This window comes from Corynebacterium marambiense (assembly GCF_016342275.1).
Classification (GTDB): Bacteria; Actinomycetota; Actinomycetes; order Mycobacteriales; family Mycobacteriaceae; genus Corynebacterium; species Corynebacterium marambiense.
Genome location: NZ_JAEIOT010000011.1, coordinates 1 through 57,671 on the forward strand (window position 1 = coordinate 1; position 57,671 = coordinate 57,671).

At 58.5% G+C, this 57,671-nt stretch carries 51 protein-coding genes (1 of these 51 running past the window's edge); 29 read left to right on the top strand and 22 right to left on the bottom strand.

The annotated features are described in order from the left end of the window. Nucleotides 1-488: 488 nt before the first annotated feature. The 5 genes from JDV76_RS09270 to JDV76_RS09290 form a co-directional block, all read right to left on the bottom strand. Nucleotides 489-1,322, bottom strand: coding sequence for a nucleotidyl transferase AbiEii/AbiGii toxin family protein (locus tag JDV76_RS09270; protein ID WP_198736620.1), 834 nt, complete (start codon nucleotides 1,320-1,322; stop codon nucleotides 489-491). Nucleotides 1,323-1,457: 135 nt separating this feature from the next. Next, nucleotides 1,458-2,477: a type IV toxin-antitoxin system AbiEi family antitoxin domain-containing protein gene (locus JDV76_RS09275; protein WP_198736621.1), complete on the bottom strand. Its 1,020-nt coding sequence runs from the start codon at nucleotides 2,475-2,477 to the stop codon at nucleotides 1,458-1,460. Between the two features lie 673 nt (nucleotides 2,478-3,150). Next, on the bottom strand, nucleotides 3,151-5,748 hold the full coding sequence (locus JDV76_RS09280) for an ABC transporter permease (RefSeq protein ID WP_198736622.1): 2,598 nt from the start codon (nucleotides 5,746-5,748) through the stop codon (nucleotides 3,151-3,153). A gap of 8 nt (nucleotides 5,749-5,756) precedes the next feature. After that, complete coding sequence (locus JDV76_RS09285; protein ID WP_376993039.1) at nucleotides 5,757-6,551, bottom strand: ABC transporter ATP-binding protein; 795 nt, start codon at nucleotides 6,549-6,551, stop codon at nucleotides 5,757-5,759. Between the two features lie 136 nt (nucleotides 6,552-6,687). Beyond that, nucleotides 6,688-7,689 carry a pseudouridine synthase gene (locus JDV76_RS09290; RefSeq protein WP_232959227.1) on the bottom strand — a complete coding sequence of 334 codons (1,002 nt, stop codon included), beginning with the start codon at nucleotides 7,687-7,689 and terminating at the stop codon, nucleotides 6,688-6,690. Here JDV76_RS09290 and JDV76_RS09295 point away from each other — a divergent pair. From JDV76_RS09295 to JDV76_RS09315, 5 genes are all read left to right on the top strand, one after another. Then, a complete protein-coding gene (locus tag JDV76_RS09295) occupies nucleotides 7,682-7,834 on the top strand; it encodes a hypothetical protein (RefSeq protein WP_198736625.1) in 153 nt (50 codons plus the stop codon). The two genes, JDV76_RS09290 and JDV76_RS09295, sit on opposite strands and share 8 nt — an antisense overlap. Further along, nucleotides 7,835-8,851 (top strand): LLM class flavin-dependent oxidoreductase, encoded by a 1,017-nt coding sequence (locus tag JDV76_RS09300; RefSeq protein WP_198736626.1) that lies wholly within the window; start codon nucleotides 7,835-7,837, stop codon nucleotides 8,849-8,851. Between the two features lie 120 nt (nucleotides 8,852-8,971). Next, a complete protein-coding gene (locus JDV76_RS09305; protein WP_198736627.1) occupies nucleotides 8,972-9,898 on the top strand; it encodes a universal stress protein in 927 nt (308 codons plus the stop codon). Nucleotides 9,899-10,169: 271 nt separating this feature from the next. Continuing rightward, nucleotides 10,170-10,421, top strand: coding sequence for a GlsB/YeaQ/YmgE family stress response membrane protein (locus JDV76_RS09310; RefSeq protein WP_198736628.1), 252 nt, complete (start codon nucleotides 10,170-10,172; stop codon nucleotides 10,419-10,421). A 320-nt stretch (nucleotides 10,422-10,741) separates the two neighbouring features. Beyond that, nucleotides 10,742-11,302, top strand: a complete 561-nt coding sequence (locus tag JDV76_RS09315; protein WP_232959239.1) for a TetR/AcrR family transcriptional regulator — start codon at nucleotides 10,742-10,744, stop codon at nucleotides 11,300-11,302. Here JDV76_RS09315 and yidC read toward each other — a convergent pair. Then, on the bottom strand, nucleotides 11,290-12,567 hold the full coding sequence (yidC, locus tag JDV76_RS09320) for a membrane protein insertase YidC (RefSeq protein ID WP_198736629.1): 1,278 nt from the start codon (nucleotides 12,565-12,567) through the stop codon (nucleotides 11,290-11,292). The genes JDV76_RS09315 and yidC overlap by 13 nt on opposite strands. 132 nt (nucleotides 12,568-12,699) lie before the next feature. Between yidC and JDV76_RS09325 the strand changes: the two genes are divergently transcribed. Further along, nucleotides 12,700-13,548 (top strand): class E sortase, encoded by an 849-nt coding sequence (locus tag JDV76_RS09325; protein ID WP_198736806.1) that lies wholly within the window; start codon nucleotides 12,700-12,702, stop codon nucleotides 13,546-13,548. A gap of 1 nt (nucleotide 13,549) precedes the next feature. Further along, nucleotides 13,550-13,702 (top strand): hypothetical protein, encoded by a 153-nt coding sequence (locus tag JDV76_RS09330; RefSeq protein ID WP_198736630.1) that lies wholly within the window; start codon nucleotides 13,550-13,552, stop codon nucleotides 13,700-13,702. Here JDV76_RS09330 and JDV76_RS09335 read toward each other — a convergent pair. Beyond that, complete coding sequence (locus JDV76_RS09335; RefSeq protein WP_272487628.1) at nucleotides 13,699-14,301, bottom strand: DUF2020 domain-containing protein; 603 nt, start codon at nucleotides 14,299-14,301, stop codon at nucleotides 13,699-13,701. The two genes, JDV76_RS09330 and JDV76_RS09335, sit on opposite strands and share 4 nt — an antisense overlap. On the opposite strand from JDV76_RS09335, the gene JDV76_RS09340 reads away from it, so the two are divergent. Beyond that, nucleotides 14,300-15,589, top strand: a complete 1,290-nt coding sequence (locus JDV76_RS09340; protein WP_272487629.1) for a sensor histidine kinase — start codon at nucleotides 14,300-14,302, stop codon at nucleotides 15,587-15,589. The genes JDV76_RS09335 and JDV76_RS09340 overlap by 2 nt on opposite strands. A 92-nt stretch (nucleotides 15,590-15,681) precedes the next feature. Then, entirely contained in the window at nucleotides 15,682-16,320 is a 639-nt protein-coding gene (locus tag JDV76_RS09345; protein ID WP_198736633.1) for a LuxR C-terminal-related transcriptional regulator, read from the top strand. 242 nt (nucleotides 16,321-16,562) lie between these two features. Here JDV76_RS09345 and JDV76_RS09350 read toward each other — a convergent pair whose 3' ends face one another. Both JDV76_RS09350 and JDV76_RS09355 read right to left on the bottom strand, forming a co-directional pair. Further along, a complete protein-coding gene (locus JDV76_RS09350; protein WP_198736634.1) occupies nucleotides 16,563-16,904 on the bottom strand; it encodes a histone-like nucleoid-structuring protein Lsr2 in 342 nt (113 codons plus the stop codon). A 551-nt stretch (nucleotides 16,905-17,455) separates the two neighbouring features. Beyond that, nucleotides 17,456-18,094, bottom strand: a complete 639-nt coding sequence (locus JDV76_RS09355; RefSeq protein WP_198736635.1) for a DUF6474 family protein — start codon at nucleotides 18,092-18,094, stop codon at nucleotides 17,456-17,458. 84 nt (nucleotides 18,095-18,178) lie between these two features. Between JDV76_RS09355 and JDV76_RS09360 the strand changes: the two genes are divergently transcribed. Next, the gene (locus tag JDV76_RS09360; protein ID WP_198736636.1) at nucleotides 18,179-19,735 is read left to right on the top strand and encodes a ribonuclease H-like domain-containing protein; all 1,557 of its coding nucleotides are present in this window, start codon (nucleotides 18,179-18,181) and stop codon (nucleotides 19,733-19,735) included. Here the strand turns inward: JDV76_RS09360 and JDV76_RS09365 are convergent. Together JDV76_RS09365 and JDV76_RS09370 are read right to left on the bottom strand one after the other, a co-directional pair. Further along, nucleotides 19,698-21,068 (bottom strand): hypothetical protein, encoded by a 1,371-nt coding sequence (locus JDV76_RS09365; protein ID WP_198736637.1) that lies wholly within the window; start codon nucleotides 21,066-21,068, stop codon nucleotides 19,698-19,700. The genes JDV76_RS09360 and JDV76_RS09365 overlap by 38 nt on opposite strands. A gap of 9 nt (nucleotides 21,069-21,077) precedes the next feature. Next, on the bottom strand, nucleotides 21,078-22,328 hold the full coding sequence (locus JDV76_RS09370; protein ID WP_198736638.1) for an MFS transporter: 1,251 nt from the start codon (nucleotides 22,326-22,328) through the stop codon (nucleotides 21,078-21,080). A gap of 87 nt (nucleotides 22,329-22,415) precedes the next feature. Here JDV76_RS09370 and JDV76_RS09375 point away from each other — a divergent pair, with 87 nt between their 5' ends. Next, nucleotides 22,416-23,324 carry a LysR family transcriptional regulator gene (locus JDV76_RS09375; RefSeq protein ID WP_248140924.1) on the top strand — a complete coding sequence of 303 codons (909 nt, stop codon included), beginning with the start codon at nucleotides 22,416-22,418 and terminating at the stop codon, nucleotides 23,322-23,324. Between the two features lie 86 nt (nucleotides 23,325-23,410). Here JDV76_RS09375 and JDV76_RS09380 read toward each other — a convergent pair whose 3' ends face one another. Beyond that, nucleotides 23,411-24,019, bottom strand: a complete 609-nt coding sequence (locus JDV76_RS09380; protein ID WP_198736640.1) for a superoxide dismutase — start codon at nucleotides 24,017-24,019, stop codon at nucleotides 23,411-23,413. 256 nt (nucleotides 24,020-24,275) lie between these two features. Here JDV76_RS09380 and msrA point away from each other — a divergent pair, with 256 nt between their 5' ends. Next, the gene (msrA, locus tag JDV76_RS09385; protein WP_198736641.1) at nucleotides 24,276-24,956 is read left to right on the top strand and encodes a peptide-methionine (S)-S-oxide reductase MsrA; all 681 of its coding nucleotides are present in this window, start codon (nucleotides 24,276-24,278) and stop codon (nucleotides 24,954-24,956) included. An 11-nt stretch (nucleotides 24,957-24,967) separates the two neighbouring features. Here the strand turns inward: msrA and JDV76_RS09390 are convergent, their stop codons facing one another. Next, nucleotides 24,968-25,633: an HAD family hydrolase gene (locus JDV76_RS09390; protein WP_198736642.1), complete on the bottom strand. Its 666-nt coding sequence runs from the start codon at nucleotides 25,631-25,633 to the stop codon at nucleotides 24,968-24,970. A 127-nt stretch (nucleotides 25,634-25,760) separates the two neighbouring features. Between JDV76_RS09390 and JDV76_RS09395 the strand changes: the two genes are divergently transcribed. From JDV76_RS09395 to JDV76_RS09415, 5 genes are all read left to right on the top strand, one after another. Continuing rightward, on the top strand, nucleotides 25,761-26,171 hold the full coding sequence (locus tag JDV76_RS09395; protein WP_198736643.1) for a hypothetical protein: 411 nt from the start codon (nucleotides 25,761-25,763) through the stop codon (nucleotides 26,169-26,171). A 383-nt stretch (nucleotides 26,172-26,554) separates the two neighbouring features. Further along, a complete protein-coding gene (locus tag JDV76_RS09400) occupies nucleotides 26,555-27,514 on the top strand; it encodes an L-lactate dehydrogenase (RefSeq protein ID WP_198736807.1) in 960 nt (319 codons plus the stop codon). Nucleotides 27,515-27,806: 292 nt separating this feature from the next. Further along, nucleotides 27,807-28,766, top strand: coding sequence for a CHAP domain-containing protein (locus tag JDV76_RS12840; RefSeq protein WP_198736644.1), 960 nt, complete (start codon nucleotides 27,807-27,809; stop codon nucleotides 28,764-28,766). Between the two features lie 101 nt (nucleotides 28,767-28,867). Beyond that, a complete protein-coding gene (locus JDV76_RS09410) occupies nucleotides 28,868-29,611 on the top strand; it encodes a glycerophosphodiester phosphodiesterase family protein (protein WP_248140926.1) in 744 nt (247 codons plus the stop codon). A gap of 35 nt (nucleotides 29,612-29,646) precedes the next feature. Further along, on the top strand, nucleotides 29,647-30,561 hold the full coding sequence (locus tag JDV76_RS09415) for a DUF5926 family protein (RefSeq protein ID WP_198736645.1): 915 nt from the start codon (nucleotides 29,647-29,649) through the stop codon (nucleotides 30,559-30,561). 82 nt (nucleotides 30,562-30,643) lie between these two features. Here JDV76_RS09415 and JDV76_RS09420 read toward each other — a convergent pair whose 3' ends face one another. The 3 genes from JDV76_RS09420 to JDV76_RS09430 are packed head-to-tail and all read right to left on the bottom strand — an operon-like array spanning nucleotide 30,644 to nucleotide 34,022. Further along, complete coding sequence (locus JDV76_RS09420; protein ID WP_198736646.1) at nucleotides 30,644-32,002, bottom strand: LCP family protein; 1,359 nt, start codon at nucleotides 32,000-32,002, stop codon at nucleotides 30,644-30,646. Between the two features lie 20 nt (nucleotides 32,003-32,022). Next, nucleotides 32,023-32,784, bottom strand: a complete 762-nt coding sequence (locus tag JDV76_RS09425) for a CPBP family intramembrane glutamic endopeptidase (protein WP_376993036.1) — start codon at nucleotides 32,782-32,784, stop codon at nucleotides 32,023-32,025. After that, complete coding sequence (locus tag JDV76_RS09430) at nucleotides 32,784-34,022, bottom strand: amidase family protein (protein ID WP_198736647.1); 1,239 nt, start codon at nucleotides 34,020-34,022, stop codon at nucleotides 32,784-32,786. The genes JDV76_RS09425 and JDV76_RS09430 overlap by 1 nt, the downstream gene beginning before the upstream one ends. A gap of 58 nt (nucleotides 34,023-34,080) precedes the next feature. On the opposite strand from JDV76_RS09430, the gene pheA reads away from it, so the two are divergent. The 6 genes from pheA (at nucleotide 34,081) to JDV76_RS09460 (ending at nucleotide 42,757) form a co-directional block, all read left to right on the top strand. After that, entirely contained in the window at nucleotides 34,081-34,929 is an 849-nt protein-coding gene (gene pheA, locus JDV76_RS09435) for a prephenate dehydratase (protein WP_198736648.1), read from the top strand. Between the two features lie 314 nt (nucleotides 34,930-35,243). Further along, a complete protein-coding gene (locus JDV76_RS09440) occupies nucleotides 35,244-36,503 on the top strand; it encodes a nucleotide sugar dehydrogenase (protein ID WP_198736649.1) in 1,260 nt (419 codons plus the stop codon). Between the two features lie 21 nt (nucleotides 36,504-36,524). Then, entirely contained in the window at nucleotides 36,525-39,470 is a 2,946-nt protein-coding gene (locus tag JDV76_RS09445; protein WP_198736650.1) for a glycosyltransferase, read from the top strand. Nucleotides 39,471-39,537: 67 nt separating this feature from the next. Next, on the top strand, nucleotides 39,538-40,902 hold the full coding sequence (locus JDV76_RS09450) for a glycosyltransferase (protein WP_198736651.1): 1,365 nt from the start codon (nucleotides 39,538-39,540) through the stop codon (nucleotides 40,900-40,902). Between the two features lie 103 nt (nucleotides 40,903-41,005). Continuing rightward, nucleotides 41,006-41,872, top strand: coding sequence for a hypothetical protein (locus JDV76_RS09455; RefSeq protein WP_198736652.1), 867 nt, complete (start codon nucleotides 41,006-41,008; stop codon nucleotides 41,870-41,872). A gap of 33 nt (nucleotides 41,873-41,905) precedes the next feature. Next, nucleotides 41,906-42,757, top strand: a complete 852-nt coding sequence (locus tag JDV76_RS09460; protein ID WP_198736653.1) for a hypothetical protein — start codon at nucleotides 41,906-41,908, stop codon at nucleotides 42,755-42,757. Nucleotides 42,758-42,809: 52 nt separating this feature from the next. Here JDV76_RS09460 and JDV76_RS09465 read toward each other — a convergent pair whose 3' ends face one another. Further along, complete coding sequence (locus tag JDV76_RS09465) at nucleotides 42,810-43,007, bottom strand: hypothetical protein (RefSeq protein ID WP_198736654.1); 198 nt, start codon at nucleotides 43,005-43,007, stop codon at nucleotides 42,810-42,812. A gap of 858 nt (nucleotides 43,008-43,865) precedes the next feature. Here JDV76_RS09465 and wecB point away from each other — a divergent pair. The 5 genes from wecB (at nucleotide 43,866) to JDV76_RS09490 (ending at nucleotide 49,834) form a co-directional block, all read left to right on the top strand. Next, entirely contained in the window at nucleotides 43,866-45,038 is a 1,173-nt protein-coding gene (wecB, locus tag JDV76_RS09470; RefSeq protein WP_198736655.1) for a non-hydrolyzing UDP-N-acetylglucosamine 2-epimerase, read from the top strand. Next, the gene (locus tag JDV76_RS09475) at nucleotides 45,022-46,305 is read left to right on the top strand and encodes a nucleotide sugar dehydrogenase (RefSeq protein ID WP_198736656.1); all 1,284 of its coding nucleotides are present in this window, start codon (nucleotides 45,022-45,024) and stop codon (nucleotides 46,303-46,305) included. Before wecB ends, JDV76_RS09475 begins: the two co-directional genes overlap by 17 nt. Nucleotides 46,306-46,517: 212 nt before the next feature. Beyond that, complete coding sequence (locus JDV76_RS13055) at nucleotides 46,518-48,095, top strand: glycosyltransferase family 4 protein (protein WP_418884423.1); 1,578 nt, start codon at nucleotides 46,518-46,520, stop codon at nucleotides 48,093-48,095. A gap of 188 nt (nucleotides 48,096-48,283) precedes the next feature. Continuing rightward, nucleotides 48,284-49,000, top strand: a complete 717-nt coding sequence (locus tag JDV76_RS09485) for an ABC transporter permease (protein WP_198736658.1) — start codon at nucleotides 48,284-48,286, stop codon at nucleotides 48,998-49,000. 33 nt (nucleotides 49,001-49,033) lie between these two features. Then, the gene (locus JDV76_RS09490; protein WP_198736659.1) at nucleotides 49,034-49,834 is read left to right on the top strand and encodes an ABC transporter ATP-binding protein; all 801 of its coding nucleotides are present in this window, start codon (nucleotides 49,034-49,036) and stop codon (nucleotides 49,832-49,834) included. A 46-nt stretch (nucleotides 49,835-49,880) separates the two neighbouring features. On the opposite strand, the gene JDV76_RS09495 is transcribed toward JDV76_RS09490, so the two are convergent. From JDV76_RS09495 to JDV76_RS09505, 3 genes are all read right to left on the bottom strand, one after another. Continuing rightward, complete coding sequence (locus tag JDV76_RS09495) at nucleotides 49,881-51,161, bottom strand: glycosyltransferase family 4 protein (RefSeq protein ID WP_198736660.1); 1,281 nt, start codon at nucleotides 51,159-51,161, stop codon at nucleotides 49,881-49,883. Between the two features lie 373 nt (nucleotides 51,162-51,534). Beyond that, nucleotides 51,535-54,024, bottom strand: a complete 2,490-nt coding sequence (locus JDV76_RS09500; protein ID WP_198736661.1) for an FtsX-like permease family protein — start codon at nucleotides 54,022-54,024, stop codon at nucleotides 51,535-51,537. After that, nucleotides 54,021-54,827, bottom strand: a complete 807-nt coding sequence (locus tag JDV76_RS09505) for an ABC transporter ATP-binding protein (RefSeq protein WP_198736662.1) — start codon at nucleotides 54,825-54,827, stop codon at nucleotides 54,021-54,023. Before JDV76_RS09505 ends, JDV76_RS09500 begins: the two co-directional genes overlap by 4 nt. A gap of 453 nt (nucleotides 54,828-55,280) precedes the next feature. Between JDV76_RS09505 and JDV76_RS09510 the strand changes: the two genes are divergently transcribed. Then, nucleotides 55,281-57,065 (top strand): SIR2 family protein, encoded by a 1,785-nt coding sequence (locus JDV76_RS09510; protein WP_198736663.1) that lies wholly within the window; start codon nucleotides 55,281-55,283, stop codon nucleotides 57,063-57,065. Nucleotides 57,066-57,092: 27 nt separating this feature from the next. Here JDV76_RS09510 and JDV76_RS09515 read toward each other — a convergent pair whose 3' ends face one another. Continuing rightward, the gene (locus tag JDV76_RS09515) at nucleotides 57,093-57,437 is read right to left on the bottom strand and encodes a metallopeptidase family protein (protein ID WP_198736664.1); all 345 of its coding nucleotides are present in this window, start codon (nucleotides 57,435-57,437) and stop codon (nucleotides 57,093-57,095) included. 29 nt (nucleotides 57,438-57,466) lie between these two features. After that, nucleotides 57,467-57,671, bottom strand: partial view of a septum formation family protein gene (locus tag JDV76_RS09520; RefSeq protein ID WP_198736665.1) — the final stretch only. The gene runs 821 nt beyond the window's last position; only the last 205 of its 1,026 coding nucleotides appear in the window; the start codon falls outside the window, past its right edge; its stop codon occupies nucleotides 57,467-57,469.

A 57,671-nucleotide genomic window follows, 5' to 3' on the forward strand; every position in this document is an offset into this window, starting at 1 on the left:
CACCGGCCTTTGGGTGGTTGACAGGAATGTCGACCACCCGGGGGCCGGTGTTTTGTCATATTCACCACCAAAAGGCGGGGTGGTTGTTTATTGCCGCTCTAGGGGCGGCGTTCCCACATACGGAGTTTTCGCCTGAAGCGCCGATTTCACTGATCTCCCGCGGGCGTATCTGCTGCATGTGTCAAGATCGTGCATGTGTTTCTCCGGAGGTCGGTATCGGTACAAGCCGATTCGAACCGCTTTCTCTCCGGGATGGTCGGGGTTACGGATCTTCAATATTGTTGCCAGTCGATGGACAATCCAGTGGGGTGGCCCTTCGGAGACAAAGATGCTTGCCTACCCTGGAGATCAGAAGCTACGAAAATGATTGACCTGGCTTAGTATGTGTTTTTCTTGGGGCCCGATGATGCTCAGTATCCGTCTCCACAGTTGTGGGGGACCCGGAAGTTAGAGGCCGACGGTTGGGCGGTGAGGAAACGGAAGGCGTCCTAGGCTAGCCACGACTGCTTCTCTGGGTCCCATATTCCTGTAACCGGCTCCCGACTCAGGATGGGATTGAGACAGGTTCCGACAACCTCGAGTGCTGCTTCAAGTTCGTGATACTCTGCGGGAAACTCAGCTGCTTTGCTGGCTTGTCTCGGATACGCTTGCTGCCACCTATTACCAGGACTGTTCATCTTGTTGGGTAGGTTGAGGCCCCGAGCACCGGCTTCGCTAGCGATGAGTTCCTGCAGGAGTGACGCACTCATTCGTTGACTTGTCACTATACGAACGAGATCAATCAGGTCGTGATATCGGGTCGACGGTTCATTCCGGTGAATTTCGTAGCAGGCGCACAGTTTGTCGGCGGCGACGTTTTCCACCGGGACCATCTGAATGATCGTGCCCGCGGGAAGGCCCTTGTACTCGATCACCGGGTTTAACTCGACTTTCTCTATGGGGGCATCGGTGTACTGCTGTATCGATATATCCACGCTGAATGGCACGATCGGCAGAGCCCCGAGCTTGAGCAAAACCTTGAACGATCCCCGGGTGAGGTCCCCCGGATCCCGGTTATCCCTGACCGGTTCCTTCAACTCGAAGTCGAAGTCGGGATCCGTCGGGCCGGGATCATTGACTAATACCTGCAGTTCTCTCAATGCTCTCCCAGGATCAGTCTGCTCCCGTCGAGCGAGATCGATGTCACGGCTGCGACGGCCCGAACCTATGCGCAGCAGGAGGCTCGTTCCTCCCTTGAGAACCCAAGCACAGTCGCCATGGGAGAACAGCCTGGACAAAAACATGTCGAAGGCGAACTGGTGCTGGACATTCTCGGGGGTCACTGATTGCCGCCGTGCTTCATTGCGTAGTTTGTCTAGAAGCTGGGTACGCTTGCGGGCGAGCTCGATAGGGCGCGAGGAAGTCATTTTCTGTCTTTCTCCCGGGCACAATGCGGATCGTTGTCGCTGTCTGCTGCGTCACGTTTGGGTCCTCCCTCGACTCAGACCGGAGGTCCTTATCGCAGGGGAGTCTCCGGTGACCTGCATCCTCTCCAGCCCGCCTATCGCCGGTTTTCCGTACTTCACTGTGGAGGCGCGCCGCCACTCTCCATCGGGATCAATGATGGTGGCCAACTGTCGTGTGAATCTAGGGCTACTAAGAATGCTCTCCCATTCTCCTGTTGCCGCCAGAACATCTCGGAGCTGGGGCAGAACTGGTACCAGTGTCTTTTCCGCCTGTAGCCGGATCCCACCAGCCTGTTGCGCGAGTGAAGCCAGCAGCGCGGCGATTCCTGGGTTATCTCTCCATTGAGTACTTACTGATTTCAGGGTGTATTCCATCGACTCTGTCACGCTGTCATGTTCAGGGAAACGACGCAACGACTCCGCAACCAGGTCATTTCCCGAATCACAGCCATAGCGAGGGGCATACGGTTCCAGTATCTGGGCCAGCGTCGACGGTCTGATCCGATGGTCGTGGATCCCGTCAGCGATGATGTGATGTAGCTGGTCCCCGTCAAGATGATCCTTGGCCATGTCGCGGATCGTTCGGGACACAGTCGTCACAGGGATTCCTGCAACAACGATCCAGTCCGTATCGGTCAGGTCGGCGGTGCGGTGGGTGATGTCTGCGGCCGAGGATTGCTTGCGTTTCGACGAGGTAAACGTATGCGACGCAGGGATGATATCCCCCAATTCCAGCATGCTCACCGCAGAGGCGTGAGAAACAACGATCGGGTTGCTCTCCCGCACGCGTTCATCGGCCAGAACAGCCGGACGGGTGGACAACCACGCGGCCCGTATTTCTGTCAGCGGGTCCTCCGCCACACTGGATAGGATATAGACCCCCCGGCGGATGCGGCGGAGGAAGTTCTTCTGTGCCAGACGGGTCAGCGTTGTGGTGTCGATCCCTTCCTGCGCAGCCTGCGCAGACGTCACCAAACCATGCTGTAGGTAGGAATACGCAGCAAGTATGGGTTGAACCTCGGAAAAACGCATGCAATAAACATAACAGGAAAGCGGCTGCCAAGATACGTTTACTGCATTCTGGTTGTAGTAAACGTACCTTGATGATACTTCTGTGAGCTACAAAAGCTACACAGAGCGGCCATTTTCAAGTCCCGAATCCGACCAACCGCCATCCGACGCGGAGCCACTGCGCTAGGAGAAGCAGGAACCTTCGAAAACCGCATCGTCCATCCCGGTGCCACCGAGAAACCCGGAGGTCACCCCATCATTTTGAGGAGTGAGGGCGGGAATAACCAGCTCCCACCCGAAAGCACTTACAGCAGCCTTTGATACCGGATGCGCGGCGTCAACACCGTGCCCGACACTCTGTCCCAATTCCCGGGTGACTGGCCCCGAGCCTCCTGAAGGCTCGCCCGGCGACAATCCCCTCTGGTCGACACGAGGTGGACGGCTCCGCTAGTCGGGGGGCAGGCTACCTCCGTCGTTCGTTCGACCAACGGAGGGCACGAGTGGACCGGCGGGTCCCCGGAAACCGGTGACTCTTCTCCCCGGAGTGTCTCCTGTACGGGCACGGCCGGATCCATCCCGGGGGTGTCACCGTCCCGGAGGATCAGACGTGCCGGGGCTGCCATAAGTACGAAAAGAGGGAACGGACCGCCGGGTTCTATCTCCGGTGATCCGTTCCCATCGTAGATGTGGACGGTCAGCGTTCTGCGATCGCGTCCAGTGGTTTCGTCTTCGCCGCGCGGTGTCCCGGCCACACAGCTGCGATCACACCGACGATAGCGGAACCCACCAGCATGATTCCCAGCTGGCTCCACGGAATGATGATGGTCTCGAGGGCGTCCTCACCGATGGTGCGGGTGAAGCACCACCCGAGGCCGAGTCCGACCGCGGCACCGAGAATCGCACCGAACAGCGCGATTACCACCGATTCCAGGTAGATCATCGTGCGGATCTGGCTCCGTTGGGTGCCGAGGGCCCGGAGCATACCGATCTCACGCCGACGCTCGGTGACCGACAGCGCGAGGGTGTTGATGATACCGAGGACCGCGATGATCACGGCGAGACCGAGGAGACCGTAGAGGATACCCAGCAGTTGGTCGACCTGGTTCGCCTGGGAGCTGGCGTAGTCCTCCTTCGACATGACCTGGACCACGAGATAGTCCGCCATCGCGTCCGTCAGTGCCCGCCCCAGATCAGCTGGCTCCACGCCGTCGGCCCCGTCGACGAGAATCATCTCGACGCTCATCTGGTCGATCGGGAGGAGTTCCCTGGCTGCTGCGGTACTGACGATGCCCGGGCCACCGGCCTGGATCTCCGCATAGGTGCCGAGGATCGGAACGTCGAGAGTGTTGGAGCCGTCGAGCGTCGACAGGGTGACGCTGTCGCCGACGCTGAGTTTGAAATTCTTCGCGATCTCGTCGTAGAGGACCACGCCCTTCTCGTCGCTGAGGTTGCCGGATCCTGAGTTGATGGTCACCTTCATACCCTCGCCGGAATCGAGGTTGAGGTCAGCCACTGAGGTCTGGGGCGGGCCGCCGAAGGACTTGGACAGCGGTACACCATTGACTAGGAGTGGTGCGAGGTACACGCTGTGCGCGGCACCGACCTCATCGAGTTCCGTGATCTTCCCCTCGACCGAGGAGGGGATCTTGAAACCGGAGGAATTCTGTCCCGTGACAAGGTAATCAGAAGTGACGACGTCATCGACGATGGATTCGATACTGTTGCGCATCGTCGCGCCCAGCATGCCGATGGAGCTCACCATCATCAGGCCCAGGGTGAGGGCGAACGCGGTCGCGGCGGTCCGTCGGGGACTGCGGCGGGAATTTGTTGAGGCGAGTTTTCCGACGGCACCGAAGGGTGCGCCGATCGCGCGGCCGAGCCCGCCCACCACGGGGATAGACAGTGCGGGGCCGATGAGCCATACGCCGATGACGACGGCCAGTGCACCTACACCGACGAAGATCAGCCGGTGTTTGACCTCATCGACACTGGTGGTGAATGCGCCGAAGAGACAGAGACCGGCGCCGATGGCGGTGATCAGCCCCCCGATGATGGTGCGGACCCGTAGGGAGTTCTGGGAGGAGCTGTCCCCGCTGCGCATCGCCTCGACGGGGTGGATGGATCCGGCTCGGCGGGCCGGTGCCCAGGCGCTGAGAACGGTGACGATGGCACCCACGACCAGCGGCACGATGAGGGTTGTCGGGGTGAGGGATAGTCCGCTGTCGGGCATGCCGATGCCGTTCTTGTCGAGTGCGAAGAACAGCCCCTTGGCTAGCCCGATCCCGAGGAGGATGCCGAGTGCGGAGCCGATGAGTCCGACGATCACGGACTCGCCGATGACCGACCGGGTGATCTGGGATCGGGAGGCGCCGATGCTGCGGAGCAGCGCGAACTCGCGGGTTCGCTCGGCGACGATCATCGCGAAGGTGTTCGAGATGATGAACGTGCCGACGAGGAGTGCGATCGCGGCGAAGGCCCAGAGGAAGTAGTTGATGAAGCTGAGTGCCTTCTTCAATTCCTCGGTCTGCCGTTCGACGAGGACCTGGGCGTCATCGATGATGTAGTCCGGATACTGGGCACGGAGTTGCTCCACCACGGTGTTCGTGTCGGCACCGTCGGCGATGACCACGGAGGCCGAGTTCACCCGGCCGTCCGGGGCGTAGATCGGGAGGAACTGATCCTCCGGGAGAAGGACGCCGATCCAGCCGCCGGTGGCTGCCGGGAAATCGAAGGTACCGACGACGGTGACCTCGAGCTGGTCGGTGGGGGTCACCACCGTGACGCTGTCTCCGATACCGATGTGGCCGCGTTCCGCGGCGCTGGCGTTGACGGCGACCGTGTTGCTCTTCGTGGGCCAGTCACCGTCGAGGAGCGTCACCGTGTCCGATGCGTCATCATCGGGGTTGTAGGACAGTGCGGTCGAGGGTGCGCCACCGGTCTGGATGGCCTTACCGTCCGTGCCCGCGAGGATGATCGGTGCGGGCTCAACCATGAGCTCGATGCTGTCGAGGTCGTCGCGCTCACGGAGTTTCCTGACGTCATCGACACTGACCTGGCGGCCGACGTTCCGGTCGCTGGAGATCACGATGTCGACGTCGTCGTACTGGGTGGAGATGATCTTGGCGAAGCTGTTGGACAGTGACGTCGTGAACATCGACGATCCGGCGATGAACGCTGTACCGAGGACGACGGCGAGGATCGTCAGTGCGAGCCGGAGTTTGTGGGCGGCGATCGTCCGGAGAGAGATCGTCCGCATGGGTTTACGCAGGCCTGTGTATGTGGATGTGCTCATGGGGCGGTTCACAGCTTCTCGATGTCGGCCATCACGGTGAGGATGCTCTCCGCGGTGGGATTCTCGAGTTCATTGACGATCTTTCCGTCGGCGAGGAAGATCACCCGGTCGGCGTAACTCGCGGCTTTGGCATCGTGGGTGACGATGACGACGGTCTGGTCGAGATCGTCGACGGCGGCCCGGAGAATGTCCATGACCTCGGACGAGGAGTTCGAGTCGAGGTTGCCGGTGGGCTCGTCACCGAAGACGATCTCGGGGCGGCTGATCAGGGCACGTGCCACGGCGACGCGCTGCTGTTGGCCGCCGGATAGCTCGGTGGGGCGGTGATCGAGGCGTTTCGTCAGGCCGAGCCGGGTGGTCACCTCGTTGAACCATGCACTGTCGACGGTGCCGCCTGCGATGTCAACGGGGAGGGTGATGTTCTCGGCGGCTGTGAGTGTGGGCACGAGGTTGAAGGACTGGAAGACGAAGCCGAGGCGGTCACGTCGGAGCGCGGTGATCTGCCGGTCGGGCAGGTTCGCGAGATTCGTGTCGCCGATGAATGTGGCCCCCTCTGTGACGCCGTCGAGTCCCGCCATACAGTGCATGAGGGTTGATTTTCCGGAGCCGGAGGGGCCCATGATCGCGGTGAACTGTCCCCGTTCCAAGGTGACGGAGACGCCGTCGAGGGCACTGACGACGGTTTCCCCGGAGCCGTACCGTTTGACCAGGTTCTCGGCCCGTGCGGCGGGTGTCTCGGTCGATATCGGATCGGTGGGGGTCGTGGAAACGGTGTGGGGCACGTTCTCTCCTCGGAAATTCATGTTCATACAGCGGTTTTTGAGTTCTGCCGGAATGAGTCCCCCCAAGACTAAACCCTGCCGTTGCGGAAAGGGACAGGGCAATCCCCTAAGGGAAACCCTGATCCTGGGGCTCTTGAGGGCTATCCCGGCAGGGTACTCAGTCGCGGATGGCCGTGAATGCGCGGGGTTGTCCGCTGATGGGATCGGTGAACTCGAGGGCGGTCGCCGTGAGATGCATCGGGACCCGGAAGTCCTCGGCATCCTCGGGGAGGACGTCCGGATAGAGCGGATCCCCCAGGATAGGAACGCCTGCGGTGAGCATGTGCAGCCGGAGCTGGTGGGTCCGTCCGGTCGCCGGGTGGAGTGTGTAGTGCGCCTGGCGGGGAAGTGGGCCATGAAGGGACTCGAGAGTGGCCTGTTCCTCGTCGTTGACCGGGGTCACGGCGCTGACGGTGGTTCGGGCATTCGGTTCGCCGTGCTCGAGGTATGCCTGCAGTCGGCCCCGAGCTTTCTGCATCCGGTGCTCCCAGGTCACCGGCCGGCGTGTCACGGCATCCGCCAGATCGGGGAGCAGGGTTGCTGTCGCCCGGTAGGTCTTGTGGACGCCACGGGAGGAAAACAGTTGCTGGTAGGCGCCGCGGACGGCGGGATCACAGGTGAGGACGAGAATCCCTGAGGTGAGGCGATCGAGGCGGTGGGCGGGCGTGAGGTCCTGGTTCCCGGTTGCCCGGCGGAGCCTGACCACGGCGGTCTCGGTGATGTGCCGGCCGCGCGGCATCGTTGCGAGGAAGTGGGGCTTGTGGACGACGAGAAGATGCTCGTCGTGGTGGATGATCCGGCACTTCCCGGGTACTGGTGTCTCGGGTGCGGGGGTGCGGTAGAACCAGACGTCCTGTCCGGGGGCGAGAACCCTGTCCGGGGGGAGCGGCCTGCCCTGTGGATCAACGACCTCGCCGGCGGCGAAACGCGCATGGATGGCGGCGGCATCATCGCCGGTGGCGCGGTGTGTCTGCGTCGTGACGAGTCCCGTGACGAATGCGAGAGCCGTCATGGGCGCAGCATCGTCGGGCAGCCGGGCCCGGGACGGATTCAGGCCGTCGCGGATCGGTAGAGGTGCCTGACGGCGGCGGCGCTGTACTATCCTTTTGCCCATGGACATTAATACTCTCATGGCCCAACTGATTGAGTTCTTCAGCCACGGAATCGGCAGAATCATCGGCGATGTTCTGCGGGTTCTCTATCACTTCCTCTACCCGGCCAACGCCGACGCTGCCCGGATCCCCGAGGCCGTCAACAACGCCTAGATGCGATCTCGACCGCCCGCACTCTCTGTCCTGGACCTCGTCCCCGTCTCCGCGGGGTCCGGTCCGGGGGAGGCGATCCGGGCCGCGTGCTCCGCTGCCCGCACAGCCGAGCGGTACGGTTACCGGCGTTACTGGCTGGCGGAGCACCACAACTCCCCGGCACTTGCCTGTTCCGCGACGACCATTCTCATGGGAGCTGTCGCCGCGGCCACGGACACGATCCGGGTGGGATCCGGCGGGATCATGCTCCCCAATCACGCACCCCTCAGGGTTGCGGAGGATCTCGGCACCCTGGCGGTCATGTTCCCAGGCCGGATCGACTGCGGCCTGGGTCGTGCGCCGGGCACCGATCCCCGCACGGCCGCTCGGCTACGCCGGGGGTCCGCGGATCTTGCGGATTTCACCCGAGACGTGACCGAACTGCACGACTATCTCGGTCCAGCTAGCGGTGCGCCGGGAGAGACCGCCGTCATTGGACGTGGTGCCGGCGTGGAACTGTTCGTTCTCGGATCGTCGACGGGTGGTGCCCGGACGGCTGCGGAACTGGGACTCCCCTTCTCTTTCGCCAGCCACTTCGCGCCCGACCACCTGCACGAGGCGCTCGCCGTCTACCGGGAGAACTTCAATCCCGAGGCGCCCACCGCCCAGGTGGATGAGCCGTGGGTTAGTGCCGCGGTGAATGTCATGGCGGCGGAGACAACGGCGGACGCCCGCTGTCAGCTGCTCACCCTGCGACAGTCGTTCGCCGGTGTGCTCACTGGGAAGAGGGGGCCGCTCGTGGCGCCTGGGGATGTCGCGGAGTTGCATCCGATCCTGCAGTCCCGAGTCAACCACTCGCTCCGGGTGACCGCGTGCGGTACCGCTGCCGAGGTCGCGGATCAGCTCATCGACTGGGCCGGTCCCCTGGGGCTTGATGAGATCATCACCGTTACTTACGCCCATGATCCGGTGGTTCGCCGGATCTCCCTCGCCCTTGTTGGCGAAGAATGGGGCCGGAGGGTTGATCGGGGCCTGTGACGGGCGCATCACCCCATCCCCAGATGGTGTCACGCGGGTAGTATGGGGGGTGGAAATGGTGCTCAATACGGGCACTGGAAAGAAGCCGGATGTGGTCCGGCGGGAAAGGTCGTGATCGGGATGACCCAGTACACGAATGGAAAGAACACGCACCGCGAGGATATCGTCGTCGTGGCGGTGGACGGTTCCGAGGCGTCGAAGGTCGCGGTCCGGTGGGCCGCGAACACCGCGGACAAGCGGGGTGTCTCGTTGCGTCTCGCGGCGAGCTACACCATGCCCCAGTTCCTCTACGCCGAGGGCATGGTCCCGCCGCAGTCAATCTTCGATGAGCTCCAGGCGGAGACGATGGAGAAGGTTGACGAGGCGCGGGCCATCGCCCACGACCTGGCGCCCTCCTTGAAGATCGGCCACGTGGTGGCGGAGGGCAGCCCGATCGACATGCTGTTGGAGATGTCGTCCTCGGTGATGATGATCGTGATGGGGTCCCGTGGTCTCGGGGGCTTGAGCGGCATGGTCATGGGCTCGGTGTCGGCAGCTGTGGTGAGCCACGCGAGCTGCCCCGTTGTCGTCGTTCGCGAGGACTCCGGGGTGCGGGATGAGACCCGTTACGGCCCGGTGGTCGTCGGTGTTGACGGGTCCGGTACGTCCCAGAAGGCCGTTGAGTATGCGTTCGCCGAGGCCTCGGCGCGAGGCACGGAACTCATCGCGGTGCACACCTGGATGGACATGCAGGTGCAGGCCTCCCTCGCTGGACTGTCCGCGACGCAGGAGCAGTGGGCGACGATCGCGGAGGAACAGGAAGTTCTTCTCGCGGAGCGGCTCGCAGGCTTCGCGTCGGAGTATCCCGACGTGACGGTCAAGAAAGTGGTCACTCGGGACCGCCCGGTCCGTGCGCTGTCGGATGCGGCGCAGGGGGCACAGCTGCTGGTCGTGGGTTCCCACGGGCGGGGTGGTTTCAAGGGAATGCTGCTTGGGTCGACGTCCCGGGCACTCCTCCAGTCTGCTCCGTGTCCGATGATGGTCGTTCGGGGACAGATCGAGGAGTAGCCGTTCCGTCGCGGCGTCGGTGGGCTACCCCCGTCGACGCCGTAGGGCTTCACTTCTCCTCATGTCCCCCCCGGGGCAGATAACGCTGGGGTTGCAGTAGAGGCACACTTTGGTGCCAACGTGTGTGCCAGGTTTACCCGGAGGGACGGGGGCACCTATATTAATGGTGTTCACCATTGCGGTTTTCCACCGGTGCCGCGCCTGATGCGGTGTCCGCATCGTCGGTGCCGGACGGGTCCCGCAGACTACAGAAATTACTAAGGAGATTACAATGCCCGGTCTTTCTTTCCTCGGCTGGATCATCATCGGCGGACTCGCCGGTTGGATCGCTTCCAAGATTAAGGGAACCGATGCCCAGCAGGGTCTGTTCCTCAACATTGTCGTCGGTGTCGTCGGCGGTCTTATCGGTGGCTGGCTGCTCACCTTGGCCGGCGTGAGCGGGGGCGGCTGGATCTTCAGCTTCTTTACCTGCCTCATCGGCGCCGTGATTCTGCTGTCGATCGTTCAGGCGATCCGGAAGTAGCTCTCCGTCCCGCTGAAGCCTGAAAAGTGGCCGATACCCGTGAATCCGGGTGTCGGCCACTTTTGTGTGGGCTCGTATCCCGGCTGATTGTCGCCGGGGTATTGTTGAGATAACAGGTCTGACCCGGTGGTGCCCCACATTCGCCGGGTCCCGCCGCCTGCGTCTGTGCAGCCGGGCGGAGGGAAGACACCGCTGACGAGCGCAGGAAGGATGTGGGCGTCATCGCCGCCGCGACAACTAAGCCCGACAAACCAACCGGTCGGTCTACCTCGAAAGGGCGGACCAGCCGCCGCCGCAACCGGCCGAGCCCCCGTGAGCGACTGCTGGCGAGCGCGACCAACCTGTTCACCACGGAGGGGATCCGGGTAATCGGCATTGATCGCATCCTGCGAGAGGCTGATGTGGCGAAGGCCTCGCTGTATTCGCTGTTCGGTTCCAAGGACGCCCTCGTCATCGCGTATCTGCAGGACCTGGACGAGAAGTCCCGGGCGGACTGGGCGCGACGGACGGCTGACATGACCGACCCGCTGGAGAAGATTCTCGCGTTCTTCGATCAGGCGATCGATGACGAACCGGGCCAGGATTTCCGTGGCTCGCACTTTCAGAATGCCGCGAACGAGTATCCCCGCCCTGAAACCGAGAGCGAGCGCGGGATCGTGTCTGCTGTGCAAGAGCACCGCCGGTGGACACTGCAGACGATGGTGGCCCTGTTGACGGAGCTCAACGGCTATCCCGGAACGGCCCAGGCCAACCAACTCCTGATTTTCCTCGACGGTGGGCTCGCCGGAGCACGGTTGAATCGCAGCGTCGAACCGCTACAGACCGCCCGGGAACTGGCGAAACAACTCCTCATGGTCCCCCCGGCGGATTACTCCATCTGATCTCCGTCGCGGTGGTCCGTGTCAGTGGGGCCACCGTTTCCGGCCCCGTTATCGTGCTGTTCCGGTTTTCCGGGGGCAGTGGTCGGATCTGCGGCGTCGGTCGGAACCGAGGGCTGTTCGCCGGCGCGGCGCTGCTTCTTCCGGATTTTCTCCTCCCGTTTGCGGCGCATCTTCTCCCGGGTGCGCTCCTGGCTTGCCTCGCGCCGCTTCTTCTTCGCTTCCCGTTTCTCCGCGGTAAGAGCGTCGACCTCGGCTTTCCGCGCCGTACGCGCGTCGACGTTCATCCGGTGCAGTTGGCCGATCCGGTGGGGGGTGAGCAGCATCAAGGCCCGACGGCGGCGGATCCCGCGGCGGACCGCACGGTCCTCGTGGAGCTGATCCCGCACTCGCCGTTTCGTCTCGTCTCGGAACGCGGTGAACTCATCGGTGAGCGGGTGTTTCCGATCGAGGACGAGGTTGAGGATGATGGTCTGGCACATGGTCCAGAGATTGCCGGCGAACCAGTACAAGGCGATAGCGGCGGGCGCCGGGCCGGCGAGTCCGAAACCGAGCGGAAAGACGGGGATGACCACCGCGAGCATCACCATGAACTTCTGGATCCGGCGAGCTGCCGCACTCTCGTGGTCGAGGGTGATCTGCGAGCGGTAGATGGACACCAACATGTTGATGGTCGTGAACACGGCGGCGGCGATGAGGAACGGGAGCACGAAGTGGAACACGGTGTCCCGGGTGGTGTCGAGACCGGCGAGTTGTTCGGTGGACATCGCCGGGTAGGCGGGCATCGGGACGCCGTTGATTCGGCCGTGGAGAAACGCTTCGACATCGGTTGACGTGAGGAAGCCGATGGGCTGGTGCTGGGTCGAATCAAGTCCGTCCGTGGGGCGCGCCATCTTGATCAGCACCTGGTAGAGACCGATGAACACCGGCAGCTGGATCAGGGCGGGGACGCACCCGCCGGCGGGTGAGTAGTGGTGCTCCTTGTAGAGCTCCTTGCGTTTGGCGGAGAGCTCATCCTCTGCCTCGGCATCAGTCCGCAGTTCGTATTTCTCGGTGAGTAAGCGCAGTTTTGGCCGGAGGTTGATGAAGATCCGGTTGGATCGGTACTGCGCCCAGGCGAACGGCAGGATGATGAGGCGGACGGTGACGATCAGACCGAACAGAGAAAGCAACCAGGCGAGGGAGTCATCAAGCCCGATCCAGGAATGGAGCGCGATGTGCCAGAGCTTCATCACGCCGGAAACCGGGTAGATTAGGAAATCGAGCATGGCGCGTGATCTTTTCCTCGTACTGTCGGGGATCTGCCTCGGCAGGCAGGAGGGCCGTTCATGATCGTAGTCCAGCGTCGGGCCGGAGCACCCAGCCGGATCGGGGGAGTACTGGCGCTAGGATGGTTGGTCATGAGCCACCGTCTGTCCACCCCGTTGCTGGAGCAGCAGTCGACGTCGTCACGTGGATTCAGCATCGTCGAGTTCCTCGGTGAACTGTTGCTGACGGCCGGTGCGCTGCTTCTCCTGTTCGCCTTCTACGAGTCCTATTGGACGAACATCGAGGCCAGTCGCGAGCAGGACCGAGTGGCGTCGAATCTCGAACAACAGTGGGCTCGGGCACAGGACGACGCAGAGACCCCGCGGGAGAACCCCCGGGTCCGCCGGGAGCTGCCTCTGGGCGAGGCGTTCGCCCGGATGTACGTCCCATCCTTCGGGCCGGATTTTCACTTCGCGATCGTTGAGGGCACGGAGGACGCTGATCTCCTGGCAGGGCCGGGGCGGTACACCGACACCCAGATGCCGGGTCAGCCCGGTAACTTCGCCGTCGCCGGGCACCGCGTCGGTAAGGGTGCCCCATTCAATGACCTCGGGAACCTTCGTACCTGTGACTCGGTCGTCGTCGAGACCCGCGACTCGTGGGACATCTACCGTGTCCTTCCCGTCGACGCCGCGACAGGTCAGCAGCGGCGTGCGGAAGCTGCGGAGTGCCTGACTCCTGAGCAGGTCGAGCGCGTTGCGGTGGGAGACTACGCCGGCGTCGAGGGCCGACTGATCACGGTCCCCGGCGACGTCTCGGTGATCGATCCGATCCCGGGCTACCCGGATCTTGTGCCGGATCCGCACATGGAGGGGCTGATGACGATGACGACGTGTCATCCGAGGTTCTCCAACGCGCAACGGATGATCGTGCACGCGATGCTCGTGCGTACTGACCCCAAGCAGGACGACTACCGCCCGGCAGAGCTGGAGGAGAACTGACATGTACGGATTCATCTGGCGCCATCTTCCCGGCCCCCGACCGGTGAAGATCCTGCTGGCGCTGCTTCTCCTCGCGGCGGTGTTCCTCCTGCTGATGGAGATCGTCTACCCGTGGGTGTCCACCTTGATGCCCTACAACGACGTGTCGGTCTAGCCCAGCCCGAGGCGATCGATGACCCGCTCGGCGACGAGCTGCGGTTTGATGGACTGCTCCTGGTTGGAGAACACCACCACCGCGGTCGTCCCTTTCTGTACCGCGTACAGGGCATGTCCGTTGCCGCCGAACCGCCCGCCGGACCAGCCCTCGGGTTCCTCCGCCGGGTCGGTGGAGGCGACCGGCGCCGCCCAGTCGACGACGGCGGTGGCAGCATCGACGGAGTCCATGTGCCGGACGATGACGGTCAGCTGCGGCTCTTCGGGGTAGGACCAGTAGACGCAGGCCGGGGTGTCGAAGCGTTCATCCACGCCGACGCCCGTCACCCGCTGGCCGTTCGTATCCGCGACCCACTGCGTGTCGAGGTAGGGGCAGTCCGTCTGGGATTCGCGGCCACCGGGGACGACCGGCATCTCGTCGAATGTGAGCCCTGAGTCGCTGACCGGCATGTCCGGGGATTTCGGTGGCGGCACAGCCACCGCGTCCGGCCCGGTCGTCGGTGCCGCGCCCGCCGGTGCCGGTTCTTCGGGTCCGGTACCGCAGCCGGTGAGGATGATGAGCGGCAGCAGACTGGACAGGGCAAGTAAGGTACGGCGCATGGGACTTAGCGTAGGGACCGAAGCCGCCGACCGCACCTCGAGTGCTCCCGGGGAGAAGAGCATCCGGCAGGGTATCCACATCCTTACCGGTGCGTTGTTGGTCGTGGTGGCGTTCGCCGCGGTGAAGTCCGAGGCGCTGCAGCTGCTCATCACACTGGCCCTGTGTGCCGCGTTTTCCGGGATCTACATTCTCGGTTCGCGGTTCCGGGACACCATGTCGGGCGGGATAAACCAGATCTGGCTGCTGGCCCTGACTCTGCTGTGGGTGCTCCTCATCCCGATGCAGCCGACGGCGATCTACCTGGTGTTCCCGCTGTACTTCCTTTACCTGCAGGTGTTAGACGATGTCCGTGGTGTCATCGCGGTCATCGGGGCGACGGCGGTGTCGGTGTTTTCGCAGTGGCCGCACCTCACGGCGGGAGCAATCCTCGGGCCCACTGTTGCCGCGTTGGTGTCCATCGGCATTGACTATGCCTTCAAGACGCTGTGGAAGGTCTCCGCCGAGCGTGAGGAGCTCATCGCGGAGCTTCTGGAGACCCGCTCCCAGCTCGCCGACACCGAGCGGGCGGCAGGCATCGCCGCGGAGCGGCAGCGCATCGCCCACGAGATCCACGACACCCTGGCACAGGGGCTCTCTAGCATCCAGATGCTGCTCTACGTGGCCGAACAGGAATTGAAGAAGACGGGCATCGGTGATGATGAGGCCGAGACCATCCTGAAGCGCATCGACCAGGCGCGGACCACCGCCGCGGACAACCTGGGGGAGGCTCGGGCGATGATCGCCGCGCTGCAGCCGGCGGCATTGTCCAGGACCTCGCTCGAGGGAGCGCTGCACCGGGTCGCCAACGGAATTGTCGGTACCGAGGTGACGATCGCTGTGGAGGGGGATGAACGACAGCTCCCGATGCGGACGGAGGCGTCACTGCTGCGCATCGCCCAGGGTGCGATGGGGAACGTCGCGAAACACGCCGCCGCCGGCCGGTGCCATGTGACGCTGACCTACGGTGAGGACGAGGTCCGGCTGGACGTCGTCGACGACGGCTGCGGTTTCGACCCGGAGGCGATCGGCGAACGGCCCCGGGGCCTGGGGCATATCGGTCTGGACGCTATGCGGCAACGTGCCGCGGAGCAACACGGTACGCTGACTGTTGAATCTGCGCCGGGGCAGGGAACTGCGGTGTCCATCGCGATTCCGGTGGAGGATGATACAGGTGTTCCGGCGCGACGTGCCATGGCGCTGACGCAGGTCGATGACCCCGGTGACAAGCCGGAGGAGAATAGTCAGTAGCGGTGCGGGTGATCGGCGATAACCCCGGCCGCCCGAGAGATATGCCGCGAACAAACCGTTAAGAACATAGAGGGAAGAGACGTTAGTAGACGATGATCAGAGTCTTGCTCGCTGATGACCATGAGATTGTCCGGCTGGGTCTACGTGCCGTGCTGGAGGAAGCCGATGACATTGAGGTCGTCGGTGAGGTGGCGACCGCTGAGGGGGCGATCGCGGCTGCTCAGGCCGGTGGTCTCGACGTTATCCTGATGGATCTGCGTTTCGGCGCCGGGGCGGAGGGCACGCTCGTGTCCACCGGTGCCGATGCCACCGCGGAGATCAAGCGCACGATGAAGAATCCACCGAATGTTCTGGTGGTGACCAACTACGACACCGACGCGGAGATCATGGGTGCAATAGAGGCCGGTGCCGTCGGATATCTGTTGAAGGATGCGCCACCTTCTGAATTGCTGGCTGCGGTGCGTTCCGCGGCGGAAGGCGATTCCGCACTGTCCCCGGTTGTCGCGAATCGTCTGATGACGCGTGTTCGTACTCCCCGGACATCACTCACTCCACGGGAGCTTGAGGTTCTCAAACTGGTGGCAGCGGGTTCATCGAACCGGGAGATCGGGAAAGTGCTTTTTCTTTCCGAAGCGACAGTGAAATCGCACCTTGTGCACATCTACGACAAACTCGGTGTCCGTTCGCGTACCTCCGCAGTCGCCGCAGCCCGAGAACAGGGAGTTCTGTAGCGGTTTTAGAATGAGTTAGCCTCCACCGTATGTATGTCTGGTGGAGGCTAACTCATGTCCCGTGGTCGGATGGCGGAAACTGGGGAATTGCTGGGCAAATGGTGAAAGTCCTCTGACCGTCACCGGGAGGTGAACATTATTCGGTATCGATCAAAAACGTAAAACGGTTGACCCGGTGCTTCCGGTGTCAACCGTTTTACTTGCTTGTCCCGCTACGCCGGAGACAGCTGGTGTCGAAGGCCTCAGTTGGCGGCGGTGAAGGCCTCGACGATGTTGTCCGGGATCTTGCCGCGGTCAGCGACCTCGTAGCCGTTCTCGCGTGCCCACTGGCGGATCTCCTTGGTGCGGTTCCGGGATCCACCGCTGGAGCGACGACGCTGGCGGGTGCCGCCGGTGGTCGTCTGCTTGCGGCCGACCTCGATGTAGCGCTGTAGGGTCTCGCGGAGCTCGTTGGCGTGTTCCTCGTTCAGGTCCACGGAGTAGTCCGTGCCATCGAGGGAGAAGTGCACGACGTGCAGTTCATCCTCGGAGAGAGGGGTTTTTGTCAGGTCGTCGAAGTACTGGGTGATTTCCCGTCGGGCCATAGTGTTGACTCCTTCATTGGTGAGGTACGCGATGAGTTCACAGAGAGCTGATCATGTTCTGCTCGGATACGTTCCGGGAGCCCACTGTGTGGAAAGGTGCGCATCTGTCCTGTTGGTTTTCTCGACACCGGTCCGAACAGAAATGCCCGGATCCGGTGATAAATGGAACGATCGTGCCGAGAAGATACGTAAAGATATGCAGCGTTACCCGCCGCCTGAAATAGAGATTATACGAAAGCAGCAAATTACACAATGTCACCGGTAGCAGTATGCCGTTGTCGATTCTCACCGTACGGGCGAAACCACAAACGTCGAGAATTAGTTGTGCTCTCAGTTACTCCTGAGAGAGATTAAGAAATTGCGTCGGTAGCTGTGAATGAAATATGAACGGTGGGTGCACATGAATTGGTGGTCACGGTGAAGCGGTGGTTTTCGCCGTCCGGATTCCGCGGGACGGGGCAATTGGTGCCTCAGGATTTCGGACAAACGACAGCCCCCGGCTCCCCGCGGAAGGTGCGGGGGCCGGGGGCCTACGGTACGCGGTTCCGGGCTCAGCTCCGGCTCTGCAGGCGCTCCTGGATCTGAGCGGCGAGATTGTCCAGCTCCCGTGCGACCGTGCTGTGGCTTCGTCGGCGTTGCTGGGGCGCCAGGTACTCGGCGTTGTTCACCGCGCTGACGAGCTCATCGAGCCGCTCCTTGGCGTCGATCCGGAAACCGGAGGCGACGGGCGCGGAATCGAGGTTGTCCCGGATGCCGTCGATACGGGCCTTCAACGGTGCCCCGTGGCCCGAGTAGCGGGCCAGCTGTTCGGTGGTGACGCCGTTGCGGCGGGCCTGCTGCTTCTCGAGCTGCTCCCGGGCGAGGGTGACACCCCGGTAGATGAGGGGGAGCGCCAGCGGAACGACCATCCGGGCGGCGGCGGTGTAGCGGCGTACGCTCTGCGCGTTGAACCGGCCCTGCTTGATCTGCGCCAGCTGGTTCTTCGCCATCTTCTTCTCGTGCCGCCGCTTCGCCTTCAGCCCCTTTTTCTCGGCCTTGAGCAGTGACTTCTCCTGCTTGGCGAGGAGTTTGGACCGGCGGTGGTTAAGTTTCGCGGTCTCCTTGACCTCAGACTTGGCGCGGGCCTGCGCGGCCTTGATCTCTGCTTTGGTCTTGGCCCGGTTTTTGCGGATCGCCTCGAAAATGCCCATGGTGTCTGCCTGGTCTCCCGTTAACGTTGTCGCGGTCGTTTCTTTTCCAGCCTACCCGCAGGTGGGGTTAAGCTGACTGTCATTGTGGAGCTGGACATCGAATTGCAACCGTCGGATCTCGTCGGCTGCCGGTACCGGGCGGTGCAGCGGTACCGGTTCGCGGAACAGGCACCGACCGAGGCCGCGGTGCGGCGTATCGAGCGCGCGCAGGCGGGAAGAAACCGAGTTCTCGCGCTGCTACCCGACGCGCCGGAACCGTGGGATCTGCAGCGGTTTAGCCGGATACACATAGAGGGTGACGGCGAGGACGCCGAGTTTGAGACGCTGGAGGCACTCGCCGCGCAGGCCACGATCATCACCGGGGCGGTGTTCACCGGAACCTCCGACGGACGCCGCTGGCGGGCCACCCCGGACGTTCTCGTCCGCGAGGGTGATGGACGCTACCTCCCGGTGATCGTATCCAATCACCGCGTCGCCCGCCCGGCGGAGGGGCGGCAGCAGCCGCTCATCGCAACCGCACGGCTGGGCCTCGGAGCCCCGTCCACCGGCGCTTACCGAGTCCGCCACCATGCGGTTGACGGTTACCGGCTGGGCCTCGCAGCCCGGGCGCTGGCGGAGTTCGGGCTTGACAGCGGCCGCGGAGCCGCGATCGGGCAGGACCGGGAGCTGGCGTTCCTGGTGGATACCGGTAACTACCAGCCGGCGCTGTCGACCGCCCTCGCCGCGTCCCTGCCCGATCGACCGCGACGGTTGAAGGAGTGCAGCGAGTGTCGTTTCTGGTTCGACTGTGGCCCGCGACTGACCGCTGCGGACGATATCTCGCTGCTGTTCCCAGGGGACCGCGCGGAGCAGTATCGGCTGCGTGGGATCGACACCGTGGGTGAGCTGATGGACGCGAACCTCGGGGAAGCCTCCGCCCTCGCCGCAGCGTGGCGGGCACGGATCCCGGTGCTGCGCCGCGTGGAACGGGTGACCACACCCCGGTTCGACGTGGAGATCGACATCGACGTGGAGGCCTATCTCGACCAGGGCGCCTATCTCTGGGGTGCGTTTGACGGGAGCGACTACCACCCCTTCGTCACCTGGGGCGGCCTGGGGACCACCGCGGAGGCCGACACCTTCGCGGGATTCTGGGCCTGGCTGTGTTCCGTGCGTGACGACGCCCACTCCCGAGGCCTCAGTTTCGCCGCGTTCTGCTATGCCCGACACGGGGAGAACCACTGGTTGACCAGTAGCGCCCGCAGGTTCGGCGGACACGTGAGCGCGGCGGGGCACCGCGTTCCCTCCGAGGAGGAGATCGGCGCATTCATCTCCTCGGAGGAATGGGTGGACGTATTTGCGGCGGTTCGTGCCCAGCTCATCGGTCCCCGCGGCCTCGGTCTGAAGACGGTGGCCCCCCAGGCGGGATTCACCTGGGGCGAGGCGGACCTCGACGGTGAGGCGAGTGTGGATGTGTACCGGATCGCCGCGGGGCACACGGACGCCGCCCCCGACGCGGTGGCGGACGCCAGGCGGCGGTTGCTCAGCTACAACGGTGACGACTGTCGGGCGACGTCCGTCGTACGGTCCTGGCTGGCCGCCGGCGCGCCGGGTGCCCCGCTCCTCATGCCCCGAACACGCCCGTCAGAATCAATGCGGTGAGTGCACCGAGAACGATCAGCCCCACGACGACCTGAGCGTACGCCGGCCGATGCCTGCCGGTGGCGGTCGCCGGTGTCCCCGGTTCGTGCGCCTCCTGCGGCCGGTGCCGCTGTACCACCACGGCGGTGACGGTGAGCGGGAGGAACGCCCCGAGGCTCAGCGCGATGAATGCGGCGGGGACAGGTCCAGGGTCCCGGGGGAGAGGGAGCTGGAGAAGCGCCAGCGCACCGTTGAGCAGCGTGGACCGCAGCAGCCCCAGGGTGTCGAGCAGACCCATGCCCCGCCGGACGGCGGCCGGCCCACCGCCGATGACGGAGGGGACCAGGAAACTCAGCACCCCGATCAGCAGCTGTGCGCCGAAGCCGACGAGCAGCGGCAACACCGGCAGGGAGACCGCGACATCTCCCCCACGCAGAGCATCGGCGGCTGCGGTGAGAACACCGACGATCAACCACAGCGGGGCGGCGACGACGGCGAACGCGGCGAACGTGAGCCGGTCCCGCGGATCCGCGAGAACGTCCCGGACGTTCCCCAGCCACGGTAGAGCGGCGACACCCCACCCGGCGGCGTAGACCACCAGGCCTGCGCCCAGGACCGGTGCGGCTCCGGCCAGTGCTCCGGTGACGGACGTGGCCAGGCCGCAGCCCAGTATGACCGCGGCAGAGACCGTGCGATCGTCGCCACCGCGGGTCCGCCAGACCGCGGGAAACATGAGCGTGAGTGAGCCGAATGCGGCTAGCCCGACGAACCCCGGGAGGTTCAGTAGCAGATGGGCGGTGTACAGCCGCGGGACCCATGCGCCGGGTACCCCGATGATCAGGAGCGTGCCCGCGGTGATTCCGCCCAGCAGGCAGACCGTGGCGAGCACGTACACCCCGACGATGGGCAGGAACCGCCGGGTCCGCTCCGCGGCGTGGTACTGCGCGGCAAGGGAGAATCCGTGGAGCACGGCCCCGGCGGCGACCAACCCCGCACCGAGCAGAGACAGCCTGTGGGACGCGGTTGCCGGGAGCTGGCCCGCGAGCAGTAGCGCGGTACCGGCGTTCACGGCACCGATCCGGTACAGCTGGCGGAGCTGGTGCGCGCGGGTGGGGCGGATCCCGGTGAACCGCGCCGTGAAGTACTGGGACCACACCATGATTGAGGTCGTGATCACCCCGATCCCGAGGATGTGCACCGGGATCCAGGTCCCCACCCGGCCGGTCGTGGTGGACACGGCTGCGACAATCAGGAGCAGCAGCCAGCAGGCGACGGGAGCGTTGGCGCGCACCATCCATTGGCGTCGCGACCAGGCGGGCGGTCCCTCCGGGGCGTCGGCGAGTGCTGTGGGCATACCGCCAGGTTAACCCCGCCTCCGTGCCGCGTGGCGGCGGAGCCGGTCCCAGGTGAGGGCGATGGCGATGAGCAGCTGCACCACGAGGAGTGCGAGCAGCCAGACGATGAGCCCCGACCATCCGGCGCGGACCAGGACCGTTCCGGAGAACCAGCCCACCAGCGAGGACCCGAGGTAGTAGCAGAACAAGTACATACTTGACGCTTCGGCACGGTCGGAGGTGGCCAGTCGGCCGATCCACCCGGAGGCGGTGGAATGCACCGCGAAGAACGCGGCGGTGAACAGCAGGGTCCCGAGGACGGTGATCGCCAGGTTGTTGGAGACTGCCATTCCGATGCCCGCCAGTGCGATGAGGACCATCGCGACGAGTACCTTGCCCGGCCCGAAGCGGGCCGCCCAGGCGCCCGCCCGCGCGGAGGCCCACGTCCCCGACAGATACAGCACGAACAGGGCCCCGACCAATGCCTCGGACAGGCCGAAGCGGTCGATCATTCGGAAGCCCAGGTAGTTGTAGAACGACACGAACACGCCCATGACGAGGAACGCGGTGACGAACAGCGCGGCCAGCCGGGGATTGCGCCAATGGCCGACCATCGCCGCGAACTCACTGCGGAGGTGGAGCTCCTTCCGGGTGAACCGCCGCTGGGCTGGCAGCATCCGCAGGATCACGAGCACGAACAGTGCAGCGACCAGCGCATCGGCGCCGAGCGCCCACCGCCACGACGCGAATTCGAGGACCCCGGCGGGCACGATCCGGCCGATGAGTCCGCCGAGGGATGTTCCCGCGACGTAGACGCCCATCGCGCGGGGCAGGTACTCGGGGTGGAGTTCCTCCGACAGCCAGGTCATCGCAACCGCGGGAACACCCGCCAGGAGTGCGCCCTGCAGCCCACGGCCTGCGATCAGCCACCAGATCCCCGGGGCGAAGGGAAGCAGCGCCCCCAGAGCGACGGCGGCGATCACCGAGGCGATCAGGACCCGTCCCCGGCCGAATCGTTCGGAGAGGATCGAAGCGGGAACGATCGCCAGTGCCAGTGCGCCCGTCGTCGCCGACACGGTCAGCGCGGACTGGGTGGGCGTGATTCCGAGCTCGGTGGTGAGCGTGGGCAACATCGCCTGCGTGCAGTAGAGGGCGTTGAAGGTGGCGAGTCCCGCGGCGAGCATCGCCAGGACGGCTCGCCGGTAGTCGGCGTCGCCGCGGCGTAGCCCCTCTGGCAGATCGGCGGAGGCGTTGGCATCGGCGGGGGAGGTGGTGCTCATGGCGTCTATCGTGCCGTGCACGAGATAATTAGTAAAATATGGATAAAATAGGAAAACGATGCACAAAACGCATGGAAGGAGTTGGTGGTGCCACGCCGTTCCTCACCACGGCTCGATGACGTCGACGCGTTCATCCGGCTCGCGGATTCCGGTCATCTCACAGCCACCGCGGAGAACCTCGGAATTCCCCAGCCGACGCTCTCCCGGAGGATCGCCCGGCTGGAGAAGAACCTCGGCACCACGCTCTTCGACCGCGCCGGGCGGTCGTTGACGCTCAACACCCGCGGTCGGGCGTTCCTCGATCACGCACGGCGGATCAGTGCCGGGTTCGCCGCCGCACGGACGGACATGGAGCGTCTCATGGACCCCGAACGCGGCACCGTGCGCATCGACTTCATGCACTCCCTCGGGACCTGGCTCGTGCCCGGCCTCCTGCGGGCCTACCGCGCGGAACACGCGGGTGTGCAGTTCGAACTCCATCAGGGGGCCGCCCGGCAGCTCGTGGAACGGGTGCTCCGGGATGAAGCTGACCTCGCGCTCGTCGGACCTCGACCGGAGGAAAGCCGTGGTGGTGGAGCCGCGCTCGGTTGGCTTCGCCTGCACCGCCAACCACTCGCGCTCGCCGTCCCCGAGGGACACCGACTCGCATCGGATGCGGGACCGCTGCCGCTGGTGGCCGTCGCGGATGAGCCCTTCATCGGGATGCGTGCCGGCTACGGTACCCGGCAGTTGCTCGAGGAATTGACCGACGGGGCGGGTTTTCGGCCGAATGTCGTGTTCGAGTCGATGGAGCTCAGTACCGTCGCCGGACTGGTCAGTGCAGGGTTCGGGGTGGCGTTGCTCCCGATGAACGATCCCTACCTTGCGCCCGCTGGTCTGCTGCTCCGCCCACTGGACCCGCCGGCGCACCGGGAACTTGGGTTGGTCTGGCGGGCCGCGGCATCCCCCGCGCCACCGGTGGATCGGTTCCGGGAGTTCGTTTCAGCCGTCCGGTAGCTGAGAACAACCGGCGGCATGAGGTGTCGTGGGGCATGAGAAAACCGCCCACCGTAAACCGGTGAGCGGTGAGATCTCGTGGTGCCTTACTTCTTAGCGGCGCCGGCGTAACGCTCGGCGACATCGTCCCAGTTGAAGACGTTCCACACGGCCTTGACGTAGTCGGCCTTGACGTTCTTGTACTGGAGGTAGAAGGCGTGCTCCCACATATCCAGCATGAGCAGCGGGGTCAGGTTGGCGGAGATGTTGCCCTGCTGGTCGGTCAGCTGCTCGATGATGAGCCGGCCGCCGATGTGGTCGTAACCCAGGACCGCCCAACCGGAGCCCTGCAAGCCCAGCGCGGCACCGGAGAAGTGCTCTTTGAACTTCTCGAAGGAGCCGAAGTCCCGCTCAATGGCCTCGGCCAGTTCACCGGTGGGCTCGCCGCCACCGTTGGGGGAGAGATTCTTCCAAAAGATGGAATGGTTGGTGTGGCCACCGAGGTTGAAGGCGAGGTTCTTCGACAGGGCGGTGACCTCGTCGCCGATGGTGCCGTTCTCGCGGGCCTTGGCGAGCGCCTCCATGGCTGCGTTGGCGCCTTTGACGTAGTTGGCGTGATGCTTGGAGTGATGCAACTCCATGATCTCGGCAGCGATATGCGGCTCAAGGGCATCGTAGGCGTAATCCAGCTCGGGGAGCTCGTAGTAAGTGGTCATGTGAAAATCCTTTCGTATGAGACGGAGCGCGGAACAGGCCGCGCCGTGGTCCCCCATGATAGGTCAAGACAGAATAACGTCACACATCTAGCACGAAATTGTTATAAGTACGTTCGGGCGAACATTGCTTCCCGGGCCTGTCGCCTGCCGCTAAGCGCTAATTCCCCCGGGTAGGGGTAATTCTGTGGGGGCGTCATCCCCTCGTTCCACCGCCTAAGGTGGTTGTCACGAGGATGCGCCGAGAAAGGAACCCGACATGGGATGGTTGATAGGCCGCGAGCCGGAGATGGTCACCGCAGCAAATGCGCTCAAAGGGGGCAGGCACCCGGTCCTGGATCAGCCGCAGCCGCATGCGGTTCTCGATACCCCGGTCACGGGACCCTGGCGGGACGGGCAGGCGAGCGTCCTCATCGGGATCGGCTGTTTCTGGGGTGCCGAGAAGATCTTCTGGGAACTCGACGGCGTGGAATCAACCTCCGTCGGTTACGCAGGCGGCTACACTCCCAACCCCACCTACCGAGAGGTCTGTACCGGTCGTACGGGGCATACGGAGGTTGTCGAAGTAGTGTTCGATCCGGCCCGGGTGTCGCTGCCGCAGATCGTCGCCACCGCCCTCGAGGCACACGACCCCACCCAGGGTTTCCGCCAGGGAAATGACGTGGGAACCCAGTACCGGTCCGCCTTCTACACCACGGGTGACTCCGATGACGCCGCCCGCGCTGATGCTGATGTCATCCGCGCGATGGTCGCAGACTACGGTGACCGGCTCTCCGGCGCCGGCTATGGACCCGTCACCACCGAAATCCTCCCGCTCGCGGAGACACCCGCCGGGGACTACTACCGCGCCGAGGACTACCACCAGCAGTACCTGCACAAGAATCCCGGGGGCTATTGCCCCCACCACTCCACTGGGGTCGCCTGCGGCCTGCCGGAGTAGCGACAACGCAGTCAGAGGTGTGGGAAGCCGGCCAAGGAGGACAGGCCGTTCTCGCCGTCGATGGCCGCCAGCCCGTCGCGATTCAGCCAGACCGCCGTCATGCCAACCCGCCTGGGGCCGGCCACGTCGTTCGCGAAACTGTCGCCGATCATCACCGTCTCACCCGGGGTGACATCAAGGAGTTCGAGGGCCTTCCGGTAGCACTCCGGCCGAGGCTTGGCGACGCCCAGGTCGCCCGACGCGAGCAACCGAACCCCCGGGAGGTCTAGGCCGGTGCGTTGGAGCTTCGCAGACTGCACCTCAGCCACACTGTTGGTGAGGATGGCGACCCGGGCGCCGCTTCCCAGCGCCCGCCGGAGCGCGGGTTCCGCGTCCGGGAAAGCCGTCCACGCCTCGCGGTACAGGGATAGGAAACGTCCGAAAAGCTCGTCACACGCGGAGTCTGTAAGTGTGTGCTCACCGGTGAACTCCCTCGTGCGCCCACGACGCTGCTCGAGGTGGCTGACAGTGCCCCGCTCGTAGGCCGCGAACCACCGCCGTTCGATCTCGAACCAGCGGCTCGTGTGGTCACCGTGGAACCCGAGCTCACGGGCCCACGTTCGGGCGGCTACCCGAGCTGCACCGGTGTGGTCGATGAGAGTGCCGTCGAGGTCGAAGATGATCGCCTTGTAATCCACGCCACGTCACGCTAGCAGGATCTGTGTTCCGGCAGGTATAGAGTCCCGCGGCGGTGACCCGGTGAGACTCCGGTCCCGGCCAATCCGGAGCCGATTCCACGGGCACCCAGCTGAACGAAACACCTAGGTGAACGACCGGACAGCAGAGAAGTCACGGCACCTTATCGACAACAGGGAGATCGACGATGTTCTCGATCAGTTGGGGCACCGAATCCTCAACGGGGCCATCGTCAAGGTGAATGACGCCACCGATCACCTCGTCGAGCCGCTCCTGAACTCCCCGCCCGACTGCCGGGACGCACGAGGATCGATGGAACACATTCCCCAGGCCCGCGCCAGACCCGTCTGGCGCAATTACGAGCGAAGCGACCGGCCGTGGGCAGACCAGACGACGGATGCCGACCGGTTGCTCACCGCCTTCGCTGGGCTACGGGAAACGGGGATCGTCTCCGGACTGTTCACCAACTGGAAGGCCATGCACATTCCGGCGGAATGCGCGGTGCGGTCCTCGTCCGGTCCGACGACTGGCGGGATCTGAGCTTACTGCGTAGGAGGCGACTGACTATCACTGTTACCGGTATCTCCGAGGATGAGACCGAGACCGGTCTCGAGCTCACCCGGGTACTACGCGAGGTGGGGCTGGCCGCCTCCGTGTCGAATCACTGCAAGGTGACCGTCCGAGTGCTGTGGAAGTGGCATGTCCCGGAGCCCGTGAGCGCTTGATCGGGTGCGGTGTCCGAGACTCCACCGAAGACAATGATGCTGTGTTTGGAGGTGGCCGGGCACGTTCTAGGGATAGATTCCTCACATTTTCCACAAGAAGCAACATAAACGGGCATTATGGGACGTGGAAGAATGTACTGCGCCGGTCAGTCGGCGCCCATGAGCCGGTACCACGGGGCCGGCAGGGAGAAGGTATCCATGAAGGTCAGTGTCGGTAACAAGATTGTTCTCATCGGCGCCGGTGATGTCGGAGTCGCCTACGCTTTCGCCCTCATTAACCAGGGAATCTGTGATCACCTCGCCATCATCGATATTGATGAGAAGAAGCTTGAGGGCAACGTCATGGACCTCAACCACGGCGTTGTCTGGGCCCCCTCTCGGACGAAGGTCACCAAGGGTACCTACGCGGATTGTTCCGATGCAGCCATGGTCGTCATCTGCGCAGGCGCCGCCCAGAAGCCGGGTGAGACCCGTCTGCAGCTGGTTGATAAGAACATGAAGATCATGAAGTCCATCGTCGATGACGTCATGGCCAATGACTTTGACGGTATCTTCCTCGTCGCATCCAACCCCGTGGACATCCTCACGTACGCGGTCTGGAAGTATTCCGGTCTTCCTGCACACCGGGTCATCGGCTCCGGTACGGTCCTGGACTCGGCCCGCTTCCGCTACATGCTCGGTGAGCTGTACGAGGTCGCCCCGACCTCGGTGCACTCCTACATCATCGGTGAGCACGGTGACACGGAGCTGCCCGTCCTTTCCTCGGCAACGATCGCCGGTGTCTCCATGCGTAAGCAGCTGGAGAAGGATCCGGAACTCGAATCCAAACTGGAGAAGATCTTCGAGGACACCCGCGACATGGCGTACAAGATCATCGACGCCAAGGGGTCGACGTCCTACGGCATCGGTATGGGGCTTGCCCGTATCAGCCGCGCTGTTCTCCAGAACCAGGATGTCGCGGTTCCCGTCGCAGCACTGCTGCGTGGTGAATACGGTGAGGAGAACATCTACATCGGTACCCCGGCCGTCGTGAACCGTCGTGGTATTCGCCGGGTTGTTGAACTGGAGCTCACCGAACACGAGATGGAACGGTTCAAGAACTCCGCGAACACGCTGCGTGCGATCCAGGAGAAGTTCTTCCCGGCCGAGGAAAAGTAGAGGATACGCGCTTTCCGGATTTCCGACCACGGTGCTTCCGGGGGTGGGGAGATCAGGGACACGGTAGCGGTGTGCACGTTGGCAGCGGTCCTACTGCTGCACGTTTTTGAAACATACCAGTTCACATCGGAGATCTAGCGCGTCAAACAAAAGCCAGCGGGTGACCCTTTATTGGGTCACCCGCTGGCTTTTGTTTGAGCTTTTTATGGCGAAGTGTTTGTTTTGCAGATAATACTTAAAGGAACGTGCGAGGGTCATTCGACCTGAAAGCCCCGAACGGAAGGACCTCACCATGAAAAACACCACGCGGCTCCGCAGGAGACTGGGAGTCTCTCTTCTCTCAGCGGGAACAGTGCTCGCTGTCATGGCGGCGCCCGCCTCGGCAGCCATCGAGACGCTCTGTGACAAGACCTCCTATGACTGCGTTTCGGTCGAGGGCTACGGACCTTACACCGATACCTGGGCTGACAAGTACTACATTGGAGGAAAACACAACTGCACCCGGTACGCGGCCTACGTCATGGCCAAGCGGGGACTGGAAGACCCGGGCCATAGCTGGGGTAACGCGGTGGAATGGTGGGAGAACGCCCCAGGCGAAAAAAACAATGAGCCGGCAGTCGGTGCCATCGCCTACTTCGATGCTGAATGGACCACGACGTATTTCGGTGCAGAGTCGAACCTCGGGCATGTGGGCATCGTCGACAAGGTCAACGATGATGGTTCCGTTGAGGTTTCGTGGGATTCGTGGGCACCACCGAAGACCGCGGTTCAGGTGTACAGCGGTGATCAGCTTCCGACCGGCTACATCCATATCCGGGATGAGGAAGGCAACAAAGCCGGAGACGACGAGGGTGAGGCCGGTGAGGGCCAGGTCGGCGGCGGTGACACCGATGGCAGTGACACGGCAGGCGGTGGAGACACAAATGATTCTACTGGTGGTGGCGATAACCAGGGGGGCAATACCGGTGGCGAGGAACAACCCGATAAGGATGACCAGGGCAGCACACCGGGTGGCGGAATCAAGGTAGACGTCGGAGACATCAACAACTCCAGTGGCAACACCTTTAATTCCAGCGAAAACTCCATCGGAGGAGGCGACCTGCTTTCCAGCTCCCCGGACAAGGAGGAGGACCGCGCCATGAAGCCGGGAGCTATCCTCGCGTTCGCGGGAGCACTCATCGCCGTTCTCATCGGGATTCTCGGGGCCATGCCGGGATTCTCGGCGATACTCGGTGCCCTGGCACACCGCTGATCGGTAGCGTAACTACCATCTAGACGGACCGGGGTGGGGAGTCTCAGGATCTCCCGCCCCGGTCCTTCTCGTTCCCTTCCGACTAGTGGAAGAATCAATACGTGCCTCACCAATCGTCAGCCGCCAGAACTCGGATCATTGCGCACCGCGGTGACTGCGAGAACCACCCGGAGATGACCATGCCGGCGTTCGAGTCCGCACTCGAACTCGGCGCGGACGGCATCGAGTGCGATGTGCGACTGAGCTCCTGTGGAACCGTCATGTGCATCCACGATCCGGTGGTGAATCGGGTGAGTAACGGATCAGGCCGGGTCTCGGGCATGAGTCTCACCGAGCTGCGTCGACTCAACTTCGGCACCCCGGTAGACCCGCAACCGCCCGTCCAGCTCGATGATCTCCTGGAACTCATCGCCGCATATCCGGGCCGCGAACTGTTCATCGAGACCAAGCATCCCCTGCGCTTCGGCCGTGAACTTGAGGAACAGGTGACGCTCCGCCTGCGGTACTTCGGGCTCATCAATGATCCCCGCATCCGGATCATCTCCTTTTCCCCCCTGTCCATCCTCCGGATGCGGAAACTCGCTCCGACGATTCCGAGGATTCATCTCCGCCGGGACCGGTGCCCCGTCTACGACCCCGTGGTGCACGCCCGCGGCGCGGTATCCGGCTGGGGCATTTCCGTGGGCAGAGCGAGAGAAAAACCCTCGCGGATCAGATACCGCGGGCTCCCCGGGTACATGTGGACCGTGGACGACCCGGCCGATATGGCATGGGCCGCAAGTCACGGTGTGCGCTGGATGGCCACCAATCGCCCCGGAACAGCGCGGCGGGTTCTCGGGCGGTAGCATCCGGGTCGGGTCACTGGGGGTATCTTCTAGGCATGGCCAAAAAGAAGAAGAATGAAAATCTGCCCGAGGGCATGAGCCGTCGCCAGGCGAAGCTCGCTGCCCGCGCCGCCGAACGCGCCGCACTCGACCGGGATCCCCGTCCCTATGACGGTCTCGCCATGGAGGCGGACCTGGTGGCCCTGCAGGAATTCGTTCCCTCGGCTACCGCCAAGCTCACGGTGACGGGGCTCGATGAGCCCATCACCCTCTGCACCGTCCTCCCCGGCGCCGTGGCCGCCGTCGTCCGCGAGGACGCCGACGGAGGCATCGAGCGCCTCGTGGCGCTCCAGGTGCAGGCACACAGCCACAACCCCGGCCGGGACCTCGCCTACGCGATCAACTGGGTGAAGGACGCCGAGAGCGGACAGACCCTCGAGTCGACGGTCGCCGACGGCAACCAGCCCGACATCAAGGAACTGATCGATCCCGCGGCCACCTTGGACGCGACGGCGCACGACACCTTCGACTGGTGGCTCGCCGATGGCGCGGCACTGGACCCGATGATGCAGCAGGGCATCCAGCAAGCCAACGCAGCGGTCATGCCGTCGGAGGAGATCGGCGCTGACGTCGAGGGCACGATCTGGTGGATCGACCCGGGCGAGAAAGCCCACGTCCGGTGGGTCCGCCTCGAGAACGAGGACAAGCTCATCGCGGCCCTCGCCCGCATCGCTGCGGCCGGCGAGTTGACCCTCGGCGAGGGGACGAGGTTCGCCGGTGTCTTCCGCACCCACGGTCTCGCCGTGCCGGTGTTCGACCTTCCCCGGGAAACCGCCCCGGCCGAGTTCGTCAAGCCGCTCGAGGCACTGGACAAGAAGATCAACCGGGGGCTCGCCAACGACGCCGAGCTCACCGCCGACGAGCGCAAGCAGCTCGACAACATCAAGTCCCGCCAGGTCACCATCCGGTAGGGCGATCCGGACACAGGCGTCAGGGCACGACCCCGCTCCCCGGTGGTCGTGCCCTTCTCCTTAGGGCACTGTACCTGCGGATTTACCGGAGCGAACCGAACAGGGATCGCGCGGCGGCGTCATCCCACAGCACGACGTTGCCCACCGCGGTGTCCTGGAAACCCCCGACCGGAACTGTTTCGGTGACGACACCCGAGCGCATCGCCAGGGCCAGACGGGCCAGGTTCCAGATGTGGTCACCGGTGCCGACCGTGAACGTGCCACTCGCGCGACTGATCAGTGGCCCCAGACGGAACGGATTGAGCAGTGTCGTCGGATTCGTAGCTTTCTCCATCAGCGCGGAGAAGAATTCCCGCTGGTGGGAAACCCGGTCCAGGTCGCCCATCGCGAACGCGCGGCTACGGACGTAACCGAGAGCCTCGGGGCCATTCAGATTCTGGCACCCGGCGGGAAGGTTGATATTCGCCAGCGGATCGTTGATGGCCTCGGTGACGCACATTTCGACCCCACCGACCGCGTCGACGAGACCGGCGAAACCACCGAACCCGATCTCCGCGTAGTGGTCGATCCGCAACCCGGTCGCCTGCTCGACAGTCTCAGTGAGCAACTGCGGGCCACCGAACGTGAACGCCGAGTTGATCTTGTTCATCCCGTAGCCCGGGACGTTGACATACGAGTCACGGGGAATGGAGACGAGCGTCGGCTTTGATCCGCGACCGTAATGGAGCAGCATGATCGTGTCCGTGCGCCCCACACCGATGTCCCCACCCGTACCGAGGACGTCGATCTCGTCCTGGGTGAGTCCCTGCCGGGAATCGGAGCCGACCAGCAACCAGTTCGTGCCTGCGGTTTTCGCCACCTGCTGCACGGGGGTCGCCTCGACGCGGTTCAACTTCGCATCGGCCCACAGCCCGATGACGACGGTCAGTGTGAGGACTATCCCGATGATGAGCAGAAACGGCGTCATGCATCCCCTGCTACACCCGGGTCGACGTCGGGGCTGGCGGGAACGGGGTTCGGGAGCGAAGTCCCGCCGACCACCACCGCGCCGCTCGGGGCGCACGGGGGGCTGGGTAGGTGGTGGAACCGGGGCCTCACGACGATACGCTGGGGCCGGCCGGGCCTCCGGACGGTACTGGATGGGGCGCCCCGGGGGAGGGGTCGGTCGTGCGTACGAAGCGCGCTCCGGTGTCCGCGGCGTGTACCTGGTCTCTGCGGGGTCCCGACGGGGCGAAGGAACGGATCGATCCGGGAGCGAGCCGCGCGGCGGTTCGCTCCCGCGCGTGTGGCGACCGGACTCCGGTCGTGGGCGAGACGACCCGCGACTGGGCCGACGCCGTCGTACGGGCCGCCCGAACCGGTCAAGGATGGGCCTGCCCCGACTGTCGCGGGCGATGTCGTCCGGTAAATCACCATGCTGGGACGGGCCTCGAGAATCCATGGAAACTACCCTAGCGGAGACTAGGAGATGAACAGCCCCGCCAACCCCAGTGGTTCGACAAGTGTGCTGTAGCCGACGAAGGCCACCGCATCGATGAGGAAATGCGCAACGATAAGCGGCCACACGCGCCGGGTCCGGGTGAACAACCAGGCGAACACGAGCCCCATCACGATGTTCCCCAGACCTGCGGAAAATCCCTGGTAAAGGTGGTAGCTTCCCCGCAGGAGCGCGGACGCCCCGATCACCGCAGGTGTGGACCAACCGAGCTGCCGCAACCTGGTCACCAACCAGAACACCACCACGGTCTCTTCCGCGAATGCGTTCGCGAAGGACCACACGAGCAGCACAGGAGCCTGCCACCACACCGAATCCAACGTCGTCGGAACGACCTGCCGGCTGAGCCCCAGGTGTAACGCCGCCAGGTAGAAAACCAGACCCGGCACACCGATGAGGGCCGCGAGTCCCGCGCCTCTCAGCCAATCCCCACCACGCAGCGGGAACATCCGGACACCGGAACCGGACAACAGGAACAGTGCCAGCAGGCCCCACCCGATGAGGACCGAAGCCGAGCACAGCTGCAAAGCCAGGTCCAACCAGTGCACACCGGCCTTCGGCGCATTCAGCGTCACCTTCTGGGCGCTCAACGGTTCCGGCGCCAGAGCCGCATCAAGCAGCCGGAGCGCTGAGCGCACACCCGACATACCGAACGTGACCAGCAGGATGACACCGATCTCAGCCCGGATCCGCGTCGCCGTCGTCCCAGGTCCAGCCATTCCCGTCATCACGGGTGCACCTGCGAGGCCACACCAAGCAACTCACCGAACGACGCCCGCACAGACCCGAGATGTACACCCACGGGCGGTCGCCCCGCCGCCGCAACAGGCACACTCACCGCCGCACCACCGGTCATGTTGAACAACGTCGCCCACGGGGTCCATCTCGTTTGCTCCGCGAAATCCTCCGGCGGCTCCAATCGGGAGAAATGGCCGATCTCCGGCGGATCGAACGCCAATGTCGGGGACAGGAGAACGTCAATGTCCCACGCGGACAGAATCATCCCTAAGACGGCGTCGAAATCGGCGACAGCCTCCGCGCGCCGGGACTCGGACAGAGCCGCGCCCCGCTCCCGCAGCCACTCGATGATGTCACTCGCCGGGCCGGGGATGTGGACGGAGCGGGAAGCCAACACATCGGCGAAAGCCGCGAAGGGCCGCTCACCGTACGGGCGGGACACCTCGCGGACCCGGTGACCCAGATCAGACAGGCGATCCGCCACCGTGCACACGGTGGACACCATCACCGGACTGACCGACCCGCCACCATGCAGTGGCTCCACAAGCACCCCGATCCGCAGAGGTCGTCTCACCGTCGACACCCCGAACACGAAGGCCGCGTCTCCGACCGAGCGGGTGATGAACCCCTGCGCGGTGGGCGAACCACCAGAACTGTTGTGCGGGGGTTTCACGCCCACGGTGCCGGTGGCTGCCGCAGGCACCCGGATCGAGCCACCGCCGTCAGAGGCGTGGGCGACATCCACCAGACCGAGCGCCACCGCCGCGGCCGCACCTCCCGAGGAACCACCCGGTGTCCGCCCCGGCCACAACGGGTTCGCCACGGCAGGCATCCCCACCGGTTCGCAGTATGCCGTCATCCCCATCTCGGAAGTCTGGGTCTTGCCCGGAATGATGACACCCTTCCGAAGAAGTTGTGCAGCCCACGGGTCAGTACCAACATGTTGTTCCGTACGCGTGACGGAACCGTAGGAACAGGGAAAACCGGCGACGGGCATCAGATCCTTGATCGGAAGCACCAGACCATGCAGCCTCCCGCGCCGATCTGCGGGAACCGACTCGAGGTAACGGACGCGTCGACGTGCGAGTTCGGGATCGACGCTGGCGAAACTGTGGACAACGCTATCTTCCGAACAAATCCGAGTGAGGTATTCGTCGAGTGTGTCGCCGAGGTGACCGAAGCCCGCACGGAGGCGGTCCTCGAGCGGGATTACGGAGCCGTTGACCATGCGAGCAGATTACCCCGCCGGGGTGGGCGAACGCGGGCTGGCGGCTACAATCCGATACATGAAAACAGTCGTCGCCTATCTGGGCCCCGAAGGAACGTTCACCGAGTCAGCGTTGCTGGAATTCCAGAGGCGAGGATGTTTCGGGCCGGGCGACATCGCCAAACTCCCTGTGGAGAGCCCACATGAGGCGCTGAATGCGGTGCGATCCGGGGCCGCACAGTACGCATGTGTGGCAATTGAGAACTCGGTCGACGGGCCGGTTACTCATACCTTCGATGCGCTTGCTGACGGCGCAGGAGTGCGGATCTTCGCGGAGACCGAGATCGAAATCAGCTTCTCGGTAATGGTGCGCCCGGGTACTAGTGCGGGCGAAGTACGGACCTTCACCACACACCCGGTGGCTCGCCAGCAGGTCCGTAACTGGACTGATCGTGCTTTTCCGGACGCAGAATTCGTTCCTGCATCATCGAACGCCGCTGCAGCAAAAGCCGTAGCGGAGGGGCATGCTGATGCCGCAGTCGCTCCTCACCGAGCGGCGGAGATCTTCGCTCTAGACGTGATTGCGGAAAATGTGATCGATGTGCCCGGCGCTAGAACGCGGTTCGTCGTGGTCGGAGGAATCCACACGCCCCCGGCCCCGACTGGCAATGACCGGACCGCCGTGGTGTTCACCCTACCGAACACCCCCGGAGCCTTGGTCTCCGCATTAACCGTATTTTCGTCCCGTGACATTGACCTCTCCCGGATCGAATCACGACCAACCCGTACCGAACTAGGGACATACAGGTTCCACGTTGACATAGCAGGGCATATCGAGGATCGAAAAGTGGCAGAAGCGTTTCAGGCGCTGGGAAAGATCGCGGAGGGTCTCACGTATCTGGGATCGTGGCCCGTCAAGCCAAAATGAAATTGAATCCATTGAAAACGAGGACAGAAAAACCAAGGTACTACATTTCAGGAGCCTAGCGACATCGCACAGTGGGCTTGGCAAGTCTAGCTGACGGCGAGCATCCGAGGCCCCTCACTAAGAAAAAGCGTCGAATCTGTTGTCAAGTGTCCTTATGAAATGATACGATCGCACCGCGCGTACTTCTGAGTGATTGAAGACTAAACTGGTTCTATTTCAGTCCGTCAGACCTGTAAGGTATTCCTATTTGAATAGCTTAACTTCAATTTATAAACGCGCTTCGATGCCAGTACTAGAGAGCGGAAAGATAAACAATGAAAAAGAATTTGACGATTGTCGGTCAAGGCTATGTAGGGCTTCCTCTGGCCCAAGAAGCCTGCCTTAATGGCTGGCATGTTTCGGGATATGATGTCAACGAGAAATTAATAAGTAAAATCAACGCTGGAATTTCGCATATTGATGATATTTCCGACCAGGATCTGAAGGAAATGATCAAATTCGGATACTCGGCTACCTCTGATCAGGGCATTTTTAAAACCGCCGATGTTATTGTTGTCTGTGTTCCGACTCCGCTTGGTGAGGCGGGTTCGCCGGATTTAAGTGCGGTCAAAAGCGCAATGAACTCTATTGGCTCTAATATGAGTAAAGGTGGTTTGGTAATTCTTGAATCTACTACTTATCCAGGGACTACCGAAGAAATTTGCATACCCATTCTTGAATCTGAATCTGGACTGAAAGCGGGTGAAGAGTTTTATGTCGCTTTCAGTCCTGAACGTGTCGACCCCGGTTCTACTAAATACAATATTAAGAATACCCCAAAGCTTGTCGGGGGTTGCACACCGGAGGCAACGAAAAGAGCCGTGGAATTTTACTCGGACTTTATTGACACCGTGGTACCTCTTTCGGGTGCGAAAGAAGCCGAAACAGCAAAACTGCTCGAAAACACCTTCCGGCATGTCAACATTGCACTAGTCAATGAAATGGCAAAATTTTGCAATGAGCTAAAAATCGATATCTGGGAAGTTATCAATGGTGCGGCGACGAAGCCTTTCGGATTTATGAAGTTTACACCTGGTCCCGGAGTGGGGGGACACTGCATACCCATTGACCCGAATTATCTATCGCATGAAGTGCGTAGGCGACTTGGCTATCCTTTCAGATTTGTCGAACTGGCGCAAGAGATCAATAGCACTATGCCGGCTTATGTGGTTAGCCGCGTTGGCGATTTGCTGAATGAGGATCGAAAAGCCATTAATGGAGCGACCGTTGCTATACTTGGTGTTACTTATAAGCCGGATATATCGGACCAGCGCGAATCGCCAGCGCGTCCGATTGGCAAGCAACTTTTGTTAAAAGGCGCTAATCTTAAGTACTATGATCCTTACGTTCCCAAGTGGAACCTCGACGGTGAAGAAATTAGTTCCTGCGAATCTATTAATGAAGCAATTTCAATAGCTGATGTGGTGGTTATTGTACAAAACCACTCACAATTTGATCTCGCTAAAATTGCTAATTCTGGAAAGTTAGTTCTTGATACTCGCGGAATCGCCCCATTCCCCGCCCGCAAACTCTAAAGTATAACGAAAGCGAGACAGGTGATTTTTTTGCGTAATTTATTAATATCAATGGGAAAAGTTGTTCAAGCTGCGATTGTACTTTTGCTGTTTAGCGTCCTAGTTGTGTTACCAGGACTCGCGCAAGGCTCTTTAGTGCTAGTCACACTAGGTTTTCTTGGAGTTCAAACTAGCTTGATTTTAATGTCTTTAGCCATTGTTAGGTTGCTAAACTCTCGAAGTTCGAAGATTCAGCAATCTGTCATCGAATGTCAAGAGAAGACGGATGAAGAGTTAGGATTGGTTTCGAAGCAAGTTGATCGTAATAGCAACGTCCTTCGTTCGGTTGCGGACTATGTTTCAAAAATTGAAGTTCGCAGGGGAGTAGATGTAGTTGAATCAAAAGAAGAAAATAAGCTCCCATTATCTCCGAAAGAAACAAAACTTGAAAACCTAATCGCCGAGCTATCACCCTGCGGAAATAATTTAGAATCCGGCGGTCCTTATTTTGGTATCGGGCCTTGCTACGAGTATGCATCACGATTTCGAAAAGGATCGTTATATCTCGAAACTTTCGCGTTAAGGTCAAAAAGCGAGCTTATGCGGGATGTTTTCGCACGAGCTGCGACGAATATGCAGTTCGACTGGACGGATCTAAGGAAGTATCTCTGGGCGATAAGTTCCGGAAATATTCGAGATGTTGTCGGCCTCACTCAAAATTGGGATGAGAGCTCGTTAAGATGTTTGGCTCGAGTACTTGCTAATCAGCGATTTAAACCGAATGACGCAAATGATGCTTATCGTATATACCGGTTTGTTATTGACCACTGGGGGGATTCGATCCTGGGGAAGCGAGACATCTATCTCTTTGTAGAAGTCTCTGTGCTTGTTAATGATACTAAGAGGGCCAGGCAGTATCTTAAAAAGCCGACTATCAGTAGAAAAGATCGAATTCATTATCTTCTCAATTTGGCGAATTTATCAAATCCTTCCATTGCAACCGGAGCAAGCTGGGAGCGTTGGCTCGAAAACGTCAACCAAATGTATCGCTCTAATGACATAAAGGAAATTTCGTTTAAAGAAAAATGGCAAAGCACTCCGCTGGACAGTCTATGTATCAAGGATTCGATTAATTCGATATCGGGTCCGCTGGTCTCTATTATCGTACCAAGCTTCTGCGGGGCTAAGCATATCGAAACGACCCTCGAGTCACTGAACAAACAGACTTGGGCTAACATTGAGATCATCGTCGTTGACGACTGCTCACCGTCCGATCAATTTACACAAACCGAAGCCATCTGCCGCAAGTTTTCCAATGTCACATTACTACGTCAAGAACAGAACTTGGGTGCATACGTTGCGCGGAACGCCGCTCTATCGAAATGTTCCGGCGAATATATTACCGTCAAAGATGATGACGATTGGTCGCATCCTCAGAAGATCGAATTTCAGGTACGCCATCTCGAATCAAATCCTACAATACTCGCTAACATGAGTCGGCATGTGCGAGTAACTGAAGATTTAGTTTTTGGCCGTATTAATAATGCTCTAACATTTTCCCAGAGTAACTTTTCATCTCTTATGGTTAGACGCCGAGTATTTGATATGATCGGACCTTGGGCTGAAGTAAATCGTGGTGGTGATGTTGAGTTTCGAGATCGGCTACTTAAAATCCTTGGTGGGGAAGTTCCTGTTGTGGGTAAAGCCCCATTGTCATTCACCCGTATACATGCAGATTCTTTAACCGCAGGTGAAATGGGTCGTGGTTACGTCGACTCTTCTCGGTTATTTTATTTCTCTGCGTATTCGCACGCCCACTCAGTACTTGATGCGCAAAGCCTGTTTGGTGGGCCGAAAGAGGTTGCAGCGCCGAAGAACATTCGGGCAGGGATGCGAAAGAAATTCATTGGGAACTTTGACATTGTTTTCGCTACTGACTTTCGTTTTCCGGGGGGTACTACAAGCCTTACCCTGAATGAGATTGAGGCTGCTGCCGACGCTGGATTTAAAGTCGGTTTGATTCACATTGAGTCACCGTTGAACTCTCCGAAGACGCCGATTAATCCCCGTGCATTTGAGGTTGCTAATAAGGAGAATGTCACGGTGCTTTCTATCCTGGATCATGGGGAAATAGACGTACTTGTAGTCCGGCATCCAACTGTTGTTCAATTTCTTGGCGATTTAAAATCAAATCTCGTAGTTAAGAAATCTGTGCTGATTGCGAATACGCCACCGATTACTCCTGGCGGTACTGGTGCAGGATACGACCTACTTCAATGTTCTCAAGTTATGCGGAGGATTTTTAATAGTACGCCGTTGTTAGTTCCTGAGACAGGAGTGACTAGGAAAGAGTGCTTTTCTCTACTAGGACCTAATGTTCTCGCATCATTCGACTGGCCGGGTTTTATCGACACCGAACGTTTCCTGCCGAGGAAAGTAGATTTCAACAATAAGCCCGTAGTCGGGAGGCACTCACGAGAGCATCCTCACAAATGGCCAGATTTAAAATCTGAAATTCTTGCTGTTTATCAAGGAAATAATATTTTTGATGTTTCGATTCTTGGAGGAGTTTCAGCGCTACCGGAGAAAGTACGTAGCATGGTTCTTAAGAAGTCAAAGGTATATGAATTTGGAGAGATTGATCCGGCCGAGTACCTGAAAGAGATAGATTTTTGGGGTTATTTCCATTCGAAGCACTGGGTTGAGTCTTTCGGGATGTCGATTGCCGAAGCAATGGCTGCTGGTTGTGTTGTAATTCTTCCTCACTATCTGAAGGATAATTTCGGCGATGGTGCGGTCTATAGCAGTCCCGCTGAGTTCCGAGCGACAGTCGCGAAATTATGGGCAGACCCCGTGGCGTATACAGCGCAATCACGTAAGGCCCGGCAATTTGTAGAGGCCACGTTCTCGAGAAATGCATTTCTCGCTAGGATAGCTATGTTAACTCGTAAAGAAGATGGTAATTCTGATGCGTCTATCGAGGAGTAGTCAATTCCAAGTACTTGGGCTTGTACTTGTCCTCGGCGGGTTTCTTCTATCTTGTGTTTTGTGGGTATTGATTGCACTGGCCGTAATTACTATACAGAATCGATATCTGGGGTACGCACTTATTGCGATTTTTTTTCTCTGGATTCTGGTTGTTGTCGCACTAGGCTCGCTGCTCTATGGCCGGCGCTATCTGCTTGCGCGCTACATTCGATCTATTGTGAAATCAGGTGGAAGTCGTCGTGTGGTGCCGGAGCGTCTAGAAGTCCGGACGGGAGCGGACCTCCAGGATATCCCTGATGATTTTCTTAAGAAAGGTACGGAACCGAACGTACTTTTTGTATCTAGCAACGGAGCTGGGCTGGGTCATCTGACGCGATTAATGGCCATAGCACGGAGATTGAAATGTAATACGTCGTTTTTCTCATTCTCTAAAGGTTACCGGGCCGTTAGCCAGTTAGGATGGAAGATCACCTACTTTCCTTCGTATGATAAAGAAAGGATCTCTCGGTCGTTGTGGGGATCGCGATTGACGGCTGCCTTTCGATCTTGTCTCATAACTAGTCAGGCTGATGCCGTTGTTTTCGACGGAACTCATGTGTATCCAGAATTGACCGAAATTTGTCGCTATCACGGAATTCCGCTCGTTTGGAGCCAGCGAGGCTTATGGAAAGCTGAGTCTTTTCGCAGATCCTGGCAACGCCATGATCCGCAGCTAGTGTGTGATCACTTACTCATACCTGGCGACTATGCAGGTGAAGATCTCCACGGGTATCCCGATCGACCGTTTCAGAAAAAGTATAATCCAGTTATTTTTTTTGATCTGGACGAATGTCTATCTAGCATAGATGCCAGAATAGCGTTGGAATTACCTGAAGGGCCGAAATATATACTTATTCAACTTGGGGCCGGTACAATTAACCAGACCGATGAATTCGAAAGAGTAGTTGTTGAAAGTGTTCGAGTAATTTCGCCAAATTGGGTACCGGTCTTAGTGAGGTCAGAGTTGAGCTCATCAAATCGTGCTCCGGAGGGAGCTCTACTGCGCAGATGCTACCCCATGGGTCGCTACTATAATGCGTTTGACGCGGCGGTAGTCGCTGGCGGGTATAATTCTGTGCAAGAAGTCGTCTCGTATTGCTTACCGGCACTTATTATACCGAACTTATACACAAAAACTGACGACCAAGAGCTTAGAGCAAAACGATTGGTAGACGCCGGACTTATTTTGAGCACTACGGCTTCGCATGAATTGTTTGATAAACTATCGCTTTTAGTTTCGGATGATGTTAGGATAGCGATGCGAGAGCGCATGGCTAATGTAAAAAAAGAGAATGGTGCTCATGCAATGGCTGAAGATATTTATCGGATCGCGTTGAGCTCTAAGGAGTGGTGGCCTATTATTTCAGAACCATCCTCTGCGAGCTCGGGCTAATGTTCGAAGATATTTTTCGCCCGGTCGGTAGGAGGGTGTACAGGCAGCGCGTCGATCCATCGTTCCATAATTGTATTTGCAAGAAAAAAAGAGATGATAGTTTATGGATATAAAACGCAATCGGAAATTCGATTCCGCTAGTCCTGAGTATGGTTCGATTGATGTCTTTCTGCAGGAGCCAATCATTCCATCGGGTAATGGATGTGTTTACTATGGAGGTCTGCCGATCGATTTTTTCCTGGAAGACGCAGGCCAAAACACGTTGCTCATTCTTCTTCAGGGGAGTGTGACAGCACGTTCACGTTTCCCGTGGACCCGGCAGCCTAGCTATTTGCACGATATTGGTTCTCATGCGACCGTGATGCTGAGCGATCCAACACTGTATCTGGATAACTCCTTGACGACTGCTTGGTTCGCAGGTAATCGCCATCAGCCACAGTTGCAACAAGTAGCTACAAAATTGATAGCGAAAATTGCGGCTAACGTGGAGGGCCGTAAACTAGTGTTCGTTGGTGGTGCTGCCGCCAGTTTTTCCGCCCTCTACTTTAGTGCAAAATTTCCGCTCTCAACGGCGGTCGTTTTCAATCCCTGTACCAATATCGCTCGATTCCCCGCTTATACGGTTAACAACTGGTTGTATAAAAGCTGGGAGGTTGAGTCTCTTTGTGATTTGCCTTCCCACGTAACGGTTGATCTGGACTCGTTGTACCGAGGTAACGTAACAAACCGGGTCTTTTACATTCAACATCCCAATAATCACCGGAAAATTACCGACGAACTTCCATTTCTTGGCCAGATTAGGCCGTTGCGGAACTGCTGTTTTGTTACTGAAGAAGATCTAGGGGGCGATCAGAACATTGAAGATGCAGTACGGTCGGAATTTGTAAGATTAGCTATGAGTACACCATTCGGTTCGATAGTTGATGGCCTCGAGTTTATCGGAATGAATGATCTTCTCGCCCTTAATTGAATCTATTTAACATGTTTATTGGAGCTGGCAAGAATGAACTTTGTAAAGAAACGTGATATTGGTCCATATTACGATCGTCTTTTTTCTTGGGGTTCTTTAGGGAAGTTTTTAGCTGCGCACGATGTTGATTCCGGTGTCCATTCTATCAAACTCGGGAATCTTCCTCTCGACTTCGAGCTCGGCCTAAATACAGGTCCGCATCTACTCGTATTCTTCCATGGAGCTATTACAGCAAATCTCGATAGACGGCTCCCCTGGTTCACCGGACAAGGAATTTCGAAGGGGCTCAATGCTTCGACTCTTCACATTTCCGACCCGTCTCTTTATTTAGGCGACGGTATTGTGTCTGGTTGGTACCTTGGCAACAAGCATCAAACAGATCTACAGCAAAACCTAGTTCAGATAGTGGAAAAATGCCGGCTCTCGGCCGGTGCCAGCCAAGTTGTGTTCTTTGGTGGTTCTGGCGGCGGGTTTGCTTCGCTATATTATAGCGCGCAATTTCCACTGTCTACCGCTATAGCGTTTAATCCCCAAACAAATCTACACCGCCATTCTTATAAAAACCTACGCCCGTATTTGAAAGTTGGATGGTCGAAATCCCGGTTAGTTGATCTGCCCGCCACGGTGCAGGTTAACTTGGACGATGTTTATAAGGGGTCTTTTAACAACCGCGTTTTTTATATCCAAAACCGTTCCGATCATCACTACGATATACATCTTCGGCCATTCGTTTCGAATATAGGAATCGGTGAAATGTACCTTAAGATCCATGATCTAGCGCTAGCACACACGCCGCCGCCGAAAGAGTTTCTGCGAAGCGTACTAGAAAGTGTTCTTTTGCGGCCGTTCAACGGAAATATAGAGGGTTTTAGTTCGGTGCACTAGGGTGCGTCCCCGTTAGTTGAGTAGTGAGTATCGGGGCGGTGCCCGTGTGGGGTCAGGCGACGGCGAGGTTTCCCCAGTGCAGCGACGAGGAGTGGGAGTGGCTTGCGCCCCTTGTGGCCCTCGAACCGAGAAAGGCAAGGGGCATCTGTTTGTCAACCAACCACAAGGTGATCGAAGACATGAGCTGCTGCTCCCGCATAAGGTCACCTTCGTCGAGGGAGTCGCGGGAGGATTTCAGCCCGCGGCACACGCGTGTGCAAGCGTGCCTCCCGCTACGCGGACGTCAGGAAGTGGGGCCAGGGCTTGAGTTCAATGCTGTCTGACACCACCGTCACCAGGGTGATCGACTGGACTTTCTCGGGGTTTATGCCATGATCGGCCGTGCGGATCAATCGGAACGAATACACCTAGGCTCGTGCATGACCTCGTGCGGGACACGCGGGGGGGGGCAAGACGGAGTCGCACGTACTATCTGTTTCCTGGACTGTGAACCGTGTAGGGCATGGTAACGGCGGCTCATGTGATGGATTGACGGCCATGATCCACCGTGCAGCCGGCGGGTGTGGTTGGCCGCTGGCGAAGGTGATCGGCGCCGCCTCCGCTCGGGCACATCGTATCCGTCACCCCGGAGAGCGGCATGGCCGCAGCTCGAGGACGCCGCGGCTGGCGTGGTGGTCAGCCCCTAAAGATTTGGCACTCGCCTCTGTAAAAGAGCGAAACACTGTCGAAGGGTCCTCGTTTTGGCCACACAGTGGTTAGTGTTGGCTATAAGCTACGAGAGACTTGCGATCATCTATCGCGCTGCAGCCACCTTCTTTGCGATCCTGACCGGGCTACTTTCAACAGCAGACACCCCATATTTGTCAGTCATCGCGTTTACATGCTTCACTAGTCCATGTAGGTGAATCCTGTTGTCGTTTTAGATCTAAGACCTCGTTGCTTCAAAATCCATTCGAATATGAATCTCCTTCTTTTGAATTCCAGGAGTCTGGTACAATAAAAGCGGTGCGGTATGCGAAGGTGTGTGTTTGTGGTGGCATTTGCTACCATCTCTCGTGTTCCGTCTTTTCGCCGCTGGTAGTCGATTAAACTAGGAAGGTCCCAGCTTGTGATATCAAAACACCTAGTTTTCGTCTATGGTACGCGTCCTGAGCTTATCAAACTAGCTCCGCTAATACTGACGTCGAGGAGGAACTCGACTTTCAAAGTAACCGTCGTTAGTTCGGGACAGCAGGGTAAAACTTTAAGTGCATTAGAGAAGTGTTTTAAAATTCATCCCGATTTCGAACTTTCCATCGAGCGGCGGCAGCTTTCGTTGGTTGAACTCGCGGCGTCAATGTTCCCCTTTTTTGGAAGAGTCCTAGACGACCTTGCCGTGGATCATCCGCCAATCGATGCTGTTGTCGTTCATGGAGACACAACGACAGCATTAGTTGCAGCCCAAGTTGCAGCGTTGGATAGTATTCCGGTAGTCCATGTCGAAGCTGGATTACGTTCGTTTAACCGAAACTCACCATTTCCGGAGGAAATTAATCGGCGCATAATTGGAGTTCTCGCAACCCTTCACCTGGCGCCAACCGAAATAGCAGCCCAGAATCTATGGGCGGAAAGGATTTCAAGGCAATCCGTTCATGTAACGGGGAACACCATCGTCGATTCATTGAGGATGGTCGACCGAGATACTAATTTGCCAACCAATATTTCGCGAATCGTCAGTGCCCATAGGATCCTTCTAGTGACATTTCACCGACGGGAGAACTGGGCTCACCTTACTGATTTTTGCCACACGCTAAAAAATATAGCTGATAATAATCCAGATTGGCGAATTGTTTTTGTAGTTCATACGAACCCTAAGCTTGAGGAGACTGTTAACGCGCATTTAGGCGGCAACAAGCGTATAATTTTGCTGCCTCCGCTGCCATACCATCAGTTTGTTGCGCTAGAAAAAGCCGCTTCCATAATTATTACCGACTCCGGAGGAATTCAAGAGGAAGCCGCTATTTTGTCTAAGCCAGTCCTCTGCATACGCAGCGTCACTGAGAGGGTTGAGGCGGTTGAGGCGGGTTTTGTTCGACTAGTTGGTCTTAACTCAGCAAATATAATTACGGCCTTTCATGAAGCGGCTGCGAGAATTTCACCGCCAGCCGATGAGCATCGTGAAGTCGGATTTTCCGAATACAGTGATTGTAGCCCAAGTCAAGTGTCTTTTAAGATAATTGATAGATTTATAGAACAGAACCAAAAATCAGGGATGAGAGATTTAAATGAAAGATTGCGGTAGTGAAAACTTGAGAATTTGCGTTTTGGGTCTCGGCTATATCGGTCTGCCAACGGCACTTATGTTCGCCAATGTGGGTTACCGAGTGCATGGAATGGACGTATCTTCACGGCTGATTGATGATTTAATCGCGGGTAACGTTGATTTCTCAGAGGCGGGTTTAAATACCCTTTTCCGACAGGTCCGGCAGGAGAACAAGTTCTCAGTTTCGACCGAAGTTACTGCTGCGGACGTTTTCATTGTCGCTGTTCCAACTCCGAAAGGCACCGGAAATCAGCCGATATTGGAACCCTTATATTCGGCCATCGATAAGGTCGTTCCTCTCCTTCGCGGAGGCGAGATTTTGATAATTGAATCAACGATACCACCTGGTACGATTCGAAAAGTGGAAGAGAAGATTTACCATGCCCGTCCAGATTTATACAATAATGGCGGAGAGGGAAACGTTCCGAAAATAGCTTATGTTCCGGAACGTGTAATACCCGGTCGCGTGATTCAGGAAATAATACAAAACCGTCGTATTGTCGGTGTGTCATGTAATTTAGTGGGTGAAAGTGTTTCCCGGCTTTATGCCAGCTTTGTTACTGGAGGAATTGATACAGTTACGGTTGAAGTAGCTGAGTTGTGTAAGCTAGCTGAGAACTCTTTCCGAGATGTCAATATTGCATTTGCAAACGAGCTTTCGATGATTTGCGCTTCAAGAGGAATCGACGTTGATGCGGTCATTCAGCATGCCAACCTCCACCCGAGAGTGGAAATTTTGCAACCGGGTATCGGGGTAGGGGGACATTGCGTAGCGGTCGATCCTTGGTTTTTGGCTACAGAGTTTCCTCAAGAGAGTGATCTTATTAAAACAGCGCGCAAAGTAAATACCAAGAAAACCAATTGGTGTGCCAAACGCATAGTATCGGCGATTAGCCGAAGGGGGCTCGACGAGATATATTTTTTGGGTCTGGCGTTTAAACCAAATGTCGGCGATATCCGCGAATCCCCGGCAATACAGATAGTGCGCTTTGTCGCAGGTAATCGGCCAGATCTAAGCATCAAAGTAGCCGATCCTTACATAGATTACATACCGCCTGAACTTAATGAGTTTCGAAATATTCAGTTTGTTGCGGCGGCCGACTTGGACCAGATTAAAGGAAATTGCTTTATCCTGGTCGAGCACCGAGATTATCAAAAATATAGCGGCGCCGATTTCCAATTTGACGATTTTCCGCCGAACTTAAATGTAATTTCCGATTGGATGTACGACTACCGTTCGGAATAGATATCCAAAATAATTTGCGTTTCCGAACGTCAGTTATTACACGTCCTTGTTATCGTATTTGAAAACTGGTACTGTTCCATATATCGGCTGTCATTAATCCTCTAACATGGTATGGATATTCTTTCGGTCGTGAATCGCCTTAGGTGGTAGTAATGAGGGTCGGTAGTACGATGATGCGCAGACTATCTAATATCTTGTCACTTTCCAGCTCGATGTTATCCCGATCCATCGAGGACCCTGAATCAGTAGTTCACGTTGCTATCCAGCAGATCTATTCGAGAGTTACATACACTGAATCGCCCAAATACTCATGGACTAGATCTGTTGTCTCAAAAAAACTTACTAATTTTTGTGATCTATTAGGTTCCGTGGGAGATAAGACGGTAGATCTACTTCCAGGTCTTTCCAGGCAGGCCGTTGAATATTGGAGAATCGGTGATATTTCGAACGCGATCTGCCATTCAAAAGGTGTCCAAAAAAAGCAATACGAAGAATGGTACCGATTTATACTTTTTATAAACGATATTATATTTCTGTCACGGACGAGCGTTAGATGCCCATCAAATAGTCGGCACCGTCCTCTAATCTTTTTAGTAAATTCATTGCCATATTCTTCGTCGGGTTACACTCATCGAAGCCAAAAATTGCTCGCTTCCATGGTGGAATTAGATATCCCTGTTAAGGCGGTCACAAGGTTAAGCTACCCCTGTGATATTGGCTATATTCGTGCTACGGTTTCTACGCGGGTTGGTTCCATGGTTTACGAACATTTGTTGGGAAAGATCCGTCCGGTTCGACCACTTGCTCGATGTCTTGTCCAGGCGCACTCGCTGCAGGAAACTGCGGTTGGGAGCTCTGTCAGCCTAATACACGCTACAACTCCTTGGCATCATGGTGCGTCAAGTGCGTTAGTCTCTGCGTGGTTAGGTTTACCTTTTGTTTATGAAATGAGAGGGCAAATCGAAAATACTTGGCTCTCTAGGATACCGTTTGGCAATCGACACAATGCAGCCGGATCTTCTTGGTATCAACTTTCTCGTAGGGCCGAGGAATCCTTATCGAGATTCGCGTCTTCAGTCATTGTACTATCTGAGGTGCAAAAGAATGATTTAGTCGAGCGTGGTATCGCGAAGGATAAGATTTTCGTGGTGCCGAACGGTGTCGATGTTTTCAAGAGATTCCGGCCGAGTCGGGATAGTAGCCGTACCGAGCTTGGTATTGGACCGTCCACTTGTGTCTTCGGAACCGTTTCTTCGATTGTCAAGTATGAAGGCCTCGACTTACTTGTTAAGATGCTCTCATCGTTGCCGCCTGACGGAGACTTTGTAGTACTGATTGTAGGTGATGGAGACGATTTGAAGAGGATAAGGAGCTTTGCTACAAAGCAGGGCTTATCCGAACGTTGTATTTTTACAGGGGCGGTAGATCCTGTCGTCGCAGACCGCTATCTTCAGTGTCTCGATGTTTTTTGCATACCTCGAGTGGATTGCGAAGTAACCCGTATGGTTACTCCAATGAAAGGATTCGCGGCATTATCTTATGGAATTCCAGTCTTGGTTAGTGACCTCCCTGCGCTTAGAGAAGTTGTTCCATCGGAGTTGAACCATTGGTGTCTACCCACAGGGCGAGTCGAGGAATGGGCTAAGATGGTTTGGTATTACAGGAATGGAGTCAAAGCGGACGAAACCGAGGCTATAGCTGGGTTTCTTGCCGATCGCACTTGGCGGCATAGCGCTGAAACTGTTCTTAGTGCTTATGACTACGCAGTCAACAGATCAAAGGATAGATAATGGGTTTATTCGGCTTTAGTGTGTCTCGACGGACAGGTTCTAGATTTGACGTGGCTAGTAGTCTTACTTTCGAACAATATGGCCACCTCATGTCTGTTCACCGGCGGCCTCGATTGGGTAGGTATCTCGCCGAAACCTATAGGCGACGATTTTACATATGGTCTGACGCGAAATCCAAGGCGTTTAGTTTGTCCCGCGGCATGTTTTTGGGAAGAGTCTGGTTGATTTTAGCGCCAATTCTCGATGTTCTTCTATATGGATTTGTATTCGGGGTTCTATTAAAAACGTCTCGTGGCATCGAATATTTCGTTCTATTTTTGTTTATTGGCGTAACATTTTTTCAGTTCATGGCCGGAAGCATTAACGGTGCTAGTGGGTTTATAAAAAAACGGAAGAATGCTGTTAAGGCTTTTCCCTTTCCGCGCGTGTGTCTGGTGCTAAGTCTTTTGGTACAGCGTTGTTTAGATTCGCTTCCTTCAATCGGTGTACTAATTATTGCTGTATTGATCTTTCCCGATGGGCCGGGAATCTCATACCACTGGTTGGTCGCGCCACTGGTGTGGTTCTTGATGGTGTTTTTGACCGGCGGTTTGATGCTTGTCACTTCTTGGCTTACTGAGATCATTCCAGATATGAAAACCTTGGTTAAATATGTGGTGAGATTCTGGTTCTACTCGTCTGGAGTTTTTTACAGTATAGACCGCTTTTCTGGAGGAGGTTGGGTTCATATGCTGTTGGAGCTCAATCCAGGTTCTATTATTCTATCCGCATTTAGGGACTCGCTCATCTACCAATCTTGGCCAGACGGTGAGCGTTTGGTATTGTTGGCAGTATATAGTTTCTCCATTTTTTTTCTTGGTTTATATTTATTTTGGTCAAGAGAACCACTTTATGCGAAGGATTGATTGTACGATTTCGTATAATGGAGGCGACTTTGAATGAGTAAGTTAGAAGGTTCGAGAATTTCGTTTGGTGTTCAAGATTTAGGTGTCCGATTCAACCCGGACTGGGATTCTCGAACTACCTCTCGGCTAGCGTGGGGTCGAAAAAAGAAAAGGGGAGGTAGTATATGGGCCCTTAGGAACGTTAGTTTTCACGTCTGTGAGGGTGAGTCGGTAGGCGTACTAGGTCGAAATGGCTCAGGAAAGAGTACACTCCTGCGTGCTATAGCAGGCTTGCAGACTCCTACTGAGGGCGGAGTACTTGCTAGGAGTCTGCCGATGCTGTTGGGGGTTTCGGCCGCGCTAGATGGCCAGCTGTCCGGTGCTGAGAATTCGAGGCTCGGAGCCCTCGCCCTTGGAATAAGTCGTAATGATCTACCGGATGTGTTAAAGGAAATCGAAGACTTTGTTGAGTTGGGAGATGCTTTCTACCGGCCAATGGGGCAATATTCATCTGGTATGGCGGGTCGCCTCAGGTTTGCCATTGCGGCCACGGTTAGGCCAAAGATCCTTTTAGTCGATGAAGCATTGGCAACTGGTGACTCGGCTTTCCGGAAGAAATCGGAACAGAAGATGAGAACTTTAACCGGAGACGCTGGCACGTTCCTTTTGGTGACCCATAATGCAAAAATAATCGAGTCAATGTGTGAACGGGCGATTTGGTTGCATCAAGGCTCTTTAGTTGCGGATGGGGACGCCCGAACGTTAAGCCGAGCCTACCGAGACTGGTCCAGCCATCTTTCAAAGGGCCGGCCAGATTTGGCACGGAAGGTAGAACAGCGTTTGTGGCTTTATTGAGTTTACGGACTTTGTCCATGTCTCACTCGTTTATTAAGTGTTTTGTCTAAGTATCGTCTGAGAGCAATTCTTCTACCACTTGTATCCATTTTTCTTCGAGATTTTCTAACTGGCTATTTTGTTGAAGCCAAATATGTCCGTTGTCTTCAACGTTGAGTTCCTCCGGGTTTTCTATAAGATGCTTCCAAATTTCGGCTAGTGATTTTGGATTCATCGGGGGAACTATACTCCCTGCATTTGATTCTGACACTATTTGGGCTGCTTCTCCATTGACGGCCGCGGTAATATGTTTTCCCGTTGCCAGTGCTTCGAACAGTTTCGACGGAACTGTATAGTTCATTGGAGTCCATGATTGTAGGTGTACCAAAATCGTGTCGCACCAGTTGTAGTGTTCAGCAATTTGGGCAAACGGTATACGGCCGATGAATTCTATAGGAAGATTATTTTCTCGTACGAGTTTCTTTATTTGCTCAAGATGGGCTCCGCCTCCTACGATGCGAAGCTGAGGGCTGTATCCACTTTGAATTAATAGTTTAATCGCGTATGCGGCATTTTCCAGCCCCTGTGCTCGGCCTACCGTTCCAGCGTAGAGGATGCGTATTGTTTTTTTGTTTTCATTTGCTTGTTTAAGGCAGTTGGTGATTGTCGGATCAACCCCGTTTCGGACCGATACGACCTGGCCGCGGGCTGTTTTCCGTTTAATTTGGGCCAGTGACTCGGTGGTGGTTATGATGGCCTCTGCTCGTCGGAGAATTTCGTGAAGTATTTTTCCGGCGACCATGAGTGTTATGTGAAATGCCGCTATTTTCGCTTTTCGTTTTATTGAAACCGTACTTGGCTGTGGATCTCTCCATTCATCGAGGTATTCGAGTATTTCAGGCCAGGCGTCTCGAAGTTCGACAACGAGAGGGGCCCTGATGAGCCGAGAGACAATATAGGCGACCGGGGCGGATGGTAGTGCGGGGACCGTGCAGCATACTATGTCTATTGGCCGCCTGTTTCGGTGAGCATCTCTGACTGCTCTATGTGCGAATATCAGTTGAGACAACATGATGACCTTTTGGTCGTTTATTCTGCTGATAAGTGAAGGATTATGTTCCTTAAATCTGGTCCTGTAGATGTGGATGCCTTTAACGGAGTTGTCAATTGCCCCAGTTTGGTGTAGCGGATCCTCCGAAATTAGCTTTCCGCCGGGATAGTGGGGAGGGGGGCAGACGACGGTGAGCTCGTGACCAGCCTCGATGAGAGCGCTGCTGATCCATTGCCACCGTCGCTGGACCACGCCCTGTTCGGGCTCCCAGTACTGAGAGATGAGGAGAATGTGCATCCCGGTTAGCATCCTCCGGTCGCGGTGCGACTAGAGTGATGTATGGGGCTGGGTGAAGTGACAAGTGGGAATACCGGTTCGGGGGTGAAATGAAGCAACTGTGGACCCTTCCGGAAGCATATAGGTAATCAAAAGTGCTGGTTGGCTGTCGTTTTTATGGGGTTATTCTACCGTGTACGGCCGAATCATTCTATCTTTTGTGTAAACTGCAGTGGTTTTGGTCGTGGTTGAAACCCGGAATCGGGGTGGGTCGTTGTCTGGTGGTCTTGGTGGAATCGACCAGGTCTCTGGAGGACTGGTCGTTGTCGGAGCATTCTGCGTTACAAGGCTTTCACAGTCACTGGGCTTGGGCGAGGGATCGGATGGGCTCGCTTTATGTGGTCCGGGTGTGGCCACGACCGGCCGCGACAAGGGCTGATATACAGGTGATGAGTAGTGCGCTGATGGTGAGCGTCCCGGAGATAGCCGCATCCGGCGAGGTGAGAATACCGGAGTGAGAACCTCCCGAAGTAGCGATTCCGCCCACCCACGTTCCTAGTACCCCACCGGCTATGGCGGCGATGAGGGCGGCTGGGATCGCGAGGACCGTGACCTCCGTCAGCAGCATCAGCATTTGACCAGCCCGGGACATGCCCAGCGCGCCCAGGAGCTCCCTGTCCCGTGCCCGTTCCCGGACTGCGAGGGTTACCGTGTTTGCGACGCCGACACCAGCTATCAGTCCGGCGACGAGCGTCATCAGTGTGGACATGGTCAGTATCCGGTCCGCTGTCGCGGCGATCTCGGCCCTGGTGGAGAAGCTCTCCGCCACCGACACCCGGGACCCGTTCTGCGCGATAGCTGCGCTTATGGCGGTGAGCGTCGGGTTGCCCGTGGCCTGATCCGGAGGGCCTTCGGTGCGGATCAGGATCGCTGGACGGGGGAGCGGTGGTGCCTTGTCCACCGGAACACCCTTCGTCTCGAGGGAACGGGCGCGGGCACCGTCGACGAGATCCGGCGCGATGAAACTCGTGCGCCCGGTCCCGTGGCGGACTGTGGCGGTGACCGGTTGATCGAAGATGGTCAGTTCGACCTGGCGGCCTTCCCTCACGCGATCACGGATCGGTGAGTAGTCACCGACGATGATCTCCCCCGGTGCAGCACCCATCCCGCCGCGGAGCAGTTGTCCGCCAGCGGCTTGATCCAGGGTGAGAACGTTCTCCGAGGTACCCCAAGGGTTGTCGACTCGGGCTGCACTCGGTGCTATCGCAGCTGCCACCCCGTCGGTATTCCGGATCGCGGTGACAAGATCATCCGGGATCGAATCCTCGAGAGCCGTCACCGTCACATCGATGTCGCTGGTTCCCCGAGCGCCCGCGGTGAGATGGTCCCGGATTGTGTCCTGCCCGTGGAGCACCGCTGCGACGAGGGCGACTCCGGCGAAGATGATCGCCACGAGAGCCCCAGAGCGTTGCACCTGGCGGCCGACGAATGCCGCACCCAGCTGGAGCGTCGGCGCCGGGAGCAGGCCCATGACGCGGGAGAGTCGGTTGATCAGAGCAGGTAGAAGGACCGCGAGCATGATGAGGACGCCGAGTGCGATGAGGCTGGCGGCTCCCACCGACCCGACCACCGCTCGCTTCGCTGTCATTCCGGGGACGACGGTCGCGGCGGCAAGTCCGGCGGCGGTGGTGGCTGTGCCGAGGACGAATGTGATTACGCGGCGCGGGACGCTCTGTTGGCTCACGCCCTGCGAGGCGAGTGACTGCGTGATGGGGCGCCGGACGACAGACCGTCCCGCCGGGAGCGCGGCGAGCACCGCGGCCATCACCCCGAGGAACACGATGACCGCTTGCCAGGAACCGGACAGTGTCACATCTGCCAGTGGGACCCGCACCCCGAGGACATCAGCGTTGGTACCCGCAATGCGAGCGAGCCACAGTCCGGCAGGTGCACCGAGCACCCCCGCCAGTACGCCGAGGATCGTGGCCTCCAGGATGACCGAGACGAGGATCTGCGCGGTGGAGGCACCCGTGGAGCGCAGGAGTGCGAACTCCCGCTGGCGCTCCCCAGTCAACACCGAGAACGCCGAGAGGATTACCAGGCCTGCGACCGCTGCGACGACCGCGATGAACACCGCGAGCAGCAGGAAGTATCGGTCCCGTTTGGACAGGTACCGGTTGGAAAGCTCCGCGGTGTGCGCCGTTGCGGTGGTGACCGAGGTCGAGCTGCCCTGTGGCAGTGCGGCCCGGATAGCTCCGGTGAGCGCCTCCGGCGTGGTACCGGGCACCGCCATAACTCGGATTTCCCCGGTGCGGGAGCCGCCGGACCAGGCATCGACGGTTGCCGGTGTGGCGAGAATCGACTCGGAACCGATGAGCTGTTCCTGAGCGGATTTCTCGGCTCGTCCCACGATCCTCACCCGGGTCGGGTCCGGGATCCCGGGGGCCTCCAGGGAGAGTTCCTGCCCGATTGCGTGATCGTCGTCGGTGGCGAGCACCTCGTCGTCCGCTACCGGGAATCTTCCCTCGGTCAGGGAGCGCCACTGCAGGGGGCCGTCGGTGACGGACTGGATATAGGTGGAGCGGTATACCGTGCCAGTGTCGGCGACAGCGCCTCGGAATGTCTGGTCGAACACCGCATCCGCGACGCCGGGAACGGCGCGGATGGCCGTCAGCGGATCGGCGTCCCGGTCGGTGTTCCGGACGGTGACCACGACGTCCGTGTTCACATAGGGGCGGTCGAAGATCTCCCCGACCGTCCGCTGCAGCGTCGTGGTGATCGCTGCGGTCGCGACGGTGAGTGCGACGGCGGCGAAGATGGAAAAGAACAGTGAGAGATAACGCAGCCCACGGTGACGGAGCTGCGCGACGGCGAGGCGGATCACGCGGAGCCACCCCCGTCTGCGGCGTGCCGGGGATTTCCGGACCGTGCCGCCGGGCGCCGGGTGTCGTGGGAATCGGTGACACGTCCGTCGCGCATCGTGATCAGATGGTCACCGCGCTCGGCGGCTGCCGGGTCGTGGGTCACCACGGTGAGTGTCTGGCCGAATTGGTCGACCAGTTGACGGAACAGGGAGAGCACTTCGGCTCCGGTCTCCGAGTCGAGGGACCCGGTGGGTTCGTCGGCGAAGATGATGTCCGGGCGGGCCAGCAGGGCCCGGGCGATGGCGACGCGTTGCTGCTGGCCGCCGGATAGCTGGTGCGGGAGGTGTTTCAGGCGTTGGCTGAGCCCGAGCCGTCCGGTGATCTCGTCGTACCAGCCTTGGTCGATGCGGGAATGGGCGAGGCGCATCGGTAGTCGAATGTTGTCCCGCACCGTGAGCACGGGGACGAGGTTGAATTCCTGGAAGATCACGCCGATCCGGGTGCGGCGGAGTTTCGCCCGCTGGTTCTCGGACAGTGAGCTGAGGACGGTGTTCCGTTCCCGTCGGTTTCCCGGACCCGTGCCGTGCAGTGTGACAGTGCCGGAGTTGGGGACAGACAGCCCCGAGAGGCAATGCAGGAGGGTGGTCTTGCCGGATCCGGATGGTCCCATGATGGTTGTCCACCGGCCGCGCGGAAGCGTGACCGAGACGTTGTCGAGCGCTCGCACCTGAGCCTCGTCGCTCCCGAATATCTGCGTGAGGCGGCTCGCAGTGAGGACAGGGTCATACTGATTCGATGCGTCGAAAACAACCGTAGGAGTCACAGTCAAAATCTTGCCTCAACTATTGGGTAAGTGCGAATGGGGGTATATGATCCGAATTATCTCAATCGGAGAACCCGTGGATGATACAGCTCGAACTGTGCCTAAAAGTACTGCCTAGGCTGTAGGATTGTGGCACAAAGTTGATCGTTTCATTTGGTATTTAAAATAAATTCATTTTTCCATTTTCCGTTGTTTGATTGAATTCCATCGGTTGATATAGGTGGACTGATCTATAGATGACTTGAGAATCGTTTAGATGTAGTCTTGGGGCGATAGATTTTTCTAGATAGTTCCGGGTCATTGTCGCCAGATTGGTGAATGAGCGCTCTATCCTTACTGGGTTAGCAGGTTCGGTACAGAGGTCTGCGGTTGAGGTTTTGCGCAAGGTGATTGTTGGGGAAACGCCGTAGAAAAATCTACTAAAATAAATACGATTGACGGCCTGGAGGTATCGTGTGGGATTTTGATCCGCAAGATGTTGTATTCCTGACCGGGGCGGGAATATCTGCCAATGCGCCAACGAATGGCCCCTTGGGAAATCATCTCACTGAGTTTGCGTTGGCCGAATTATTTGATGATTCTGCCGTCCAAGATATTCTAGGTAGCTATCAAAAGATTCGAAATAATAGGAATAGGATGCCACGATTGGAGGCGGTGCTGGACAAGGCAGTTTCCTCTCATGGTGATCAGTGTCTGAACTATATTCTGCATGATTTGGTGGAAGCGCCCCCAAATTATCTTCATCTCTTTTTTGCGCAACACCTCAAACTGGGTGGCGTCAATGTGACGGCCAACTTTGACAGACTCATAGAAAAATCTTCTGGATTTTCTGCCGACGTGAATCCATTTCACTTCCATGGGTCTTTGCAGGCGGGTGCGGAAGGTCAGTCCTTGGGTGCGACTCTCCATTCAATTGTTCCGGGTTTTAATTCACAAATCAGTAATGAATTAGATCGATTATTATTCGGTGGCAGGCACAAAGTCCTCATCGTTGCAGGCTATTCTGGGCTTGATTTTTTTGACATGGACGTGTACGTGCGCGAGAATCTGAGACGCTTTCTTCAGCACTATAGCCAAATTATGTGGATTCATCATGATCACACTAAAGAGGGTGCTGATTTTGGTGCTGTGAACAGTGATGCCTGGGTTCCCCCCATTTTTTCGTTATTACAGAAAACATTTGAGAAGCATGGTCGGGAAGATCAAAAGTGTTTTAGGATCGCTGCAAATACGGGTGAGTTTCTTGCCCAAGAGTTTTCCGAGAAGTGGCGTCTTTCTGAGGTGGTATTTGATGCTGGTGATGGGGGATGTTCTGATGCTGTAGGTTTGCAGATCGGGGGGACTTTGTCGAGTAACCCGACATTTGTCCCGACTGTTGAGGATAGGCGCAAGGCTACGGTAGATTTATGTTTACATTTCGGATTGTTTAAGCAGTATAAGGAACTGATGACCTCCTATGGAAAGGAAATTCCGGCGGGACATCTTGCTGAGATTGCTTGGCAAGAAGGGCGTTATCGAGACGCTGACCGCCTCTGGAGGGATTTTTATAGGGATGAGCCGCTTAAGGCGCTAGAGCGGAAAGCAGCATGCTTGTGGGTTCGGGGATCATATCTGCGAGCCTATCGAGCTATTATTTTGGCACATCAGCTTTCTTTGCGAGTTGGGGATGATCGCATGGAAGCAACGGTTCTTGCACTATGGGGGCGTATCTTATTTGCCATGCGAAAATGTCCTGAGCTTAGGTTATTTGTGGGTGGTCGGTGTTGTTCAAAGGTTCGAAAGAAAATAGCTGAGTTCATTATCGACCATCCTGGTGTAGATGCGATGATTCGGTCGGACTTGATAGATGCGGATCGTCGAATTGCGATTTCGCTTGGAGCTTTTGATTCGTTTTCTTACGATAAAACAGATGATTCTGCTGATGGAACGGCAACTGCTTTCGAGTTCTGGGATCAGGCCGATTCGCTTTCGGGTTATCTCGACTATGGGCGCGGTCGAATGTGGGTCAAGGCAGAGCGTGGGGAACCGATTCCGCGGGAATGGGTAGAGTGGTACGTGGAGAGCGCCTGTTTGATGGGCCAAATGGGTCAAGTTTATAAAATGCCGATGCTTCCAGGCGTGGGGAGATTCTACAGTCTTACAGATGCCTGGGGGAGTTTAAGCCACTTGCAAATAACCTGGCTGCATCGATTGAGGGGCTTTTACTTTTATTTGAGAGACAAACGGCGACGAAGGTAAAGGAGCTGCATCGGGCGCCCGCCCGACTCACCCCCATCCCAGCTCGTGGAGTTCGTCGTCATCGAGCCCGAAGTGGTGGCCGATTTCGTGGCCGACGGTGATGCGGACCTGTTCGATCAGGTCCTCCTCGCTGGTGCAGTAGTCGAGCAGCGCGCGCTTGTAGATCGTGATCGAGGACGGTAATCCGGTGTGGTTGGCCAGCCGCTCCGGTAGGGGCACCCCGTTGTATAGCCCGAGGATGGTCGGCGAGTCGGGGTTGTAGTCCTCGATGAGGATGGCGACGTTCCTGAGGTTGTCCAGGAACACGTCCGGGATGCGCTCGAAGCCCATGTCCACGAGCTCGTTGAAGCGTTCGTCGGAGACGTCGATCACGGAAATGTCCTTGTCTGGGGTTCGTTCGGCTACTGGCGGATGGGGTCGCGCTTCGGGCGCGGCTCCGGTGGTGCACCGTCGATAACGAACGGGCCGGTGGCGGCGCCCTCGAGGGTGGCGAATCCGCCGCCTGCATTCGCCTTGAACAGGGCGCAGTTGACCGTGTTTGAACCGCCGGTCCAGGCGTTGGCGTCGATGGCCGTCCAGAAGGACTCGAGGGTCGAGTAGTAGAAG

Excerpts from the sequence above, each read along its gene's own strand:
- JDV76_RS09275 (WP_198736621.1), bottom strand. The coding sequence starts at position 2,477 with ATGCGTTTTTCCGAGGTTCAACCCATACTTGCTGCGTATTCCTACCTA.
- JDV76_RS09280 (WP_198736622.1), bottom strand. The coding sequence starts at position 5,748 with ATGAGCACATCCACATACACAGGCCTGCGTAAACCCATGCGGACGATC.
- JDV76_RS09285 (WP_376993039.1), bottom strand. The coding sequence starts at position 6,551 with ATGAATTTCCGAGGAGAGAACGTGCCCCACACCGTTTCCACGACCCCC.
- JDV76_RS09295 (WP_198736625.1), top strand. The coding sequence starts at position 7,682 with ATGGACATTAATACTCTCATGGCCCAACTGATTGAGTTCTTCAGCCAC.
- JDV76_RS09290 (WP_232959227.1), bottom strand. The coding sequence starts at position 7,689 with ATGTCCATGGGCAAAAGGATAGTACAGCGCCGCCGCCGTCAGGCACCT.
- JDV76_RS09300 (WP_198736626.1), top strand. The coding sequence starts at position 7,835 with ATGCGATCTCGACCGCCCGCACTCTCTGTCCTGGACCTCGTCCCCGTC.
- JDV76_RS09305 (WP_198736627.1), top strand. The coding sequence starts at position 8,972 with ATGACCCAGTACACGAATGGAAAGAACACGCACCGCGAGGATATCGTC.
- JDV76_RS09310 (WP_198736628.1), top strand. The coding sequence starts at position 10,170 with ATGCCCGGTCTTTCTTTCCTCGGCTGGATCATCATCGGCGGACTCGCC.
- yidC (WP_198736629.1), bottom strand. The coding sequence starts at position 12,567 with ATGCTCGATTTCCTAATCTACCCGGTTTCCGGCGTGATGAAGCTCTGG.
- JDV76_RS09325 (WP_198736806.1), top strand. The coding sequence starts at position 12,700 with ATGAGCCACCGTCTGTCCACCCCGTTGCTGGAGCAGCAGTCGACGTCG.
- JDV76_RS09330 (WP_198736630.1), top strand. The coding sequence starts at position 13,550 with ATGTACGGATTCATCTGGCGCCATCTTCCCGGCCCCCGACCGGTGAAG.
- JDV76_RS09340 (WP_272487629.1), top strand. The coding sequence starts at position 14,300 with ATGGGACTTAGCGTAGGGACCGAAGCCGCCGACCGCACCTCGAGTGCT.
- JDV76_RS09335 (WP_272487628.1), bottom strand. The coding sequence starts at position 14,301 with ATGCGCCGTACCTTACTTGCCCTGTCCAGTCTGCTGCCGCTCATCATC.
- JDV76_RS09345 (WP_198736633.1), top strand. The coding sequence starts at position 15,682 with ATGATCAGAGTCTTGCTCGCTGATGACCATGAGATTGTCCGGCTGGGT.
- JDV76_RS09350 (WP_198736634.1), bottom strand. The coding sequence starts at position 16,904 with ATGGCCCGACGGGAAATCACCCAGTACTTCGACGACCTGACAAAAACC.
- JDV76_RS09355 (WP_198736635.1), bottom strand. The coding sequence starts at position 18,094 with ATGGGCATTTTCGAGGCGATCCGCAAAAACCGGGCCAAGACCAAAGCA.
- JDV76_RS09365 (WP_198736637.1), bottom strand. The coding sequence starts at position 21,068 with ATGCCCACAGCACTCGCCGACGCCCCGGAGGGACCGCCCGCCTGGTCG.
- JDV76_RS09370 (WP_198736638.1), bottom strand. The coding sequence starts at position 22,328 with ATGAGCACCACCTCCCCCGCCGATGCCAACGCCTCCGCCGATCTGCCA.
- JDV76_RS09380 (WP_198736640.1), bottom strand. The coding sequence starts at position 24,019 with ATGACCACTTACTACGAGCTCCCCGAGCTGGATTACGCCTACGATGCC.
- msrA (WP_198736641.1), top strand. The coding sequence starts at position 24,276 with ATGGGATGGTTGATAGGCCGCGAGCCGGAGATGGTCACCGCAGCAAAT.
- JDV76_RS09400 (WP_198736807.1), top strand. The coding sequence starts at position 26,555 with ATGAAGGTCAGTGTCGGTAACAAGATTGTTCTCATCGGCGCCGGTGAT.
- JDV76_RS12840 (WP_198736644.1), top strand. The coding sequence starts at position 27,807 with ATGAAAAACACCACGCGGCTCCGCAGGAGACTGGGAGTCTCTCTTCTC.
- JDV76_RS09415 (WP_198736645.1), top strand. The coding sequence starts at position 29,647 with ATGGCCAAAAAGAAGAAGAATGAAAATCTGCCCGAGGGCATGAGCCGT.
- JDV76_RS09420 (WP_198736646.1), bottom strand. The coding sequence starts at position 32,002 with ATGGATTCTCGAGGCCCGTCCCAGCATGGTGATTTACCGGACGACATC.
- JDV76_RS09425 (WP_376993036.1), bottom strand. The coding sequence starts at position 32,784 with ATGACGGGAATGGCTGGACCTGGGACGACGGCGACGCGGATCCGGGCT.
- JDV76_RS09430 (WP_198736647.1), bottom strand. The coding sequence starts at position 34,022 with ATGGTCAACGGCTCCGTAATCCCGCTCGAGGACCGCCTCCGTGCGGGC.
- pheA (WP_198736648.1), top strand. The coding sequence starts at position 34,081 with ATGAAAACAGTCGTCGCCTATCTGGGCCCCGAAGGAACGTTCACCGAG.
- JDV76_RS09440 (WP_198736649.1), top strand. The coding sequence starts at position 35,244 with ATGAAAAAGAATTTGACGATTGTCGGTCAAGGCTATGTAGGGCTTCCT.
- JDV76_RS09455 (WP_198736652.1), top strand. The coding sequence starts at position 41,006 with ATGGATATAAAACGCAATCGGAAATTCGATTCCGCTAGTCCTGAGTAT.
- JDV76_RS09460 (WP_198736653.1), top strand. The coding sequence starts at position 41,906 with ATGAACTTTGTAAAGAAACGTGATATTGGTCCATATTACGATCGTCTT.
- JDV76_RS09475 (WP_198736656.1), top strand. The coding sequence starts at position 45,022 with ATGAAAGATTGCGGTAGTGAAAACTTGAGAATTTGCGTTTTGGGTCTC.
- JDV76_RS13055 (WP_418884423.1), top strand. The coding sequence starts at position 46,518 with ATGTTATCCCGATCCATCGAGGACCCTGAATCAGTAGTTCACGTTGCT.
- JDV76_RS09490 (WP_198736659.1), top strand. The coding sequence starts at position 49,034 with ATGAGTAAGTTAGAAGGTTCGAGAATTTCGTTTGGTGTTCAAGATTTA.
- JDV76_RS09495 (WP_198736660.1), bottom strand. The coding sequence starts at position 51,161 with ATGCACATTCTCCTCATCTCTCAGTACTGGGAGCCCGAACAGGGCGTG.